This is a genomic window from Novosphingobium sp. 18050 (genome assembly GCF_902706195.1).
Taxonomy (GTDB): Bacteria; Pseudomonadota; Alphaproteobacteria; order Sphingomonadales; family Sphingomonadaceae; genus Novosphingobium.
Genome location: NZ_CACSJO010000001.1, coordinates 112,596 through 163,438 on the forward strand (window position 1 = coordinate 112,596; position 50,843 = coordinate 163,438).

Genomic DNA, 50,843 nt, shown 5'->3' on the forward strand with positions numbered 1-50,843 from the left:
GCGCGGCGCTTTGGGACTCGGCTCAGCTAGAACGAGCGGCTCGGGGGCAGGCTCATCGGACAAGAGCAGCAATTCGAAGCCTGCGGGATCGAAGCCAGGCGTCATGTGCGGGATCAGCGAAACCCGCCAGGACCGCTGCGAGCCCGCCACAATCACCCGCGTACCGTCAAGCAGCCGCCAATGGAGGGGTTGCTGGTGGGTGACATTTTCGGGCGCGAGGAAATCGGTCCAGACCTGTCCGATGCCACCCGCCATGGCTGCGGCGACTTCGCCCAGTTCCCCGGAATCGGTCGTTACCGCAAGCAGACGCTGGCCCGCATCGAGGTAGGCGGATAGTTCGGCGATATGACGGTCGGTCACGGCGCGGCGCTGCTGGGCAATTTCGCCGTCCTCCGGCAGTATCTGCGCGGTCTGCCAGGTGCGCACGCGGATCGTGCAGCCCTGACCGTCCTGCGCAGGTTCGACTTCAACCCATGCGCTGACCGCATCGCTGCCGTCCTGCGCATTGATCGCGCGGGCAAGGCGAAAGCGGGACAGGCGAACCTTGCGCACCAGTTCGAGCAATTCGGGCACTGCGATCGTGCCTGGCAACTCTCCGCCGCAGCGTGCCTGCAGGCCGGACAGCGGCTCATCAGCGCTGAGCAACCGGTCTTCGGCATCGCTTGTAGCCAGGGCCAGGATGGTGCCGTCATCGAACATCAAGAGCGGTATCCCATAGGCGACGAAAGGAGCGTGGCCGCCCGCTCCGCGTCTAGCCGCTCGAAGCCCGCAGGCAAGGTCACTTCGGGGTGAAGCGTGAGGAACTGCTCCTCCACCGCGACCGCTCCGAGCCCCGAAGCCCGCAGTCCGAGCGCGAGGCGCGCCATCTGGGTCTCGTGGGTGGAATGTACGGCGGCGTCACGCTCCTGGCGCGAGCCCAGCGCGAGCGCGGTCAGGAACAACGCCGCGCCGGCATTGTCGACCCTCAGCGCCGCCTGAACACCGTCGCCAAGGCTCGTCACAAGCCTTGCGGCGAGGCCGATGCGCGTGGCATTTTCGTCATAGGACTCGCGGATCTCCGCCTCGACGACGTTCGCGCGCTCGGCCAGCGCCGGTTCGATACCGGCCAGCGTGCGCAAAGTGTAGAGCGCCACGTTCAGCAGGTCGGCGGGCAGTTCGCCCAGCGGCAACTCCATCCGCCGCTGCGCCTGGCACCAGCGGGCCTGCGCTGCGAGGAAGGCCATGGCCAGTTCCTTGGGCGCCCCGTCAGATCCGTAAATCAGGCTCCGCAGCAGCGGCGAGGCCACTGGATCGAGCGCGAGACGCGCCTGCAGCAGTTCGGTAAGCTGCCATTCCTGCGCCAGCGCATGCAGATGGGCAAGCAGCGCCGGATTGTCGAGCAGCGCGCCGCCCAGCACTTCGACCTCGGCAGACGAATGCGCGCGGCGGCCATCGGCTCTGACCAGTGCGTCGAGCAGTTCACCTGCGAGACTGGCGAGCATGGCGCGGATCCGCGCCAGCATCTCTTCGCTGAAGACAGGGACCTCGCGCGCCGCCACGAGGTGCCGCAGGATTGGAGCTGCCGTTCCCGCCATGGCGTCGCCCCGCGCCAATTCGGCGCGCAGCGCGGCCTCGACGCTTTCGCTGGTTGCCGGAGGAGCCGCCTGATCGATCATCTGACCTGTATAACCGGCATTTGGTTAAATCGAAGTTAGCTGTGCCGCCGAGGTGGCAGCAGCAACGCTGCAAGCACCAGGCCTGCAGAAAGCAGCCTCACGACCAGCAGCACTTGTCCGAAGCCCGAGGCCACGGCCAGGATCATCCCCAGCAAGGCCCGGTCGGCAATCCACCCGACAAACGGGCCGCCGGTAATCCGCGGCGACAGTACGAGCAGCATCATCAAGATCGCCGGTATACACAGCCAGGCCAGCACCGGCTCTCCCGGAAAAAGGGGCGTGCCGAGCAGGATCAGCGCGGCAAAAACAGCGTCGACCAACCACACCAGCGCGTCCGCCCGCGGGATCGCCGGGGAAGGCTGGCCCAAGGCATGCCGCTCAGCTGCGCGCAGCAGACGGCTCGCCTCGACCAGCAGCCACGCGATCGCGGCAAAAACGAACCCGCCCCAAACCAGGCCGAACCACCCCAGTCCCGCCGCAATGGCGACGCAGACCAGAACCGCCACCGACACCGCATTGCTGGCATTGCCGGCATGGAGCAGCGACGTGCCGAAACTGAGCACCCCGAAGCGCGCCACCGCGCGGCCCGGCGAACTGGTGCTTCCCTCGCCGAAGCGGGAGCGCAGCCATTCGTCTTCCAGCGCATAGGCTTCTGCCTCGCTGCGAATCATGCGCCAGCCCGAACCGGCGCGCGCCGTAGCCGAAACCTCGCGCATGGCGACCCCGGTTTGCAGCGCAATGCGCGTAAGAGCCGAGATCACGTCGCAGTCGGCCGGCAATTCGTGCAGCCGCTCGAGCATCTGGCCCGGCAACCGCATGAGCCCGGCGCTCGCGCGGTTGATGTCGATCCTCTCGAACCCGGCGACAAGTGCGCCCTCTACCGGCTGCACCAGCACGACCGGCGCACGGCCTTCGAGCAAGGCTACGGCTTGGGCGGAATCGGCGAAAAGTCCTTCGGAAATAACGATGAGTTCGTCGCTCGCCGTCACCAGCCCGGCAAGCTGGCCAGGCCCGATGGCGATGGTGAACTGCAGTCCGGCATGCTCGGCGTCATGCTGAAGCGCGATCAGTTCGGGCGAGACGGCGCGCGCCATGCAGATGACGCGCTGACATTCCAGAGCCAGCGCCATGCCAAGCTGGTGCTGCGCAACACTTGCCCCCGCGACACGCAGGAACGCGCGCGGGTACGGCTGCCCTGCTCCGGCAGGCTCCGTCATGGCCAGCAATGCTATTCGCAAGTAAGAACTCCAGCACCCACGTCCCGATGTAGGCAAGCGGGAGGCGGGTGCCAAGCGGAACCGGACAATCAGCCGAGGGAAAACTCGCCGAGATAGGCCTTGAGCCGCCGGATCACGGTCGGCTCACCGGGCGCAGCGTCGAGGGCGTTGTCGGCCAGCGCCAGAAGCCGAGACGAATGAAAGCTCGCCGCGAGGCCCTTCAAGCGCATCGCCGCAACTACCCAGTTGCCGTCGCAACGCGAACGTTCGAGCAGATCCACCTGCCGCATCACGCTTTCGACGAAGGCTCCGCGAAGCTCCGCCATAAGCACGGGATCGCCGCCTGCCGCAGCGGCGAGAGTTGCTTCAAGGGCACCTGCTTCATAAGCCATTTCCCCAGAATAGTGGGCAAGGTCTTAAGGTGGGGTTAAGTCAAAACGGGAGTTTTCCACCATTTTCGGCGGCTGTTTTCCATCGGTTTGAAGAGTCACGTTCTGTTTCCTCGCTCGAATTTGAGGATAGCCGCCTCGCCCAAGGCACCTTGATCCACCTGCTTTGCGTAATGCATGACCATCTCCACGCTCTGCCCGGTGATCGCCTGCACCTCAGGGATGGTGCATCCGTTGGTGAGCAGAATGTTGACCGCGTTCTTGCGCAGGCCGTGCGGAACGACAGCGACACCCAGCCCGTCGCCGAAAGCCTTGAGTGCGTTGCGCAGTTTGCTCGCAGTGACCGGCTTGCCATTGTCCTCAGAGATGATGGTCATCCCAAGTCGAGGCTTCCTTTCGATCTCGGCAAGCAGATCCCTGTGCATGGGAATCATCATGGGCTTGGAGGTCTTTTCCTGGGTCAAAATTATCTTGCTTCCGCGGACATCAGACCACCGCAATTTCACCACATCGCCGAGCCGCTGACCGGTAAAATAGAGAATGTGTACGGCAAGACGGACCATATCGTCGTCCGAGATCAGCGCTGCCGTAAGGACGTGTTGGGGCCACGGCTCATGCTCGCCGGTCTTGGATTTGCGAATGTCCTTCACCGGATTGCTCTCGGTCATGTCGCGCGATCGGGCGTAGCGAAACAAGACGCCCATGACGGCCACAAACAGGTTGCGCGACGCGGGCCCGGGGATCTCGTCCAGAACGTCGTACACCCGCTTGCGCGTCACATCTTCCAGAGGAAACTCTCCGAACTCTCTGAGAACACGCTTTAAAGTGATCCGGTACACGTTCTTCGTGCCCTCCGATCGCTCCTTGAAATCGTCACTGTTCTGATAGAGGGCGGCGAGGTCCGAAATTGTCGGCAAAACGACCTGGCGCTTGGTGCGCGCGCCGAGGAACGACGAATAGCTGTCGTAGAAACCTACCGTTCCGAATGGCGGTAGCGGCAAGCGAATCGGGTTGCCATTGGCTGTCTTCCGGCCCGTGTCAAAGTAGGCGTAGACCTTACCCTTCGATCGAGTGAATTTGACGTGCTTGAGTTTAGGCAGCCTTGCCACGACGGCGTTCCTCGAATCGGGCGATGTGATCGACTGCGATCTCGCCCGAGAGTATGGCCAGCGCCTTGTCGAGCGCATCGCGGCGCCAGTGCGGACGACCGCCGAACGAAATACCTACGGGGATGCGGCCGGATGCAACCTCGCGTTCGAAGGCGACCTCGCCGATGTCGAGATATTCCATTGCCGTCTTACGGGACATCATCGCCGGCCAGCGGGCTGATACTTCCTTCACTCTCGCTCTCCATGGTCGGGGGTGGGGGTGTAGTGCGATGCGAGGGCCTGCAAGGCTTGCTCCCGAACGGTATCCAGCGCCGCAGCAAGCGACGACGGATGCTCGAGGTCGGCGTGAAAGCCGCTGTTGAACCGATCGTCGCTGCCGGGAATGCCGACGATACCGCAATCCATCGTTTCACTGGTCGGCGCGCAAGAGGCATCGCACGACACTTGGCATTCACCGACCGAGAACCACCACCCGGGGAGGTCTGCCTTGAAGCGGGCAATTGCTTCCTCAAGATCGGTGGCCGGGGTTGTGGACCAATGCGCGGCGGTGCTGGTGTTCTGGCTCATGCCGCCACCTCGCGGATCGGCCGCGCCACTTGCCCCAGCCCACGGGCATGAGCGGTCAGGAGCGCTTGCACGCCGCGATCGCCGGATGCCCATAGTACAGTGCCGTTGCCCGGCTGCTCGCCAAGCGCGCCATCGGGTGCCACGAACTTGATCTTGGGTGACACGAACATCACCATGTCGGCCCGCTGCCAGCATCGCTGAAACCACGGCGCTGACGTGCGATCCGGGGTCAAAGCCACGCCATTCCCGTGATCAAAGAACCGATCCATCCAAAGCAGCTTTGCCCGATCACCGTTCCCGAAAGGCGGGTTCATCCAGACAAAGCCGGACCATTTCGTTTCCAGCCCTGCTTCGTAGAGGAAGCTTGCGGACGGCACGGCGGTGTGGGCATGATCGCGGGGGTGGGCCACATCTAGATCAAAGACGCAGCCTAGCGCGTCGAACACGTACTTAGGCGTGTACCACTCGTCGGATTTACCGCGGCGTTCGTGTGTCATACTTCCTCCCCCGCCGACCGAAAAACATCGCCGCACGTCACCCACTTCGCCGCCTCATCATCCGAAATATCCCGCCCAACCTCGTTCCCCAGGTCCAGCGCCAGCCCGTGAATGGTGAGCTGGTCCGCGCCGAGGTCCGCAAGTTCGGTGCCGGGGGTGATGTCCAGCGCGGTCGGGGTCGGGAGGTGGTGGCGGATTAGGGTTTTGATCATGCTGCTTTACTCCGCCGCTCTGACCGGATCATCACGTTCCAGCTATGCGCCGCTGTTTCGCGGTCGCTGTACGCGTCTTCGACTTCCGGACCCTGCTTCCCGCATCCGCCGAGCGAAGTGCCGCCACCCGGGATGCGCGTTCCGATCTGGCAGACGTACTGAGATTCCACCGCATCCTCTGCGATCTGCACGCAAACGAAGCTTGGCATTTTGCCGCAGGTGCATCGCTCGATCTTCATGCCGCTTCTCCGAACAGATCCACATGGCCAAGCAACGACCCCCACTGCGCAGCCATTGCGCCAGCGATGCCCGGGAAGAACCGGCTGCGCTCTTTCGCGCGATCGGCGCCCGGCGGCATGCGGTGGACGCGCGCGGTCGGCGTGGCGTCATCATCCAACCCCAGACCAGCACGCGCCGCGGCGATCGTCGGATAGGCCGGCACCAGTGCCGGGAGTCCGCGAAGCCACAGACACGTCCGCTTCGTCTCCCAGTCGCCGTATTCCCACGGCTGCACGCTCTGCGCGGCCGGGGCGAACCCTACTATGCGCTCCTTGGCATGCCGGTGCATCACGGGGTTTTCGACGGCGATGCGCGGCACCGGCGCATTCCACATGGCCGAGAACAGCGCGGCACCCTCGTCCAGCTCGGACCACATCTGATCCAGCGTTTTGCCCGGGGGCGCAGCGGTGAGCCAGCGGACGCCCGAGTTGCAAAGCCGAGTGCATGGCGGGTGTGCCACGATCAGCATGTCCCAGCCATCGTTCAACACCTCGCGAACATCGCCGGTGATGTGGCGGTTGCTGCGATCCTCAGCCGGCAGCAGATCGCATGACCATGCATCATAGCCAAGGTCGGTGAAGGCGCGCCGGACGGTGCCCGAGAACTCGCAGGCGATCAGGATGCGGCTCATTCCACCACCCTCCCCTGCGCCCGCTCCCTAGCCCTCAGCACCTCCTTCACCCTCGCGAAGTCGGCGTCGCATTCGAACAGGCCGGCGTCCTGCACCATTTGCACGGCAGCCTGGATGGTCATGGCGTTTTCACGATGGCGGGCGAAGGTTTCGTGCAAATGCTCGACTGTCAGTTCGCCGATCTTGACCCTGATGATGATCGACTTCGCTGCGGCGATATCAGCCTGCGTGACGCTGCACTGGTGCGGGGTGGTGGTCATGCCGACACCTGCGCAGCGATTTGCGGCCGGTCGAAGTATACTATGCCGTCGAGCGTATGACCGCCCTTGTCTGCAGCGCGCCCACCAACCTGCTTGAAGTTGAATGTCCGCTGCAAATCGAACGCCTGTTCGCGTAGCTTCCGAGCCCAATCAAGGTTCATCGGCCGCGCGTTTGCACCGCTTTCGCCGCCGACGATAATCCAGTCTGGTGCATTTTTGTCGAGAATGATGGGGCCTAGAAGCGGCTCAAAGCTGCCGAATGTGAACAGCACGTCGGCAAACGTCTTCACCTCGGCCAGCTTCATGCGGTCGCGATCGTACTCAGCCTGGTTCGCCATGGTGGCGCCGATGGCGACGTTGCGCGGCAGGAGCCGATTACCTCGCGCCGGGTCGGTCATCTTGCGGACATTGCCGATGCGCTTCGTCAGCAGCAGCCAGACGAGATTCGGTGTCGCCTCGATCAGCGCGAACAGGTCGCGCCGCCACAGTTCGTCCACCTCGTTGTCGAACACGTCGGCGAGCGAGGCGCAGAACACAAAGGGGCGGTCGCCAGTGTTGGCCGCGTGTTTGTTCCATTTGCGAGGGTTGCGCCACGTTGATGCGGCGGTTCGCGATCGATCTTCGCCCGCGCCCCACGAGACGCGGCCATAGCGGTGATCCATCAACACCTCGGCATAGCAGTTATCGCAAGCTGTGCTGACGGGAGTACACCCAATCCACGGGTTGAACGTGTGATCGGTCCACTCGATCTTGCTGTTCTCAGCCACGATCCCCCTCCCCCTCAATCTCACCACGCCCGGTCACAGGCACCAGTTCAAGCAAGCTGACGCGAGGCCAGTAGACCCCCTTCGAGCCATACTCCGCGCCAGCACTGTTCAACTTGCGCCCGCGAACGATGTAGGTTTCGTGGTCACGTGACATCCCGCCGCCGCCGGCATTGGGGAATCCGACATCACCGGGCAAACTCCCGGCGGGCACAATCGCCTCGATCACACCGCGCTTGCAGGTGTTCGAACTGGTCCAGCGAACCTTGTCTCCGATCTTCATGCTCATTCGCCGTCCTCCAATTCACCACGCCGCCGCGTAATAGCCTCACTCAAAGCCTGCTCATCACGCGCGCCGATCTCGTCGCAGAGCCCACGGATGGTGTTGTCGATGTCGCTGAGGCCCGCGAGGTCGGTTGCCGCGGCGATCTGGTCGAGCAGGTCGGCGGGGGTGGTGGTGTTGGTTTCGCCGCGCTGGGTGTCGGAGGGGCCATCCTGACCATCTGCCGGGCCGAAATATTCTCGCCGGGTATCGATGGCCGCCTGGCATTCCTTGAACAACTCGGGCCGGTTGGCCTCCAGACCACCCATGTTCTTGGCGCCGCGCATGATCAGCGATTCCAGCGCGCCCAAGGTCGGCACCTTTCTGACGTTGGCCGTGAACGTGGCTACCCAATTGGCTGCGGCATCCTCCTGCTGCTCGGCCTTGAGCGGCAGAATCTTGATCCCCGCCTTCTTGCCCTTCGTCTTCATGACGACGACGACAGTTTCCTTGTCGATGCCACTCATGTGGCTGATGCGGATGCCGCCGGTTTCCAGCCCGCCGAACGTCACCTTGTCGTCGCGGTAGAGGGTCATCGACTTGCCGACGTACTCGTTGGCGTACCGGCCCCAGACACCCATCAGGACGCGGCGGATCGTCTTGCACGGCTTGAACGGCTTGCCGTTGTCGCCCTGGTAGAAGATCGACACCGGCTGATCGCCATCGCTGCCGGCGACACGCGTGATGGTGATGGTGCGCGGCGCGCCGATCAGGTCGTCCGCGTTGAGCTGGTCCGACTTCGCTTCGACGAAGCGGGACATATCGATCATGTCGTTCATGCGCGTGCTCCATTGTCCCGGCGCTCAATCTCGCGCCGTGCATTCCACTTGAGGTCTTCGGCCATGTCGGGCTGGCGCAGCATCCATCCGAGGAACCCGGCCTCGACCTCGCTCCACGGCTTGTCCCGGAACTTGCCGATCGGGCAGCGCGGCAGGAGGCGCGGTTCCTTGGTCCACGCGACCATCTGCTTGCCGGTCACGCCGGTATCGAACAGGGCCTTGAGGATGTGGGCCGTCACGTAGGCATCCGGTCCGGCGCGGTGCGCAGGCTGGGTCAGCGCATGGTCGGGCGCGATCTTGCCGGCATCCTCCAGCCAGTACCGCAGCGCGCCGTTGTTGTGCGCCGGGGCCTCGGGCCAGACCCGCAGCGCCACCTTGTACGTGCAGATCACCGGCACCGGGCTTTCGAAGAATTGGGTTTCGAACTCGGCGTTGTGGGCAGCGATAGCGTCTGCCGCATTGGTCCGGTTGAACATCAGCGCGGGATCGAACGGCGCCCACTCCTGGCATTCGGCGAGGCTGATGTGGTGGACGGCGCGCACCTGCGGCGGCATTTCCTTGACCTTGCAGAGCCACGACGCGGGCGCCTCGATCAGGCCCGTATCAAGGTGCAGATCGCAGGTTGCGGCCTCGCACACCTCGGCTTCGGGCAGATCGACACCACTGGTTTCAAAATCGATGACACGAATGATGGTCACAGGATGATCTCCAGTGCTTCCCGGCGCTCGGTGTCGATGACCTTGGGCATGGCTACGAGGGTCGCGCGGTACTCGCGCTCCTTCTCGGCAAGGCGCGCTTCGAACGCGGTGCAGGCGGCAAGGATCGCGCCCTGGATGAGCGGATCGGCCTCGACCCGCTTGACGAACATCGGCAGCCCGCCCGAGTACGAGATGAAGTCGATCCACTTGCGCTCGCTGACCAGCAGACCGGTTTGCAGTTGGAGCATGTACTCTTCCGGCACCGTGTCCTCGGCGATGGTCTGGACCTGATACTTGCCGGCGCGCGACTTCACCTCGATCAGGCCGTCATCACCGACCAGACCGTCCGGGGAATAGCCGATGGTGAAGCCCCAGCGGTCGTTCGTGATAAAACCCGTTTCGACGACGGGCGCGAAGTTCTCTTCGTAGGCGGCACGCGCGTAGATCTCATCTTCCTGCCCGCGCAGCATCGCGTCGGACACGTACTGCGGCTCGACAAACCCGGAGATACGCTGGAACAGCAGTTCGTAAACGTGGGCGCGGGTCTTTTCGTTGTCGGCGGTCTTGAGCGACTTGACCGTCAGCAGGTGCTTCATTTCGGAAGCGGTGATCAGGCCGCAGCGGGCAGCAAGCCATTCGTCCGAACCCTGGATCAGGTCGTTGTGGGTGATGGGGCCGCCGACGCGGGCCGCTTCAATCTTGGTCTGAGCGTTCAACGGACATCTCCGGTATCCCCGGCGGCAGCTTCGATGCGCGCGGGGGTGTGGGCCTCAGCCTGGGGGGACTGCGAAGCGGCGGGAGAAGAAAACTGAGCCCAAGCAGCGACACCGATGAGCAGCGCGGTGAAGATGATCGCGGCGATTGCGCCGTGGAGGGCGGCGGTCATGGTACGATGACCTCTCCAGCGTGGAGGATCGTCATGTCGCGCTTGCGCAACGCGGCTTTGAATGCCGAGACGAATTCAGGAGCCGCCGCGCCATACGCTTCACGCAGGCATTCCTGCACCGGATCGACGCCATGCGGATGAGCGTCACGGATATGGTCGGCCAGCCCTGTAATCTTGACGCGTCGCGAGCACTGCGGACAGTTCGTCTTGCCCGGGTTCAGCTTGCCACCAGTCGGATTCGGCAGCGCATGGTGAGCGCCACGATCCCGTGCGCACTGGTTGGAGCAATAGCGCGGCATTCCGTCGCCGCCGTCCATGTCGATGAAGGAACCGCAGCACTCGCAAAGGGTGCCGTCGAGCATCATTTCGGCGTACTCGCCCATCAGTTAGCTCCACGAACAAAGAGGAAAAGGACGCCCGCGACGATCCACGGGGTGACTGCCACCGCGACCAGCGCGTTGTACGTCGGCTGCCAAACCGCATCGTCTTCAAGCAGCGGCTTGATCTTGCCGTGCCAGTGGCGGCGCATGGCGGTGGGGGTGTGGTCGATCATGACGGCTTCCCGACGATCAGGCGCCATGTCAGTGCCATGAGGGTGACCGATGTTACTGCGAAGAAAATGCGGATTGCGAGCCAAGGCCAAAACGCGACGCTGGCGTAGCTTTCCATCTGCTCGTCAGCGCGCAGGCCGATAAGCAGCATCAGGACAAGCGCGAGGGCCTGAGAGAACTTCATCACCCCTGCCCTCCATTGCTCGGAGGGGCTTCGGGCTTCTCCATGAAGTGCGTCGGGACCACCTCGATCTGGCGATACTCATTCTGGCACTCGTCAATGCGTGTGCCCGGCTTGTGGAACAGCCCTGCTACGAACCAACGGCCATTCCAGCGGAAACCATCGCCTGTGCATCGATCCCATTCAGGACCCCATGCGAGGCGGCAGAAGAAGTATTTGCCTTTCACCTCAGGCGCGCTCGCAATGTCCTGCCAGCCTGCCGCCTGAGCGGGGGCGGGTCGGGAAAGGTCAGCCAGAAGGAAAGCGATGACATTCTCGGCGTCGTCATGTTTCCAATCGGACGCATCCCGTACGCTCGCTGCGCCAAGCAGAAGTCGCTTCACCCTATCGTCATGAGGCTCAGGATTGGCCTGTAACCATTGGATGAGGAGCTCCACCCCACTGTTCTCCGCCGCGCTCATGCCTGGGTGCCTTTCGCGCGGGCGATGGCGGTCCGGGCAGCATTGATCTTGCCGCTGACGAACTCCCATTCCGGGTTGCCGCTGGCGTTGCTTTCGGCGGTGGCGAGGATTCCGCTCAAGCCTTCGAGGGCGGTCAACATCTCAGGCGCACCAGAGAAAAGGGCCGCGTTTGCCTTGACCTGAGCGCGCGAGATATCGCCAGTGCTGGACGGGAACGGCAAGCTGGCAACAACGCGCCAGTCCCAAGCATCTTTACCAGCCTCGACGATCCACAGCTCGCCATCCAAGGGCTCTTCGACCGCGAACGGGCCGGGGGTGTGGGTAACGCCCATGCTCAAAACCCCTCCATCAGCGCATCACGGCGGGCCTCGGCGCGCCACTCGGCGGCGCAAGCCATCTCGGCCGCGTAATCTTCCAGGCAGTCTTCGAAAAACGTCTCGTCAAAGTCGCCCGCCGCGTACCCAGCAGGCAGCGTGACGGTCGGATCGACGGGAACGATGGACACGATCTCCACCGAAGCAGGTTCGGGCGGGTCGATCATGGTCCCGGCATGGCCGCGATGCGCGGTGTACGTGACGCGAACCTCTGCCTCGACTTCGTTGCCGACGCTGTCATGCCACATGGCTGCGGCCTTGAGGGTGTAGCGCTGGCTCATGACGCACGTCCTTTCGCGAGGTCCATGTCGGCCTCCTCGATCGCCGCGAGCAGCGAGTTGTTGGTGGTGGGCTGTCCCAGATCCGCCAGAACTTCGGCGATCAGGTCGTAGGCGATGCCGATACGGCCATCGATCCAGCCATTGTTGCCCTCGTAGGCCGGGCGCAGGTGTTGGACTGCGATCATGCTGCGAGCCTTTCGACAAAGCAGAGGTTGCGCTGAGCGATCAGCACGGCGCCCTTTGCGATCACCATGTTCAGGTATTCGTCGCGCGCCGGATAATCGGCAGGCAGACGCAGCGCTTCGATGAGGTTTTCGAGGTTGCCAGCGATCTGGGCCTCAATCTGCTCACGGCCGGTCAGGACATTCCTCACGCCGCAGCCCTCCCCGCAAAAGCCGTCCGCACAACCTCGATCCGCTCGAACAGAAGGCCCGGAGTGGTGTTGGTGTGAGCGGCAATCAGCGCGTCGATACGGTTCCGGTGGGTCGGGCTCTCGTTCGTCGGCGCGCCCGTGGTCAGGCTGCGGAAGATCGCCTTGTAGCCGTAGCTTTCGCCGGGCTTGAGCCAGCCCCGGTCGAGAGCGCGCGCTTCGTAAGCCGCGTCCTCACCGACGATGGAGGCAATGGCGATGTCGGACAGGCCGAGGGGGGCAATGCCAGCAACGTCAGCAGCCTTCGCCGCCAGCGCCTGCTCGGTTTCCTGCGCGAGGAAGGAGGGGGCGAACATGTTCATGCTGCGGTCGCCTTGGTGAGGGCGGCGTCGATCTTGGCCCTCAGTGCAATGAGCGCCTTTTGGTCGTCGGACGGCGTGCCATCGCTGTCATCAGACATGACCGCCATGTCGGCGAGCCCCTTGGCCTCGGCCAGCGCTTCGTAAAGCTCAGGCGCGGCGGCAGCCTTAAGCGCTGCCGAAGCGAGGTCGCGGGCCGCGAACTCGCCGACTACTTCATGCAGCGCGAAGATGGGATTACCAGCGCCAGCTGAGATATAGCCGAGGGGCCATTCTTCGCCGGCTACGTTGGTGCGGAAAGCGCCATGCGGCTCAAATAGCCAAGGACCTTCCGGAAATTTCGTGGTGACTGACACTGTGCCGATCTCCTAGGCCGGGGTGGCCTGTTGGAAACCTTAGTGTACCCTCACAAGGTACGTGTCAACAAAATAAATGTACCCTTACAAGGTACGTGTCACCACCTTTTACGAATCACCTAGGGTACGTTGGCAACTCATTGGCGTGTAGGAAACAACTCATGTCGGCGGACGCCGGGCAAGAAAAAGCCCCGCCGAAGCGAGGCTGATGTGGCAATTGTCAGGCCCTAGCCTACTTTTGACGCTGGTCCAAAAGTCGATCTAACTTCGCTTCGATCCTATCAAGCCGCCTATTTGCCTCATCCATTTTAGTTCCCTGCTCGCCTGCCTGGCGGTTGATCAGAGATATGTTCTCGATCAATCGGTCAGTGCGAACATTAGCCGAGCTTGCAAGAGTCAGGTTGAGAACAACGATAGTGACAAGAGCGGTCACGAGCGCGCCAGCTAGCCACAGAAAAGCCGTATGCAGAAAGTCCACGCGTGGCTTAAGGGCATCATCGGTCATGCCGCCTGATGTGCCACCGGGAGGGGGTGGATTCAAGGGGCCGCGACGGCCGTCAGAGTCAGCTTGCATCTTCGACCACGCCGCCCTGCGTGTTTCGTCAACCGTTGTCATTCGTCCACCCATCCGGACAGGCGGTTGAACCGTTCAGCGAAATTAGTCGCGCATTCCCGTATTTTTGCAATTTGAACATCTGTCGGTTTTTCCCCGCCCTGAATCGCAAGAAGGGCGTCCGCGATAGCAAAGAGGGCCACAGCACCATTGATGGCTAGTCCCCCAACGTCGCGCTTCTCCGCAGGCTGTGCGTATACTTCTTCGTTGATCGACATTTGTTCAGCCCCCTACGTCGCTGCGAGCCATAGAAAGCATCAATTATACCGCCGTGCATGCTTAGGCGTAATCGCCCGGATCGGCGTGGCCCAGACCAGTTCGCAGTCTTCCATGTCTGCCGCATTGTACGACCGGAGCGTGAACAGGCCATGCCCACTGCCCTTGAGCAGCTGCTTCAGATAGGTCTCGCCCGTGGTAAGCCGGCAAGCGCAGATCGCCCCGATATCCTGAGGCTCGACGCCATCGTGGTCGCGGCTGATATAGATGATATCGCCTGGGTCGAACTTCGGGAGCATGGATTCCCCATGAACCTCCAGGCCAATCAATTCGCCCGGGGTTTCCGGCGGGCGCGGCACCATCTCATCGAAGCCGAGATCGTCAAAAACAACCGTACCGCCAGCACCAATCCTACCAACAACAGGCACTTGCTCTCCTAGGATGTCCGATGGAGAACAATTGAGGATTTGGGTGAGACGATCAAGCCACCGATCGCTCATCGGGATCTCGCCGCGCTCCAGCTTCGTCACTGTCGAGCGCCCTGAGTTGAGCAACTCGCCTAGCTTCTGCTGAGAATAGCCGGCTTTTTTCCTGATGTGAGCGAGGCGATTTTCCATGCGTGGAAATTGTCCCGGCTCAAGGGACAAGTCGAGAACCGCCGTGGGGTACATTAAGGGTTGCAGAGTGTACCCTGACAAGGTACGTTCCGGTTCATCATGACAGACACCCCGCTTCGCAAGTTCCTCTCCGAACGGCAACTGACCGCAGAGGATTTCGCCTCCGACAAGGGAATGAGTGCTTGGAGTGTGCGTCATTGGGCGCGCGGCGACAAGGTTCCGTCCCTTCAATCTCAGATCGACATCGAGCAGGCAACTGGCGGTGCAGTGAAGCCAGCTGACTGGCTTGGCTGGACACTGGCGTTGAACTCCGCCCGCCAGACCGGCGCCGCAGCATGAGCGCACCCCGCCGCCTCACCGCCCACGCCATTCTCCTGCTCAACATGGCGCTGTGCCTTCGCGCTGGCCTTGTGCTGGCTGGGAGGGGGTAGGTTATGCGTATTGAGCATATCGGGCGTGCAACGCTGTATCTGGGGGATTGCCGGGGGCACGACGCACTTGAGGTGATGTTTAACGCCCAGCCTGTCGCCGTTCTGAGCGATCCGCCATTCGGTATCAACTACAAGAGCGGCTATGCCACAGACGAGTTGTGGGCCGGTGGTCGAGCAATCGCCAGCGACGAGAATTGCGACGTGCGCGATGCGATCGCCAATGTGTTTTGTCACCTGCCCTGCTTGATGTTCGGGTCCCGCAAGGCTTCGCTGCCGCCGCATCATCGCATGACGCTGATCTGGGACAAAGGCCCGGCGCTCGGCATGGGCGACCTGCGCCTGCCGTGGAAGCCGACCACCGAAGAGATTTACGCGATGGGCGATGCTGGCGGCTTTGTCGGCACCCGCGATAAAGGTGCGGTCGTCTATCACCCTCCGGTTCAATCGATGGCGAAGAACGGTCGACAGCACCCGAACGAGAAGCCTGTAGGGCTGTTGCGCATCCTGCTGCAGAGCCTGCCCGCAGGTGTCATCTGCGACCCATTCATGGGTTCCGGGAGCACTGGCGTTGCCTGCATGCAGGAAGGGCGCGCGTTCGTCGGCGCCGAGATCGACCCCGCCTACTTCGACATCGCCTGCCGCCGCATCGAGGATGCCCAGCGCCAAGGCGACATGTTCTTGCAGGGAGCCGCCTAAATGTTCGCCACCCGCGCAGACCTCGCCCGCGTCACCGCTGCACTGGACGCGGACCCTTTCGCCGATCCCGTGCGCGTCCTCGGCATCCCCCTCCCCCGCAAGGAAGCCCGCCGCATCGAGCGCGAGCTGACCGCAAAGTTTCCCTCGGGTCGCACCGAGCAGGCCGGGAGCGTCCAACCACGCCCCGGCCACCCCATCCTTACGCCCGGCGCTCAGCCGGTCGTGCCCGAGCCGCAGCTCTCTCCCCCTGGCGGCGGCTCGGGCCTTTCCTTTGATCGCGGTCCTCATGCCGCTCTTCATACTTCGCAGGTGCAATATGATCATCAGTGACGCAAACGAGATCGTTCGTGCTCGCCAGGCAGCCATTCGCCGGGAGCTGGATCGCCGCGGTATCGCTCTGAAGGCTGTCGGGTTCGACTCTGGCATTCCGTACCCCACGCTGCTGACGTACTTCCCGCAGGAGGGCGCCGCGCGTCCGGTCATGCTGCCGGCTGCGGCAATCTATGCGCTGACCGAAGGCAAGGCGATCCCCGACGATCTGCTTTCCATGCTGCTGCCGGTTGGCTGCGTCATCGTGCGCGTGCCCGAAGGCGTGGACCTCGACGACACCGAGGCGCAGTTCCACGAGTGGCTGGCGATGAAAGGTCGCGCCCATCATCCTGGCAGCGAGGCAGGGCGCGAGATCGGGCCCGGTGAGGAAGCGGCTCTGCGGGCGCGGCTGACTGCTGTGAAGGCGGCTGCGTGATGCTCGAAGCCCACCGCTCCCCCACATCGATGGCCCGCGTCCTTGTCCAGTACATCGACGACCCCGAGCGCGTTCGCCGCGCCGTCCTCGGCGAGTTCAACTGGGCGCCGACCATCCAAACGATCCGCCTCATGCGCGCCGACTACCTGCGGCCCGGTCCTGCGCCGATCTGCTGGAAACTCCAGAGCAATGCCTACGCCGAGAGCATGGAGCGGGCGAACCGCGATTTCATGCGCGCTGTAGCCGCGACCTATCCCAACCTCATTCGAAAGGCAGCCTGATATGGCCGGCTCAGTCAACAAGTGTATCATCGTGGGCAATCTCGGTGCCGATCCCGAGGTCAAGTCGTTCCAGAACGGCGGGCGCATCTGCAACCTGCGCATCGCCACATCGGAAAGCTGGAAAGACAAGGCGACTGGCGAGCGCAAGGAAAAAACCGAATGGCACTCGGTCGTCATCAATAGCGACGGCTTGGTAGGGATCGCCGAGCGGTTCCTCAAGAAGGGCTCCAAGGTCTACATCGAAGGCCAGCTGCGCACCCGCAAGTGGCAGGACCAGAGCGGTAACGACCGCTACAGCACCGAGATAAGCGTCGGCGGTATGAACGGCGTGCTCACTATGCTCGACGGCGCGAAGTCGGAGGGCGGCGCACGGCCCGGTGGCGATAGCAGTTCTTCGGCCCGCTCCGCTTCACCATCGGCTTCAACCGCAACATCAGGCGGATTTGGCGACGACCTCGACGACGAGATCCCGTTTTGACCTCGGGGTTCAACATGGGGATGCAGCAGCATAAAAAGGCGCCGCGAACCAAGGAGGACCGCAAGTCCGCCCTGTTCCAACTGCTTGTTTTGCGCCGTTCTGTCGATGATCTCGACGCTGCCGAGCTATCGCGGATTCACGGTGTTCCTGTGCAAATCGTGGCTCCGATGTTGGAGGCCGAGCAGCAGCGCCGGATGATGCGGTCATGAACGCTTTCGCGCATCTCGAAACGCCGCTCGACGAGGCCCCGCTGTTCCCCGTGGAAGCGCCGGATGGCCGCAAGGATCTCGCTGAGATCGACCGCCAGGTGATGTTCCGCAAGTACCTGTCGAACCTCGCGCCGGCGGTGATGTCGTATGCCAACCCGAATGCGGCGAAGCGCGGGTTCAAGGCCCAGCATCAGGCACGCAAGGAAGGCCTTACTGCTGGCGTGTTCGACATGACCTGTGCGTGGGGCATCGACGCCAGCACGTTGCCCGACTGCGATGTGTCGGTCTGCTGGATCGAGTTCAAGGGCTACGACAGCAACGGTCGCCCCGGCAAACTCTCACAGGCGCAAATCGATTGGGGCAACGCGATGGTCCGCAAGGGCCACAAGGTCGCGTGCTTCTTTTCGGGCAAGTCCGCCTTCGACTGGATGGCCAGTCTGGGCGCACCAATCAGGGGGCATGTCACGGCGTGACTGTCGATCCCACTCGCACGCGCGGCGCATCTTCACCGAGTTTCGATCCGGTCAAGCTGCTCGATCGCGCTGCGGAGCTTGGGATCACATCCGTCACCGACAAGACCGACATGAAAGAGCGCATCATGATCGCATATGAACATGGCCTCCTGGCGCCTTTCGAGACGCGGGTGCTGGTCATGGCCCTGGGGCTAGAGGCCGCATGAGCACGTCGCCCCTCGCCGCGGTAGGCCCGCAGTGGAACCGCCGCCCAGTCATGGTCTTCGCTGGGCAAGCGGATACGCACATCAACACGGGTGAAGACTACGGCACTGTGACGCTGGCCGAGGTCTTCCACATGAAGCCGGCCGACAAGGCCAAGGACAAGTGCCTGGGCTTCCTGCCATCATCCTACCACGACTTCGATGGGCGCTCCCATGCGGTGCAGCGCGCCAAGGGTGAGTTCGTGGCCCTTTGCGGCGATGTGGATAAGGGCGAACATCCGCTCGAGCACATCGAAACGCTGGTGCGCGGCTTTGCGCGGGACGCGGCGTGGCTGATCTATTCGACGGCCAACTCGCGCCCCGGAAACAAGCGGTGGCGCGTCGTTCTGCCGCTCGAGCAGGTTGTCGGATTCGATGACTGGCACGACGCACAGAACGCCTTCTTCAACTTCATGGAGGTCAGCGGCGTGCCGATGGACCGGGCGATGGATCGCGCCGGCCAGCCCGTATTCCTCCCCAACGTCCCGGCAGAACATAACTCGGGCGAACCGCTCCGGGATGGCAGCGGCGATCCCCTTTACTACGAGCGCAAGCACAGCGGCACGAACGCGCCCGGCCTGTCTCTCGATCGCGGCGCGGTCGGCGCTGGCGTAGCGGCGATCAGGCACAAGCGCGCCGAGGACGACAAGGCGCGCGAGATGATGCGCCGCGATGCCGAGGCCCGCAAGGCACAGCGCCCGCGTGCCGACAATGACGGTATTTCGGTGATGGAGGAGTTCAACCGCTCCAATTCCATCGCCAACTTGCTCGAGGTCTACGGCTACAAGCAGAGCCCGCGCCACGGCGAGGACTGGCGCTCTCCGCACCAGGAAGGTGACAGCTACGCAACCCGGATCATGGGTGACGCGTGGGTCAGCCTGTCGATGTCGGATGCTGCCGCTGGTGTCGGTGCGCGCTGCAAGTCCGGTTGCTTCGGCGATGCCTACGACCTGTTCGTGCACTTCGACCACAAGGGCGACCACAAGGCCGCGCACCGCCAGCTGCACGCCGAGCGCAAAGCCGCTGGCCCGCAGCCGGAGCGCTACAGCTACGCGGCCGATCTTGAGCCCGAGTATGACCCTGAGACGGGCGAGCCGGTCTATGACATGCCGGATTATTATTCCGAGGGTTCTGAGCCTGCGGCCGAGGCCGCAGCGCCCCCGGAAGGAGATGCCTCGGACACATTCCAGCTTCTCAACCTGACCGAGCTGGAAGCGCTGCCGCCGCCCAAGTGGCTGGTGCACGAAGTCATCAGCGAAGACGGCCTGACCACCATCTACGGCGACCCCGGCACAGGTAAGAGCTTCATCGCGCTTGATATGGGTCTTCGGATCGCGCTCGGCCACGACTGGCACGGCGCGCCCACAAAGCGAGTCGGCGTCCTCTATATCGCTGGCGAAGGCGCGCGGGGTATCGGCAAGCGTGTAGCTGGCTGGCGCATGAAGCACGGCGCCGATTGGGACGATGCGCCGTTCATGCTGCTGCCTGTTGCAGTGCAGTTCATGGAGCCCAGCGAGCGGGCCAAGCTCATTCGCACCATCGACGAAGCAAAGCGCCGCGCCGGGTTCGACATCGGCCTGGTCGTCATAGACACGATCTCCCGCGCGATCGCCGGGCAGGACGAGAACGGGCAGGACACCATGTCCGCGTTCGTCAAGGCGTGCGACGAGGTGCGGGCGCACTGCGGCGGGGCCGTACTGGGCGTCCACCACAGCGGCAAGGACAAGGATCGGGGCATGCGCGGCTCTACCGTGCTGCTGGGCGCCTGTGACGCCACCATGCGCCTTACCAAGGACGGTGAGCGCATCACCCTGAAGTGCGAGAAGCAGAAGGACGCGGAGGAATTCCAGCCCGTCTATCTGCGCCTCGAGCAATACAAGTGGAACAGTGAAGACGGCGATGAGGTCAGCACTCTGATCCCGCTGCAGGCCGCTGCGCCGGAAGCGGATCACCTTTCGTATGAAGCGATCGACCAGGCTTTTGGTCTGCTTACGGGCGCGTGGTCGGAGGGCAAAGCGCTCTCCAACAAGACCCAGACGCGCAGCGACGGACGCTATGCCCCATCCATCTTCACGAAGCGCCTCGGCGGCTCTGAGAAGGCGTGGAAGGAGCATATCGAGGCGTGGCTCGAGAGCGGGCACCTCACTCTGGAAGAGTACGATCGCCGCAACAAGAAGTTCGGATTGAGGGTCATCAGCACAATCCGGTGGGGGAACTGATCATGGTTTTTGTGTGCAATAGTGCACTTGCGGAGGTTCTGCGGAGGTTCCGTTTTCGGACTTCCGCAACCTCCGCAAATATTCAAAAAACGGCGGAAATCCGCCATCCCGGAAGTCTGCGGAGGTTGCGGAAGTTGACCCCTGTAACCCGCAGAAAACCGTGGGCGGAAGTTGCGGAGGTTAGCCCCCCCCTAAAGGGGGAAAATCCATCAGGGATTTTCTCCCCCTTAGGTTGGCAGCGAGAAAAGGCATGACCGACCTCTTCACCAACACACCCCTCCCCCGCGCCAAAGCCGGCGAAGGCAGCGGCAAGCTCATCGGGCACATGGTCAACGGGATGAGCCGCGCTGAGATGGCGCAGAATTATGCTGCTGGGGCGTATCCTGATGTGCATCCGGCTTATCTCGCTGAGGCGGGGATTGGATCAACGGGAGCCTCCGCATGAACGCGATCACCGTGATTGAGGCGGGGCCGAGCCTGACCCTCCCGCCAGACCTCGCCTGCACCGACTGGCTGGCCATCGGCGCCGACCTGATGCGCAAGGACCGGGAGACGAAGTGGCAGGCTGCTGACTGGTACGCCTATGGCCGCGCCCGCGCCAAGACGGACACCGTGTTCGCCGAGCAGATGGCGCTTGCCCTGCCGGACATGCTGGAGGACCCGCGCAAGCTCGACGCCATCGCACGCGTCGCCGAGGTGTTCCCTGCCGATGAACGCAGCCTCGGGCTATCGTTCGACCATTACGCGGTGCTTGCCAGCCTGCCGCACGGTGAAGCCCGCAAGCTGCTCGCCAAGGCAGCGGAGAAGAAGACCGGCGCCCGCGAGATCAAGTACGAGGCCATGCACGCTCAAATGTCCCTCGCCCCCCGCCAGCCCGCCGACGAGGACAGCCAGTGCACCAGCCTTATCCACCTCTACAACCGCATGCCCCGTACCGTCCGTGTCGAGTTCGCCCAGATGGTGGCAGAGGCCGAGGGCGAGGAGATCGAACCTTGATCATCACTGGCCGGTTCCCCCCGCTGCCCGAGGGATTTCGCAAGCGTTTCATCGAACAGGGGTGGCGTGGGGTAGAGCGCGTTTACGGCGCGCGGCGGGAAGTGATCCAGAGGTGGATCGCGGAGGCTGGCGGCCCGGTGCAGCTGACTGACGCCCGCAAGGCATGGTTGGCGGAGGCGAAGGCCCAACGCGTGGTGCAGGCTCGGAGGAAGGGGCGGTGAGGCCATACCCACCCCACGACCTCGCAACGTTCTACGAGATCGAGATGATGGACCGGTTCGAGCCCGCCCCGGATGTCCTCGCCTGGATCCGCGCCACGTTCCTCGACGAGGCCAGCCCGCTCTACAACCCCGAGCATGCCCACCTGCGGGATGCCGACCTCGGGGTCCTATGGACCAACTGCGACAACAGCCGGCAGATGCGCGCCGTCATCGGCCAGGCCGAACTCATGCCGCCGATGGCAATGGGCAAGTGGCAGCGTGCCCGCGCGGTCCAGCAGATCACCGACTGGTTCGACGGCGTGCCCGACTTCCTGCTGACGTTCAGCGCGCCGGCAGCGGCCGGGATGGATGATCCTTCGTTCTGCGCTCTGGTGGAGCACGAGCTGTACCACTGCGCCCAGAAGCTCGACCAGTACGGCATGCCCGCCTTCAACAAGGACACGGGCAAGCCGATCCTCATCATGCGCGGCCACGACGTGGAAGAGTTCGTCGGCGTGGTCGCCCGGTACGGGGCCGAAGCCGCTGGCGTGTCGGCAATGGTTGATGCTGCGAAGGCGGGGCCGACCATTGGGCGCGCGTCGATCGCCGGTGTCTGCGGCACCTGCTCATTGAAGGTTGCTTGAAATGGGTGCCCGCAACAAGGCAATGACGGACCAGGTGAAAGCCTATGTAATTCAGGCCCTAGCGTCGTTCGATACGCCCTCGCAGGTTGCTACCGCGCTCAAGGATGAATTCGGGATCGAACTGACCCCGCAGGCCATCCAGACATATGACCCGACCAAGCACGCCGGGCGCAATCTGTCCGAGAAGTGGCGTGTGATGTTCGATGCTGCCCGCAAAGCGTTCACCGAGGATTCGTCTCACATTCCGATCGCGCACCGATCCACCCGGCTACGGGCGTTGCATCGCATGGCGCAGGCCGCCGAGCGCAAGGGCAACTTCCCGCTGGCGGCACAGCTGCACAAGCAGGCCGCCGAAGAGATGGGCAACGCCTACACCAACCGGCGCGAACTGACCGGCAAGGACGGGAAGGATTTGCCCGCCGCAGCGCCGGCCGTGGCGATCTTCGCGCTGCCGGATAATGGGAGGGATGGGTGACCCGACGACCCCGCGAAATAGACCTGCAGCACACGTCGTCAGATGATCGTTTTTCAGCAGCCATGCTGAGGTGTCGCAACGCGTCGGGCGACTGTTCGATGGCTGGGGAGTGCATATACGGAGATTGTTTCGCATCGAGCGGCGAAGCGACGGCTGCGCGCATGATCGAACGCCTGCTGCCGAGCGACAGCGCCGAGGGCGAACACGTCGCATACCTGCGAAAGGCTGCTCACCTGCTACGGAACGGCCTCATCCAACTGTGAACGCCCACACCACGATTACCCCTGGCATAGGACACAACGGCGGCCCGGCGATCACCGCCGAGACGATCAAGCCCCAGCCCGGCCCGCAGACCGCGTTTCTGTCATCGCCTGCCGACATTGCCATCTACGGCGGCGGTGCAGGCGGCGGGAAGACGTGGGGCCTGCTCATGGAGCCCCTGCGCCACGTCAGCAACGGCGGCTTCGGCGCGGTGTTCTTCCGTCGCTCCACCGTGCAAATCCGCAACGAGGGTGGCCTGTGGGATGAAAGCGCGGTCCTGTACCCGCAGATCGGCGCCGACCCTAAAGAACACACGCTGTCATGGTCGTTCCCGTCCGGCGCATCGGTCAGCTTCGCCCACCTGGAGCACGATAAGACCCGCTTCAACTGGCAGGGCTCGCAGATCCCGCTCATCTGCTTCGACGAGCTGACGCACTTCACGCCTACCCAGTTCTGGTACATGGTCAGCCGCAACCGCTCGATGTGCGGCGTGCGGCCCTACATCCGCGCGACCTGCAACCCTGATGCGGACAGCTGGGTCGCTGGGCTCATCGCATGGTGGATCAACCAGGACACCGGCCTGCCCATCCCCGAGCGCGCCGGCAAGCTGAGGTGGTTCGTTCGCGTCGGCGAGGACCTGCGCTGGGCTGACACCCCCGCCGAGCTTGAGCAGTACACCATGCTCAACGAGGCGGGCGAAAGCGTGCCGATCCCGGCGAAGTCGCTGACGTTCATCCCGGCCAAGTTGACCGACAACAAGGCGCTGATGGCGGCCGACCCCGGCTACATGGCGTCGCTGCTCGCCCTGCCCCTGGTCGAGCGTGAGCGCCTGTTGGGCGGCAACTGGAAGATCAGGCCGGCCGCTGGCTTGTACTTCCAGCGCGCCTGGTGCCGGGTGGTCGATGCAGTACCGGCGGGCACGGTGTGGGGGCGCGGCTACGATCTTGCGGCCACCCCGCCCACGCCGGACAACCCCGACCCGGACGCAACCGCCTCGACGAAGATCGGACGTTCCCCCGACGGCCGCTACATCGTGGTCGATTGCCGGAAGACGCAGACTACCCCGGCCGGTGTGGAACGGTTCATCCTGAACACCGCCTCCGAGGACGGGCATCACGTCGAGATATCACTACCTCAGGACCCCGGACAGGCGGGCAAGAGCCAAGTCGCCCAGCTGATCAAGATGCTGAGCGGTTACAATGTGCGGTCATCCACTGAGACGGGCGACAAGGTGACGCGCTTCGGCCCGTTCTCGGCTCAGGCAGAGGCCGGAAACGTCGATGTGTTGCGCGGTCCGTGGAATGACGGGTGGTTCACTGCGCTTGAGGGCTTCCCGGTGGCGAAGCATGATGACGAGGCGGATGCCACCTCGCGAGCGTTCGAAATTGTCTCGTTGCGCCAAGCTTCGGCTTTTGACGTGCTGTAAACATACTACTACATTATAGTACTGGCTTTCCGATCGATACTATGCGCTCATATTAATATCCCTCTCGGAGTGGCGATATGAGAAAAGTGTTCATCGCTTGTCTGTTGGCACAGCTTTCCATATTTCAGAATATAGCGTCAGCCCAGCAAAATCCAAATATTCTGTCGGTAGGCAGTCCGGGAATTTTGCCTGGACGACTAGCAATCACGAAATCAGGTGACCCCACCTATTGTACTGATTCTGATGATATCCTTCTCGCCCACCCCGATGGTGGCGTGATGTTGTTGGGTAGGATTTGCACCCTATTACACGAAAACCCCGACCGATCTGTCGCATCCACAAGTGCGAGCCTGATTAAGGATCGTAATCACCATGTTTCTTTCAGTATAGACATAGACCTTTTTAATAGAGTGCAGCCGGCTGCTAAAATCGGAAGCGTGGACTTGGGTGGCGTACAAACGCATTGCCCAGCTACTCCAAGCCCACTTCACTGGATACAAGTTGATGTCCATCACAGTCCTGCGAGCGGACCATTGATCGCGAATGCAGGGCAAACCGCAAATTTCCGCATCTTGTGGAGGAATCCTGACGACAGCCAGTGCTAATTGCGTCCGTAGCATTCGATGCCCCCGAGCCGTCATGTCGGCGCCATGTCCAACGTTCGCGTCCGCAATGTCCGCCCCAAGCCGGGCTTCGTGTTCGATGGCCATTCGGTCATGCCGGTGCCGACGCAAGACGGCCTCGCAAATGTCCTGACGGGGCGCGGCACGTCGGTGGATCGATCCACGCACAACTTCTGGCACGGCATGTCCATGCCCGCCCAGCAGATCGAGGCGGCCTATCGGTCATCATGGCTGGTCCGACAGATCGTGGACATTCCCGCCCAGGACGAAACCCGCGCCGGCAGGGACTGGGATGCCGACGATGAACTGATTGCGAAGATCGAGGCCGAGGAAAAGCGCATCGACCTGTGGGCGAAGGTCCGGCAGGCGCGCATCCTTGGCCGGCTTGGTGGCGGCGCCCTGTTCATCAACCTGGGCGATGATCCATCCCGGCCATTGCCGGCGACCATCAAGCCGGAGCAGATCGAGAACCTCGTCCCGCTCTACCGCTCGCAGCTGACGCTGGGCATAGCCGACGATGACGTGCTGAGCCCCTTCTTCGACGAGCCGGTGGATTTCCGCCTAAACACCGCCGCGCGGCCCCTCATCCACCGCACCCGCCTCATCTTCTTCAAGGGCCTCATGGTCCCTAGCATGCACTTCACGAACTGGGACGATAGGTTCTGGGGCGACAGCGTGGTGCAGGTCGTGAACGAGGCGGTGCAGAACGCCACCAGCGCGACATCCGGCTTCGCCAGCCTCATCGACGAGGCCAAGGTGGACGTGTTCAAGTTCGCCAAGCTGGCTGAGACGCTGGTGCAGCCGGGCGGCGATGCGAAGATTCGCAAGCGCATCGATCTGGCTACGCAGGAGAAGTCCATCCATCGGTCGATCAGCCTCGATGCTGACGACGCGTGGGAAACGCGCACGCTCAATTTCGCCGGCGCCAAGGACATGATCACCACGCTGATGGGCCTTGTGGCTGGTGCCGCCGACATTCCGGCGACGCGGCTGCTCGGGAAGTCGCCAGACGGCATGAACGCCACGGGTGAAGGCGACGAGCGCAACTACTTCCAAGCAGTGGCATCGCGGCAGGAAAGCGAACTGCGCCCTGCCCTCGACCAACTCGACGCCGTGGTCATGCCCAGTGCGGGCGTGCCGGACGATCTGTCGTGGAAGTTCTCGCCTCTCCAGCATCTGTCGGAGAAGGACGAGGCCGACATCGAGAACAAGGAGATGGATTCCGTATCCAAGATCGTTGGGGCGGGGCTGATCCCCGAAAGCGCGCTCTCCAAGGCCGTGCAAGGCCGAATGATCGAGAGCGGACGCTGGCCCGGCCTCAAGGAGGCGATCGAGGAAGCCGAAGCGGCGGGCGAGGAATTGCCTGACGATGACGGCGCTGACCTTGGCATAGTTCCTACCAACGGCGGAAAGGAGGCTGATCCTATATCTCCCACGACGCGGGCTCCGAGCGCGAGCCCCGAGCCCGCCCGTGCGGCTGAGTAATGCCCTACGACCTCGCCACCATGGCCCGCGCGAAAGGCATCCGGCGCGACATCACCGTTCGCCCTGTCGAGCCGGCGCGCGGCCCTGAGCAGGATCTGGCGAGCCTCTACCTCGCCGTCCTGAAAGCGTGGGCCCCTGACGCTATTCTGCGGGGCTACACCGGCGGACTGACAACCGACGCACCCGCCGACCAGACCAGCGCCATCGAGGAGGCTGGCAACGTCGTTACCCGCCTGATCGCCGAGTTCACATCCGGTTTGCGTGGCTGGATCGTCCGTGCTGAGCAGGTCCATCGTTCGCGCTGGGCCGCCGCGGTAAAGTCGTCCACCGACATTGACTTGTCCATGGTGTTGAGCGGCTACGAGGTCCAGGAGACGCTCGACGTGTTCCTCGACCGCAATGTCGCCTTGGTTCGGAACGTGAGCGACCAAGCGCGCGGGCGGATCGCGGACGCGGTGTTCAAGGGCTACCAAGAGCGGCAACCTGCGCATGAAGTGGCGAAGGAAATCCGCGAGGCGACCGGTCTTGCCCGTGATCGATCGGTGCGGATCGCCTCGGATCAGAATTCGAAGCTCTCGGCCGCGCTAGACCGCGAGCGCCAGGCGGAGGCAGGCATCGATCTGTTCCGCTGGCGGCACAGTGGCAAGCTGCACCCACGCCAGCCTCACCTCCACCGCAATGGCAATATCTATGATCGCGCATCGGGCAAGCAGGTCAACGCCGATGGGTCGAAAATGGCCGGCGAGACAGTGGCGCGTGGGGACTTCCCCGGAGAGCAGCCTTATTGCGGCTGTAGGGCCCAGGCTTATTTGCCGCTGATGGGTGAACTTGGGATTTAGCTACCGTCCGTAGAGCTGCCCACGCATCGCACGCACAACGCCGGGATGGTGCAGCTAACTGACACTCTCGCCGCAACCGCAATCGCCCGCATCTGTGCGGATGGAAGCCTCGTCGCCGATGTGCGCGGTGCTCGCGTCGGCATCCAGACCTACAGTCCTTCCGAAGCCGGCGCCCCCGACACGTTCAAGGGCAGTGTCGTGCGGGTGTATCGCCCAGCTGACGAGGTGTTTAGCCGCGACAGCCTAGCGTCGTTCGCAGCCGCACCCGTCACCATCAACCACCCCGCCGAAATGGTCGATGCCTCCAACTGGAAGCGCCATGGTGTGGGCGAGATCAACGGCGATATCGCCCGCGACGGCGAGTTCGTTCGCGTTCCGCTGATCGTGCGTGACGCTGCTGCGGTCGAGAAGGTCCGCACCAGCCACAAGCAACTCTCGATGGGCTACACCTGCACGCTCGACTGGACGCCCGGCACTTCTGCCGATGGCGAAGCCTACGACGCTGTGCAGCGCGATATCCGCATCAACCATATCGCCGCAGTGCCGGCCGCACGGGGCGGGCCGGAACTCAAAATCAGCGACGAACGCACGCCCCCGGAGAAGCCTACGATGAAGATCAAGATCGGCGACGCCGAAGTCGATGCGACCAACGGTGAGGCCGTTCGGATCGCAGTCGATGCGCTCAACACCAAGCTGGCGGATGCGCAGACCCGCGCGACCGCGGCGGAAACGAACCTCGCGACCACGGCCACCGCCGTAGCCACCAAGGATACCGAGATCGCCACCCTCACCCAGAAGCTGGCTGACGCTGCCATGACCCCGGCCAAGCTGCGTGATGCTGCGAAGGCCTACGCGGGCGTTTGCGGGAAGGCCAAGGCGCTGGGTGTCACGTTCGCCGAAGACGCCGACGGCGAGGCCATCATGAAGTCCGTCGTCGACGCCAAAATGGGTGACACTGCAAAGGGTTGGACCGGCGACCAGATCGCAGCCTCGTTCGCCGTGCTGACCAAGGACGCCAAGGTCGAGGCCTTCGATGCCTCAGCCTTCAAAGGCGGGCTGCAGAGCGTTGGTGACGCCGCAATCCAAGCCGAAGACGCCGCTTACACCCGCATGGTCGGTCGCCTGACCGGCAAGGCCGCATAAGGAGGATCGAACCATGCCCCCGCTTCAGACTGTCTTCACCGATCGCCCCGCGCCCTACGCCAAGGGTCGCCGCGTCAACATGGAAGAGTGGAACACCATCACCTGCCTCGCGCAGGTTGCCGGAATCGGCATCGGCGAGCCTGTCCAGGACGGCACCACCGGTGAACAGGCCGCCCCATTCACCACCGGCAAGTTCCGCGGCATCACCGAATGGACCCCGGACTGCACCGAGGCCGGGGTGTTCCCGATCAACGCCAACATGCCCGCCTGCGAAAGCGGTGTGATCGGCGGCGGCGCCTACCAGACCTGCACCAAGCGCACGCCGGTGTACTGGAACGCCGCCAATAAGGGCTACACCAGCACCGCTGGCAGCAACACCCTCATCCCGAACGCCGAGTTCGACGCCACGGTGTCGGCCGGCGGCATTGTCCCCATCCGCGTTCGTCGCATCCCGCCCGCCGCGTAATCGGAGTCCTATAGATGAACATCAATATGCAGGACGCGGCGCAGGTCTTCAGCTTCGCCACCCAGGCAAGCCGGATCGTCAACGCACGCGTCTACGAGATCGAATATCCCGAAATGGATATCGCCTCTCTCGTGACCGTCGACACCAGCCTGCCCGAATGGGTGAGCGGCGTTGATACGCTCATCGGCGACAAGGTGGGCAAAGCCGAATGGCAGTCGGGTTCCGCCAAGGACATCCCCCTCGCCGAAGTAAACCTGAACAAGGTCGGTATCGACTTCGACATGTACGCCATCGGCTACCAGTGGAACGTCGAGGAGCTGGGCAAGGCGCAGTTTCAGGGTTACCCGCTGACCGAGCGCAAGGCGGGCGCCGCTCGCTTCGGTTCTCAGGTGTTCATGTGGGACAACCTGCTGATCGGCTCTGCCGTGAAGGGCTGGACCGGTTTGGTCAACAGCAGCTACGTCACCCCAATTGCGCTGCCTGCCGATGGCACTGACGGCACGTCAGTATGGGTCACCGGTCCGGCAACCGCCCCGGTTGGCAACAAAACCGCTGTTCAGATCGTCCGGGACGTGAATATCCTGCTGCTGGGCGCGCCCGGCCCGGGCCGCGTCATCAAGAATACGCTGCTGCTGCCCGACGCCGCGCTCGATTACATGGTCGCCACTCCCTACGGCGTGACCAGCCCCAACCTGTCGATCATGCAGTACATCATGGCGAACAACGAGTACACGCGCCGCACCGGTCAGCAGCTCGTCATCCGTTCGCTCGATGAACTGAAGAACAAGGCTACGGTGGGTATCGCCGGCGGCGGGCGCGCAGTCGCCTATCGCAACGATCCCGACATGCTCAAGCTGTGGATGCCGATGCCCTATCGCTTCCTCCCGGTCTACCAGGATGGCCCGCTGAACTTCACGGTCCCCGGTATCGCCCGCACGGGTCCGCTCGATATCATGCGCCCGAACGCGATCAGCTACGGCGATGCGGTCACGCCCGTTCCGGCCTGATCGGTCGGAGCCTAAAATATCCGAGGCCCGCCTTTAACCGGGCGGGCCTTTTCGTTGGAGCGGCTGAATGCACGAAATCAAAAACCTGACGAACTCGCCCCAGGATCTGGAATCGTTGGAGGGGGTCAAGCGACTGCCCGCAATGGGGTCGGTGAAGGGCAAGTTTGAACCGGAATACCTGGAAGCCCTTCGCGGCGCCGGGATGTATGAGGTCGCCGAGGTAAAGGGACCCGGCCGTCCGAAGAAGGACTGACTTATGGCCTACACGCCGCCCACCCGCACCGACTTCATCGCGATCTACCCCCTCTTCGCCGACGTCACCGAGCCGGCGTACGCCCACTGGTCGACTGAGGCCGTCCGGCGCATCGGCCACCTTGAGGGATGCCTGGCTGACGGTATGAACACCGCCGTCATGCTCGCGATCGCGCACCTGCTCACCAAGGCGGGCATCGGCACCGGCACCGACGCGCAAATGGCGGCTCAGGGCGCGTCGGGCTTCAAGTCGATGAAGTCAGGTTCGCTCAGCCTAGAGCGCTTCGACAACGCGGCATCCTCGTCAGGTGGCGACTGGGCTACCACCAGCTACGGCATCGAACTGTGGCCCATGCTGGGCTCCTGTGTCGCCGGCCCTATCGTATCATCGACCGGCACCCTGCCCTGCATCGCCGCATTCGGCAGGAACTGGTGACATGGGGCTTCTCGACGGGGGCCTTGCCTCCATCTTCAACGCTGCGTTCTCGGGCATCTACCTGCCCGCCACGCTCCATGCTGGCACTGGTGAGCCGATCTACGGGCCGGGCGGCACCATCACCGGATACGAAGGCGGCGATACGCCGTGCAAGGCCCAGGTAGACGCTGCGACCGATGCGATGCGGCGGGCCGATGGTTTCGCCGAAGGTGATTGCCGGGTTATCGTTCTGGCCGTCGGCGTGGGCGAGATCACCTCGGACCATGAGATCAGCGTCAAGGGCGTGCGGTATCGGCTGATGGCAGCTGAGCTGGATGCGGCCGCCAGTCACTGGGTTTGCAGGGGGCGGAGGGCCTGACACTGAGCATACCTGTAATAATGTTCAGTCCAACTAGAACCCATTTATCGTTGTTTAAATACAGTTGATCCATAGACCGCCCCGGTAAGCGAGCGAATCAACGTAAGCGGGGGCTTCATATGAGATACGTTTTCGGGGCGATTACGCCTGTGATTTTTTGTGCGCTTGGCGGGCAGGCCATGGCAGCGCCGAAATTGCTCATCCAGCCTATCCAAACGGCGGAAGAATCGATCCGCTACAATCACGGCGTGCCGACGGTTGATCAGGTATCCGTCGGGGGGTCCGTACAGGTCCGCCCAGCGCCGATCGATCACGGCAGCTTGGCCTTCAACGTGGCCGTTTTCAACGACGGCAAGCAAAGCGCCAACCTCGATGTCACCAGCTTCACGCTCACGTCGAATGGTGTAACCGTCGCGGCTATGACGGTGGACACATTGGAGAAGAAGGCCAAAAGCCGCGCGATGTGGACGCAGATCGGCCTTGCGGCTGTCGGCGGCTTGGGCGCAGCAGCGGCAGCTTCGCAGCGGGACACCTATCGCAGCACCCTCTACACTCCACGCGGCGCCTACCACCACGTCTACAGCGCGCCATCGGTAGCGGGACAGATACAGGCGACGGCGATCGCGGCCGGCACTGGAATAGGCATCGCTACCATCCAAAGCCGCCTTGACCAGAAGCTTGAGGAGCTAGGCGAGGACGTGATCCAGATGACAACCGTGTCGCCAGGCGAAAGCTACGCTGGCATGATCGTCTTCGAAAAGGTGAAGCTCACCGCCCTGCCCGCCCAGGTCACGATGACGGTGAATTGGAACGGCATCGCCTACCCGTTCACATTCCAGGTCGCCAAGCCGGGGACGCCCGCGCCTCTCTTCAAGCCCATCGAGGCGGCAGCGATCCCGACAGCAGAAATTGGCGCCGCTCAAATCGTGCCAACCGTGGATGTCGCCGCGCCGGCAGCTCCTCCAGTCGTCCCTGCTGCGGCGACGGCGAACGTCCTGGAAAAAAGCAGAACGCCTTCGCTTATGAATTCGTCGCTGCTTCAATAATATCTATGCGTGGGGCGGTTCGCGACAGCCGCCCCGCCGTCCGTATGATCTTCAATTCACTCGATCAATATTTCCGCTTTCGGTGAAACGATAGGCGGCGACCGATGGCTAAGTTCACTGGGAGGGATGCCCACCTAAAACGCCTCCGCAACATGACGCTGGGCATGCGCAAAGAAGCCAGCAAGCTCATCTACACCCTTGCCGACATGCACGCGATCGAGGCGGCCATCAGCATCACAACGGGCGCGGTGTCGGGCAAGAACCACGTTGCATCCAAGCCATTCGAGGCTCCCAACTCAGATACCCATGTCTTGGACAGGTCCGTACACGTCGAGAAGACCGGGCCGCTGACCGCGCAGTCGATCGCCGATGCGCCATATGCCGTTCGCCTGGAGTTCGGTGACGACAAGATCGTTGAGCGTCCCTTCATGCGACCGGCGGCAACCAAGGTCAAAAAGGCCGTCGACAAACTGGCAAAGGCTGGCGTGCGCCGCATCAATCGCGGCGGCAAGCTGTAGCCCGTCCGTAGCGCATTGGCGCCGCAACCTGCCCTATCTCGCCATGACCCGCCGCATCACCTTCACGGCCGACTACAACCATCGTTGGCCCTCGCGCGCTGTGACGCACTTCCGAGCCGGGCAGACCTGCACTGTCAAACCGGAGGTTCGCGACGCAGCTATAGCCAAGGGTAAGGCGACAGAGTCCGCCGAACCTGCTACCCGTGGTGGCGATGGGAAAACGGCTCGACGTAAATCGACTGGGCGAGTGGCTGGACGCGGTCCTGATGCGGGTCGACGAGAGCTTGGGTGGGATGAACGGCGATCTGATGTGGGCGCTGGGGTCGGCGATGACCTTCCCGTCGTACCTGATGCCAGCGAATGACGATCAGCCCGACACTGATCGCCCGGCAAACGATCCTCGACGCGATCCAGGCTGACGTGACTGTCATCGCGCTTATCCCGGCAGCGCAGCTCTACCCTTCGAAGACCCCGAACAACCCAGTGAAGCCATTCGGCCGCTACGGCGCAGAATCGACCGAGCCAGTGCGCGCATCATGCTGGCGCGGCGGCGCAGTATCCGGCGCCTATCATGCCTGGGTAGGCCGAACTGCGACCATTCCAGATCCCAAGACCTATTGCGAACTGGCAATGGCCGCGATCGCTGATGTGCTCGACGCCCTGCCCGACTGCTATGTCGACCGTACGCAGATGCTGGAAAGCACGGACGAGCCCGACCTATGGCACGGCCTGGTGCAGTTCACCTTTACCGCCGTCGAGCAACTCTAGCCGTCCGTAGAGCGGGAACCGCGCGCGCCGCAATGTCGCGCAAAGTTCACCGATCAAGGATTTCGACATGGCATATGCAGCGCGGGTGAAGGGCAACTATGCCGACATCATGTTCGGCGACGGCGCAGCGCCGGAGATTTTCACCCAACTCTGCGGCATCAACACGCGCGGCATCACCATCACCTATGCCAACGCGTTCGAGCTGACCGATTACGACTGCGAAGATCCTGAAGACGCTGGCGAAGTCATCCGCTCCGTCGGCGCTCAGGACTGGTCGATCACCGGCTCGGGCCTGTACAACCGGGCGCAAATGGCTGCTATTCGCGGACTGATGGGGCAAGACCAAAACTGGCGCTTCGCCCTCGATGAGCCCGGCGCGCCTGCTGCCGCCGTCGACGCTGGCCATTGGCAGGGCCCTGGCTTCATCTCGTCGTTCGAGATCACCGGCAACGACGGTGAATGGACGCAGGCCAGCATCACCATCACCGCCGCCGGCCGCCTTGTCTGGGCCGACGCAGACTGATGCAGGACCATGTGACGCTCGACTGGGCTGACGGCAGCTACGATTTCAAGCTGCCGTGGGCTTCCTGCGCTGAGATCGAGCGCAAAGCCGACGCTGGCATTCAAGCGATCTACGAGCGCGTCATGATCGGGCAGGCCCATCTTGCCGACGTGTCCGAGATTATCCGCCAGGGGCTTCTTGGCGGCGCCGGTGGTGAGGTCGACGGCCAGGCGGTTGAATGCAAGCCGGTGATCGTCGAACGGCTCATGAAGCGGTATGTCACCGGCGATTCTGCCCGACCGTTCGTCGAAAGCTGGACGCTGGCCCGCACGGTGCTGCACACCTTCATGCAGGGCTACGAGCCGGCGCAGGTCGATGGCTCAAAAAAAAAGGCCGAACCGGAAGCGGATCTGACCGCATCGACCTAGGCCAGATCCTCGCGAACTGCGCGATGATGGGCGGCATGCAGCCGTCTGAGGCGAAGCGGCTCACCCTCTACGAATATCAGGCGGTGCTCCACAATTGGGAGCAGGCGCATAAGACCGGTGATGAACAGCCGGAGCCGCCGTCGATCGAGGAAACGGAACGGCGGCGCGAGGCGCTTGAGGCCCGCGGGGTTCGGGTGCTGAATTGAGGGTGCGGCTCTACGGGGCCGCCCTACTTTACAGCAATTCCTTTTTGCTGGCACCGATCCCACGATTTATCGAACCATTCTGTTGGGCGGTAAGATTCACCCGCTGGCGTCCCTGAAAGCAAGGAATCAGCGTTCTCGGCCTCGCTTCGTAGCCGTGTTGACGATCCGTTGCCTGCGAATCTCTCCGCGCCGGAATACGCGCCAAAAGAGTTGCGGCCGTTTACCATCCCGCAAACCGTGCCGAATAGCACTTTCACGTCAGTGAATTTGGCACTTTCTGGGTCTTTGAGCTTGCCTGCGATCACCGCCTTCGCGCGATCCGCTTCTCGTTGTTCCGACGACGAGCAACTCCCCAGAATTGCAACCAGCCCCAGCACCCAAATCCGCATCAGTCCTCCAGCGCTGTAGTCCGTCCGTAGCGCATCACTAAGGCGCATGGCCAACCAGGTCCATGCCAACTGCAGATGAAGTGATCGTCGAGTTCGAAGCCCGCGTCGGCAAGTACGAGGCGGACCTTCGGCGTTCGGCGGCGACGTTCGAGCGCGTGACCAAGGCGCAGCAACGCCAGATGGAGGCGCTGGAACGGCAGGTTTCTGCCTCAACTGGTGTGATGGCAAATGCCTTCAAGGGCCTCGCTGCCTTGTTCGGCGCCAGCCAGGTCATGAAGCTGTCCGACGATTACACTCGCCTCCAAAATAGTCTCAAGGTCGCTGGGCTGGAGGGCGAGAACCTTCTCAAAGTCCAAGGTCAGCTTCTCGACCTCGGCGGCGAGTATGGCGTGAGTGTGAACACGCTGGCCGACTTGTACGGCAACCTCTCTCAGGTCGGAAAGGAGCTCGGCGCCAGCCAAGCGCAAATTCTGACGATCAACAAGGAGGTGGCGCAATCACTGATCGTCACGGGCAAGAGTTCAGCGGAAGCGTCGGGCGCGGTCTTGGGTCTTGTACAGGCTTTCGGCAACGGCAAGCTCCAAGCCGAAGAGTGGGCGCAGATCAATGAAGGTGGCCTGCGCCCCTTGCTGGAAGCGGCAGCCGCATCGGAAAAGTACGGCGGATCAGTCCAGAAACTGCGCGCCGCCGTCTACGACGGAAAGGTCACGTCTCAAGAATTCTTCCAAGCCATTCTTGCCGGGGCGCAAGTAATCGAGGGTAAGGCGTCCACTGCCACACTGACGCTTGAGGGCGCCTTCACAGCGCTCAACAACCGCCTTATCGAGTTCGTCGGAGGGGCTGCGTCGACCAGTGGCGCGGCAGGAGCGATTGCATCGGGCCTTCAGGCGCTCGCGAATAACCTCGATACGGTCTCCAAGTCCTTGGCCGTGATCGCAGCTGTGTTGGGCGTGAAGTACCTCAGCGCACTGGTGGGCTCTGCCGTGTCGACGATTGCCCTGTCTGCGGCGAATGTCCGCTTGACCCTGACCACGGAGGCACTGGCCAGCGCAACCTATCAAGCGAACGTGGCGCTACTTGGCGAGGCTTCGGCTGCGCGCATCGCCACCGCATCCGTCACCAATCTCGCCGTCGCGCAGGGCGTGGCTGCTCGCGCCGGGGCCGGTTTGTTGGCGGTGATCGGTGGGCCGCTGGGGGCGGCGGTTTTGGCTCTCGGCGCCGCCATCGTTTACCTCGGGTCGAAGACCGCAGAGGCGGACCAGCGCGTTGCCGATCTCGCAAGGACAACCGAGGAAGCTGCGGCCAAGGCAGACCTCTTTGAGTCCCGCCTTGGCCATGCGACCTCCGCAATTGAGGGAACGGGGCGCGCAGCATTGATCGCGACTGGCAAGGTGAAGACCCTCGCTGACGCCCTAACGATCGCCGCTTCGAACGCGGCGCATGCAACACAGACCTTGATCGCGCTGGAGACTGTCGAACTTAGAAAAGAACGCGGCCGCCTTGATCGCCAAGAAAAGCAGATCGAGGGTGAGCGCCGCACCCGCTCCTACTCGACGGTTGCCTATACGCCAGGGGGCGGCGGTGGCGTTGCCGCTCGGCCATCCACGAGCGGCGACTATACCGCGCAGGACAAAGCCTCTCTAGACCTCATCAACCAGCAGCGCGCCCAGCTCGACCGCCAAGAACGGGCGCTTCAAGAAGCAAGCCGCAAGGGCATCGATATCGTATCGGATCGCCCTGGCCCGTCGGCGCCCACCGAAGATGATCCGAAGAAAAAGGCCAAAACGAGGGCAACCAAACCCCCCGTCGACAACACCGAGCGCGATCTAGCCCGTCTCCGCTTGGAAGAACTACAGGCCCGTCTCGACCTTGCCACCACGGCAGAGGCCCGCGCCGAACTCCAAGATCAGATCCTTGCTGAAGAAAAGGCCCAGCGGATCAAGGAGGCGAAGGGCAATAAGGAGGCGATTGCAGCGATCGAGCGCCTCTACGGCCCCGACGCGCCCGACAGCGGCGACATCACTGTCTCGCGCGGACTACTGCAGCGCAAGGTTGATCTTGATAAGGCGACCGAGCAGGCCCGCGAAGCTGCGGACCTTGCTGACGAGCAGTTCCGCGCGCAGCAGGAAGTGCTTCGTAATCAGTACGACCTCGCGGACAGCAGCGCGGAACGGAAGCGCCTTGCCCTAGCATCGATCGAGCTTGAAGACCGCTATCAGCGCGCCCAGCTGCAGGCGATCATCGATCTGGAAGGCGCCAACTCGGCGGCCGGCAAACGCGCCCAGGTGGCGCTCGACGCTCAGGCCGAGATCACGTCGGGCCGGAAGGCCATTGCCACGCGGTCGAACCAATCACCATTGGAAGCATACCGCGACAGGCTGGACCGGGATGCTGGCGAAACGAAAGACCTCGTAGAATCCTACGTCGTCGATGAGTTGAACAGCGTGCGCGATAGCATTTCGGGCGCCATCCAGAAGCGCCTCGGCGTCAAGGACCCGCTGATCGCTGGCCTGCTCAACATGTTTATCGAAGACGTGATCATGAAGCCGCTTGCGGAAGCATTGAAGGGGGCCGGTAGCGGCGGTGGCGGGTTCCTTGGCAGCCTCGTTAATTTCGGAAAGTCGTTCATCGGGAGTGGATCAACACCAGGCCGCGCTATCGGCGGCCCTGTCACAGCTGGCAGGGCGTATAAGGTCGGCGAGAGCGGCGAGGAAATGTTCGTCCCGCAGCAGAACGGCGTCATTGTTCCAAACCACCGCCTAAAGGGCAACAGCGGCGGCAACACCATTATCAGCGCACCGCAGTTCAACCTCAACGCCCCTGTCGTCACCGCCGAACTCTACGCGGACATGCAGCGCATCTCGGATCAGAGCGCCACCCGTGCGGCAGGTGCATCGTTCGCGCAAGGCCAACGCTCAGTGCCCCCCACCCTCAGCAAATACAACCAGCTGAAGGGCTGAGCATGCGTCTTCGTGAAAGCTTTGCCCTTCGTATCGAGACCGATCCCGTGGCGCGCCTGTGGGGCGGCGTGGGCGATCTTATCGTCCCGCCCGACATCGTAGAGACGGCCCCGGCACTCTACCTTGGCGCTGGTCAGCTGCTCACAGCACCGGACTTTGAGCAGGGCATCAACTTCACCGCGGAACGCATCGACATCCAGCTGTCGGGTGTATCTTCGGACCTCGTCGCACTGGCCCTCGAAGACGCTGCGACCATCCGCAACGCCCGAGTGCATTTCGTCACGATCCGGTTCGATCAGAACTGGCAGCTGGTCGAAGTGGAATATGAGGCCGTGTTTCGCGCCGACAAGCTGACGGTCAGCAGCGAGGACGGCGATAATGGCTCTCGCACCCGCACGATAACGCTGTCGATCGGCACTGAAGACACGAACCGTTCGCGCGCGCCGATGTCTTACTTCACCGACCAGGATCAGCGTCGCCGGTCGCCAACCGATGCGATTTTCAGCAATGTGGCCGGCATCAATCAGGGCACGACCCGGAAGTTCGGGCCGAAATGACGCTGGGTGAATTTCTTCGCGCGCCCTGCCCCCCGTGGGATTTCCGGCAGCATGACTGTTCTCGATGGCTCGACCGCTATCTGGTCGGCTTGGGCCATGCGTCGCCCATGGCGGCCACCGGCATCGCCTACGGCAGTGAGCGCGAGGCGCAGGTAGTCATCGGGCGCGGGGGAGGCCTGCTTGCCCTATGGGCGCGCGGAATGGATGCCGTCGGCCTGCCGAGGGTTGAAGCCCCGCTCCCCGGCGATGTGGCGATCATCTCGGTTCCTACCGATGACGGTACCGACGAGACCACTGGCATCTGGACCGGCCAGCGCTGGGCCTCTGTTCATAAGCTGGGCACTATGTTCGGTGTCGGCGCCCCCCTCATGATCTGGAGGCCCTGATGGCCGGCGTAGCCCGCGCGATCGTTTCGCCCCTCAGCATCATCGATAAAGACCTGGGCCGTCTCGTCCTTCAGGTCGTCGCGGTCGTGGCAGTATTCATTCCCGGCGGCCAGCCTGTCGCCGCTGCAGCCGCGCTTGCCCTCGCCACCTTGTACAAGCCCAAGGGACCGAAGCCAGAGCAGCAGGAGCGCTCGATTAAGACCGCCCTGCCCCCTCGCATCTCTGCCTACGGCACCGTGCGGCTCTACGGGGCATACATGCTCTACGACACCAACGCAGACGGGTTCGCCGTCGACGCCTGGGCATTCCATGACGGCCGGATCGATTCCATCCTGTTCCGCTATCTCGGCGACAAGCGCATCACGCTGAATGGCGCCGGCTTCGTCCTCCCCCAGGATAAGGAGTTCGGGGACGGCGACACTGTGCGCATCGGAACGCGCCTCGGGTTGGCAACAGAAACGGCATTTTCCGAACTGATCACGCGCCTACCTGGCATCTGGACCAACAATCACCGCGGCGACGGCGTGGTGACCGGTTGCATGATCTCCAAGCCGGTGAAGCAGAAGAATTTCAACGACGTGTATCCTCAGGGCGGCCCCGATGCGAACCAGCTCTCCCTTGTCGTGCAGGCGCAGCGTGTCTTCGACTGGCGGGATGTGACCCAAAGCGCCTCCGATCCATCGACTTGGAGGTTCAGCGACAACGCCGCGCTTTGCACCGCGCATTATTACATGACGCGGGCCTATAAAGACTGGGAAACGCACTTCGCTCCCACGCTGGGTTCCTGGACCGCAGCTGCTAACGACTGCGACGTCGCGGTACCGCTCAAAGCTGGCGGCACTGAGAAGCGCTACCGTGTTGCGCTAGCCCACAAGCACACCGACACCCACAAGGCCACTATCGGGAACCTGCTGGCGGCATGGGACGGATTTATCGCCCCGCGCTCCGATGGCGCCTTGGTCGCTTGGTCGGGCCGATATGTTGATCCTGATCCTGCCGACCTGATCGGCCCGGATGAGATCGTCTCATATTCGTGGGACTATGGGATTGTCGACGAAGACCAGTCGAACGAGATCGCGGTTTCCTACCTGTCGGCCGACCACGATTACACGACGGTGGACGCCACCTCATGGCGAGATGAAGACGCGATTTTCGCCGATGGGGAGCTAAAAACAACACCTCTCGAAAACGCCGTCCCAAGTCATGGCCAGGCCCGCCGCCTGGCCAAGCGTCTGATGGCAAAGACCATGGCGCCCAACCGAGGGTCTGTCACAACCACAATCGCCGGGCGCAAGATTCGCGGCAAGCGGTTCATTCCGCTTCATATCGAGGAAGCCGGCGCAGTGTTCTTCTCGGGCACTGCCGAAATTGTTCGCCTTCGCCGCAACCTCACCACCGGCGGGGTGACCTTCGATTGGATCAAGGCAGATCCGAATGTAGACGCCTGGAACCCGGCCACCGAGGAAGGCAACCCCGCCCCGGTAGGCAACCGCGTAGCCCCGGAGCCCCTCGAAACACCGACCATCACTACCGCTACGCCCGAACTGGATTCAGGCGGTACCGGCGCGCGTGTCCGCATCCTGGTCGAGGGTTACGACCGCGACGACATCACTTGGTACGCCCGTTGGCGCGCCACTACCGACGTCAGTTGGATCGAGCAGGAGTACACCGACATCGATCCCGGCCCGGCGGCGCTGCTCATCCTGCCCGGCATCCCGGTGAACATCGGCGTGGATGTGTCAGTCGCCTATTCAACGGGTGATGGGCGGATATCGGAATGGGCGCCCACGACAACGGTTAGCACGAGCACAGCCACACTTGCCCCTTCCCCGTCGACCGAGCTTACCGCCACCGGCGCCGCTGGCTCGGCCACCGTCGCATGGCGGAACCCGACCTCAAGCAACTTTTCCTACACCCGCGTCTATCGGGGCACGACCAACGTATTCGGCGCGGCGACGCTCATCAGCGGCGATATCACCGGCGGCCTCGGGCAGGTGCAGCAGATCACTGATACCGTGGCGGCGGGAACCTATTTCTATTGGACCAGGGCTTATAGCTCGGCAGGCGTAGCCGCCACGCCAACCGGCCCGCAGAGCGCATCGGTGACCTGATGGCAGTGAAGATGAACGTGGTGGGCGGCGCATTGACGCAGGGCGGCAAGCTTCAACCGTTCGTGGCGGACAAGGGCGACCCTGGTGCACCTGGCGCGGCCGGCGCGCCATCGACCGTGGCAGGGCCCGAAGGCAACGATGGTTGGACGCCCATCCTTGCTGGCGAGGCTGACGGCACCCGGACGCTGATCAAGGTTGTCGACTGGACCGGCGGCGAAGGCACCAAGCCGGCCACCGGCATGTACATCGGCGCGACTGGGTATGTTGCGACCAAGGCGCTTGCGTTCAACTTCAATGCCATCAAGCGGGTTTTCCCGATGTCGGCAGTGACCAACGCCAGCGGTATCGCGACCTTCAACCTCACCCCCTACGGCTTCACCGCCATTCCCCAAGTCATCCCCCTGCCCGCCACCACTGCCGTCATATCTGGCGCGACACGATCGGTCGTTACCGGCACGACAACCCTGACGCAGGCTCAGGTGAAGGTCGACCAAGCCGGCTTGCTTACGGGCGCGGTGACGCTGCTGGTCGGCGCGACGTCGAATGTCCTGATCATCGAGCAGTAGGCCGTCCGTAGAGCGAAGCCGTCCGGCGTGGTGGGGTCGAGCCTATGGCTCTTCTCGTCTTCCCTACGTGTTTTTTCGGCATCTTCGCCAAGGACGTCGATATCCTCACGGCATCGATCTCGGGCGGGCGGTCGCTATCGAACATCGAGGACCGCATCGCGACGGACGGCGGCGGGTACTGGTACGCCAACGCGGACGGCATCGCGCTCCACAAGCCCGAAAAAATCATGGCCTGGCGCGCGTTCAACTCGGCGACCGGAGGCGGCATCGATCCCTTCATCTTCCCGATCTGCGATGCCCGGCACCAGCCCATAGGAAAGCGCTTCCGTGTACCCCACTCGGACGGCACCGGCTTCGACGATGACACGCTATACACCCAGGGCGATTGCGAGGTGTTCATCGCGGAGAACGCCCCGCTGCGGGCCACCACGATCAAGTTGGCCATCACCACGCTTGGCAAACCCCTGATCGGCGGTGAGCGTTTCACCATCGTGCACGATACGTGGCGCGAGCGTGCCTACCAAGTCGGCGCGATCATCGACCAGACCGCCACCTCCGCCACGATCCAATTCCACACGCCTCTTCGGGAGGCCGTGAATGCCGGCACCCCCGTCGACTTCAATAACCCGCGCTTCGTGGCGCATGTCGAGGGCCAGATGAGCGCACCATTGAGCAATCCCAAATTCGCCACCGGCTCTGTCCGCTTCGTCGAAGACATGACCGGGAGCTACACCTGATGGGCACGATTGCCGACAAGTTCGCAGAGGCCTTCCGCGACTACCAGACGGCAGGCATCCCCGCGACCGGCCCCTATTGGCCGTCGAAAGCTCTGATCCGCGCAGTCGGCGTCCTGCTCGACACCTCGATCGGTAGCGCGGCGGCCGGCCTGACCATCCTCGCGACCACCGGCGCCCGAGACACGTTCTACGCGACGCCCGACAACCGTTCCAAGCTGGTCTACGTCAACAACAACAATGGCTCGGCCTCGGATGCGGCGAACGGGGTATATGAATACGTTTCGGGCGCCGCCAGGCTGGCGCAGGGCTTCTATGCGGGCGTGGCGTCGGTGGTGCAGCCGCTGGTCGTTCTGGCACAAACAGCCGCGAACAGCGCGGCCTCGTCTGCAGCCCTCGCCCAAGCGTTCGCCAACGTCCTGAGCGACTACATGGTGGCGCAATCGAATGTGATCGCCGCCCAGATCGGCAGGCCAGCGAATCCTATCGACGGCAGCCCAACGTCAACCTCTTCGCCTGCCACTTACGTGATGGCGAACGCCGTTGCGGCGACCGGCTATCTCCAGTCGGTGAAGCTGTTCGTGAAGGCCGCCGGCACGATCACCATTGGACGGTACACGCTGTCCGCGGGCACTCTGACGCGCGTTGCCACATACACCTTCGCCGCTTCAGCTACCGGCCTGCAAACCTTCAGCCTCGGCACCACCGTCCCGGTGCAGGCTGGCGAACTACTGTCTATCCACGGGCCAGGGCTTTGGACCTTCACGGCTGCAGTTGCGGACGGCTCTGGTTGGTACGCCTTGACCGGCGCTTCGCCCGCCTCCGGATCCGCTGGGGCAGTGACGACCAACGTTCGCCTTGAGGTGCAGTTCAACCTGGTCAGCTATTCGCTGGCCGTGACGGCAACGGCGTTCAACGCGCTTTCCGATACCGTGGCCGGATTTTCCCCTGCGGTGGCTGCATTGCTCGGGTCGGCGCAGGTCGGTCGCCCAGTCGACCCGATCGACGGCACCGTGACATCGACCAGTACGCCAGCGACCTATGTGCAGGCGACACCGGCCCCCACCGATGGCTACCTCGCCACGATCAAGATTTTCGTGAAGGCAGCCGGGACCATCACGATCGGGCGCTACACGCTGGTTTCGGGAACGCTCACGAAAACTGCGCAATACACGTTCACCACAGCCGCGACGGGCTTGCAGTCGTTCTCGTTCGGGTCGTCGATCCCAGTCCAGGCAGGCGATCTATTTTCGATCTATGGGCCGGGCCTGTTCACCTATTCGACCGCTACTACTGCGGATGGCGCGGGCTGGTACAGCGTCACGGGCAACACCCCGGCAACCGCAGCCCCTGGCACGGTCATCACCGCCCTGCGCCTTGAGGTCCAGTACAACATTTCAACGGTCGCGGTGACGGCTGCGGCCCTCGCTCGTGCAACCGGCACCTACTATGCGGACCGCATCACCGAGGCGGCAGTTACTCCCACCGGCCTGTCCGTCGCAACGAGGATCAAGTACGGGCGCGACGGCGCGGAAGCGGCCTTCACTGACACCCGCACGATTGCCGCTCCTGCGGGCTCCCTCGTCCGATATGACGTGCTGTGGATCGACGCGGAAACGAAGGCTTTCGGCGTGACGGCCGGGACCGAGCGCGCGACTGATGCCTACGAGTTCATCCCAGCCATCGGCGCAGCAAGCCGGGTGCCTATTGCGAATCTTCGGGTGAGCAGCGCGGCTATTGTCGCCGTGCCGGTGTGGAACCTCTTCGACGGCATCGACCGAACCATTGCAACCCAAGTCGGACAGGATCGAACCCGCGCCCGGAACTGCCTGCGCAAATTCCGCGCGAAGATCGCCAAGGGCGCACCTATCCGCATCGTCAGCGTGGGCGACAGCATCCAGGCTATCGCTTCCGAAGTGTCGCTTGCTGCAATGCAGGCGGCTCCGAATGGCATCTATCGCGACGCTGCGGCAGCGCCGATTTCAGCCTCCCTCCACTACCTGCGCGATGCTATCGGCACACCGCCCGGCGCAGGCAACGATGTGGTCGATGCGCTTCCTCTCTACACCTCCACCCAGCTTGGCCGGGCCAATGACGGTGCGGGTCAGATCCACACAAAGTTCGGGTTCATGTGGGAGCTGGTCAACGCGCTCGACGATACCGGGTATACCCTGGGAGCTGACCTGTTCTACGACAACTTCGCGATCAGCGGGCAGTCGTCGGCCGGGCTGGTCAGCGCCGGCGCCGCGTCACCATGGATGACTGCTGCCGTCGCGCTCGCGCCCGACCTGATCGTCTTCCATATGGGCATGAACGAGTATGCCTCGGCCACCACCGAGGCGAACATGCTCATCGCGATCGACGCAGCGAAGGCGGCGGGCACCGAATGCATCGTGATGGGCGCGGAGTACAAGAACAGCGCGTCTGTCCTCACGGGCTGGGAGTTGACGAATCGGGCTCTGCGCCGTGCCGCAGAATACTCAGGAGTGGCGTTTCAGCCCAGCGTGCCGCTCTACGACACCCGCTTCTCCAGTGCGCTGGGCGTGGCACCGGCAGATCGGTGCGCGGCGAACCGCAACAACCACCCCGGCATCAGGGAGCACGCGGCGATCGGGCGTGAGCTGACCAGGACCGTGATGGCATGACCCTCACCACCGCCGACCACTGGGCCGACGTAATGCGCTGGTGGGCAATGGTCGGCGCGCCATTCGGTGCTGTGCCTTTGGCTCGCAAGCTGTGGGCGATCTTCAAGGTGCGGGTCACTGGCGGCCACGCTGATGTGCCGGTGCCGCAAGTCCCCCTGATGCTTGGCGGCGCGGCGCTGCTGTGCTTCCTCGTGTTCAGCTTCGTCGCCGGGCTGGTCCTACCCCTTACGAGCCGCGTGCCGGGCTTCGGGGTCGATACGGTATCCGTCCGGCAGATCCTCGCTGCGACGTGGACGGTGGCCGGGCTCGGCTCCTGGCTGGCGGCAGTCGCCTTCGCGCGTGGCCGCTGGTGGATCGCCGGCATGGCGATGACATGGTTTCTCGCGGTCTGGTTCGCCACGATCGCAACAGCGGGTGGATGATGCGCGGTGAAGTCTCGGCAAAGTACGCCCCTGCATTGCTCACTGCTCCGCTGGGGGCCGTCGATCCGCTATATGCCGGGATCGCCTTTGGCTTGGTCACCGGGTGGCTGGCGATCATCGGCGTCATGGTCGAGCAGCAGCGCCCCTTCCGCGACATCCGCCGGGCTTTCGTCGTCTCACTGCTCATCGGTGGCGGCGGCGCGCTGTTCGCGGCCTTCGCGGTCCGCAAGCTGCACCTCGATCCGCTTGGCGCCGCGATCATCGCGTTCGGCATCGCGTTCGGCGGTGTGCGCACGATCAAGACGCTGGCCGGATTACTGATGCAGGCCTTCGAATGGGTGGTTGGCAGCCTGATCGACGACGCCGCGAAGATGGGGCGGAAGCGGCAGGACGCGGCCCGGCTGCTCGCGGCCGAGAACGCCAAGGCTGACATGGGTCGGTTGCACGGCACCGACAGAGGAGACGAGTGATGGATGTTCGCAAGCTGCAGACCACGCTGGGCGTGAAAGCTGATGGCCTGTTCGGGCCGATCAGCCGGGAAGCCCTGCGCTCCCGCTTCACCAACATCAACGCACCGGCGGTGAACGCCGCGGACATGACCGCGTTCGCCTCGCGTCTCGGCTGCTCACTCAAGCAGATGCGCGCCGTGTCGGCCGTAGAGAGCGGCGGCGCGGCCTACGACAAGAACGGTCGCCCCAAGATCCTGTTCGAGCGGCACCTGTTCCACCGGCAGACCGAGGGCAAGTTCTCACCGGCAGCATTCAGCCAGGCGCAGGCAGGTGGTTACAGCGAGGATAGCTGGGACAAGCTGGGCGCGGCGTGCAGCAAAGACCCTGATGCCGCGTTCGCCAGCTGCTCGTGGGGCAAGTTCCAGGTTCTGGGCCTGCACTGGTCGAAGCTGGGCTATGTCGGGCCGTATGAGCTAGCATTCTCCACCGTTGCGGAAGAAGCGGCTCATTACGAGTTACTAGCCCGCTATATTGAGGCGTTCGGGCTGACCGATGAACTTCGCTCCTTGAGCGGCGATCCCGATGACTGCCGGGCCTTCGCTCGCGCTTACAACGGCACCGGATACGAGCGCTATTCGTACCACACCAAGCTCGCGGCGGCGATGGCATGAAAGCCCCGTCCGATCATGTCAGCGAGATCGGCCTGCTGACCTTCATCGCTGGCGGGGTGTTCATCGCCATGTGCATCGGCATCTGGCGCGCGACGGCAGATCACTCGTTCGATCCGTCCGCCTACCTGGTTGTGCTGACGCTAATCGTCGGCGCCATCAAGGAGCGGTGGACGCAGCGCAGTGTCGATCGCATGGGAGCCAGCCTGGCGAACTCACCCCCGGCTGATCCGGCTGCGAAGGAGCCCGCGCTGTGATCGCCTTCGTCGCCCCGCTCCTCGTGCGCATCGGCATTCCCGAGCGGCTGCACCGGGCCTTGGCCTATGTCGTTCTCGCGGTGGCTGCTGTCCTGCTGGTCTGGTGGGCGGTGAGAACCTATGATGCGCGCGTGATCGAGCGCTACGACGACAAGCGCGAGGCAGCCGCATCCGGCGCGCGGGAGAAGTCTGCCGAAGAACGCGCCGCAGACGCCATGACCGGGCTTATCGTCAGCCAGGAGCGCGAGACGGCCATTGCTAAGGCCGAGGCATCGGAGGCAGCGAAACCGCCGGAAGCCCGCGCCACGGTCGCGCCGCAGAACCGGGCGCTGAACTGCGCGCGGCTCAAGCAGGCCGGGATGACGGAGAGCGCGGCTTATCGGGAGGTGTGCCAGTGACCCAAGACAAGGCATCGAAGTTCGCTATGGTCGCCGCAATGGTGCTGCTGCTCACCGCCTGCAAGACCACCGGAACCTACCCGGCCCGCGAGGATGTTGAGGCCGCTACCGAGGCCAAGCCCGCCCCAACAGCCGCGATCCTCACTGATCCAAATGCCGATGCCCGCTATAACGCCAGCATCGAGGCATGGGGCGACCGGGTGCGCGCCGCTGGGGTCAGGCTATGCCGGTTCTATGAGCGCACTGGCATGCCCGGCATCGCCTGCCCTCAATAAGCCTTCCAGTCCAGCTCGGCATCGTCCAACGCCTCGTGCATATCGGGGTCGGCGCCCTGCTCGCTGATCCGCTTGCGCACGGCCTCCGGGTCGCCGTCTTTCGGGAACGCCCGGTCAGCCTTCGCGGCCTTCGCCAGTTCCCCCAGAAAGCCGCCGCGCTCAGTCTGCTGGAGAACCCAGCGGCCAAACGGGATCGCCTCGGCAGCCGCAGCGGTGTCGTTAAAATCCATTTTCGAGAGACCGGTCATAGGAAAGCCCTTCTGCGAATCATCTGATCACGCCATAGCATGTTCCATATTTGTTCTCATATGGAGATTTGACGATGCGGGTGCCGGAAGAGGAATACCCTTGCGACGTATCCGAGGAGGAGCTGGGATTCCTGATCGCCTTCCTGCTCGGACAGATGCCCCGTAGCCTGGTTCAAGCGTTCGCCGGCAAGGACGGCCTGAAGCGGGATGCGGCAAAGAACCGGATGACGCAGATCATGGTTGAAAGGTTGGCCCGGTTCCAAATCCGCAAAGGCCGGCCGCTGGCTGCGCATGATGGGTCTGCTACTCGCACGTAGGCCAGCTCCGAATAGGGATGCAGCAGCCGGTTTCGCAATCCGCGAGCGAACCAACCGCAGTTATCAGCGTTCATCAACCAGGGCCAGAGTATGCAGAACACTGGCCGGGAGAGCGATATGACCGAAGATACCCCGCATGAGCATCCTGAGGTTGACGCCATAACGGCTGAAGAAATTGCGGCCGGGATGACGGACGAGCAACTGCACGATGAATGGGATGCGGTGACGGACAGTGAAAATCTCACCGACGTTGAAGCAGCGGTGCTTGCGGAAATCGAACGGCGGAACCTCGATATCTAAGTGAGCGCGACCGCCGGGGCTCCATCGGCGCAGGAAGCGGGTGCGGAGTGCGGATTGCCGCGTCATCGCACCCGCCTCACCGCTTCCTTCCATGTCCGTTCGTCGGGCCATGCCAGTTCGAAATCACCTTTCGCCCAGGCCACAAACTCAAGCCTCTCAGGCCGCACCTTCTTGCGCAGTTTCGACCGGCAGACCCGGCACCAAAACCGCTGCCTCGCAGGGCCAAGGCGATCATCCCAGCTGCGGCGCTTGAAGTGCCACCACAGCGTTTTGGTTTCGAACCTGGCGCTATGCTGGCACGCGCAAACCGCCATCACCGAGTAATGCAGGGTCGCCGCCTCGAAGATGTCGGTCGGGACCATGAAGCCGCCTTCCGACCATTTCATCAGGGGCTCCGAATCACTATCACAAGTGAGAACATAAATGGAACACAGTGCCGAGGCGAGTCCGTTTGACAGCGCGATCGTCGGCAGCACATGATGCGGCATGTGCAACCTCTACCGCATGAACGCCAAGGGTGCTGAGGTCGCCAAGCTGTTCGGCAAGGCCTTCACCCCCGGCGCGAACTTCGCGGCCGAGGTGTGGCCCGGCTATCCCGGCCTGGTCATCGAAGGCGGCACCCTGCGAGCAATGTCTTGGGGCTTCCCGCGCCACGCCGTGAGCAAGAAGACGGGCAAGCCGCTCAAACCCTCACCCGTCAACAATGCCCGCGATGACAACCTGCGGCGCTACCCGATCTGGCGGGACAGCTTCCGCGATCGACGCTGCCTGATCCCGGTGACGCAGTGGTGCGAGCCAGAGGGCCAGGACCGGCGCAACACCCGCACCTGGTACTCGCTGCCGGGGGAAGAGGTATTCATCGCCGCGGGGATCTGGCGGCCGACCGACGAGTGGGGCGAGGCCTATTCGATGGTCATGGTCGACGGCTGCGAGCAGATGTCTGACGTGCATGACCGGATGCCGACGATTCTACGGCGCGAGGACTGGGCGCGGTGGACCGAGGGGTCACCAGACGAGGCTTTCGAGCTGCTGCGAACGTGGGATGGGCCGCTGGTGGTGGACCGGACCGATGAGCCTTGGTTCAAACCGCTTACAAAGGTGCCTTCTCACGAAAATAGGCTGTTCTAAAGTGAACCTCCTATTCAGATAGGCGAGCAACTCTGATCGTAAGGGCAACGAGCACCCTATCTGCGTCGAATTCGCTATCTCCAGGTTCTGACAATCCCGATTTTTATTACGTATAATCCAGTATGAAAATCTGTTAACATGCATGGCAAGCAAAGGCCCGCAATCAGGTTGAACATGATGATCGTTAAAGAAATCCGCGAAGTTGTCGCCAAACTGGAAGAGGTCCTTGCTGAACTCGACGCACTCAAGTTGGAGCTGGCCGCTGTCCACGTACAGGCTGGATTGGACGCACTACGCGGAATGATTGATAGGCCATAGCTATGTGTCGCGACGTCAGACCACGTCGAGTCAATCGTGATCGATCATAAAATTATCTCCATTATGACGGTGATCTTCACAATTATTTCACACCGTTAATGCTGCGCATGCTCACTCAGTGAATACACAGATCATCAAATTAATAATGATGATTCGGAGCAGATGGCGATGCAAAGCGTGAAGACATTTTCGGGCGAGCAGCCCGACCCCGCTCTGCAGCAGGAAATTCTAGAACAACTTTCAATTCAAGCCGCCCAGCTCACTCAAGCGCTCGCCATGCTTTCCAAGTATGAAAGCAGGGAAACAGTCGCAGCGACTTACAAAAACCCCGGAAACGACCCTACCCCTTCCGAATTGAAGAGGATGGCTGCCAACATTTATGCAAGTCGGCGAAAGCGCGATCGCCACTTGGATAAAAACCTGATGGGGGAGCCAGCATGGGACATGATGCTCGACCTGTATGTACGACAAGTTGATGGCAAGCAAACCAGCATCACAAGCGCATGTATCGGCGCTTGCGCTCCCCCGACGACGGCTCTCCGATGGATCACAGTACTTGAAAACCGCGGCCTATTGCAGCGCTACGAAGATGCAAAAGATGGAAGACGCGCAAATCTTGAGCTGACGAAAGCTGGCTATGCAGCAGTTTCCAACTGCATGAAGGATTACGTCGAAATGTCGCGAATGCTGCCAGACGCTACTTAACTGCATAGGAATGAATAGCTCGCGGAGTGCATTCGTTCTGGCGAGTAAGGCAATCCCTACTTCCGCCAAGGCCGAGCCAATCCTCGCCTGATCAGGTACTCCCCAGCGTCCTTGCCGTTTACCGACAGCCGCGCCAGCGTCCTTCCGTATCGATCAGTACCGGACCGATGTATCATCGCTGGACCCGCCGCGAGGAATGCCCGCAACTGATCCCGGCTCTCGATCCCGGTCTTAAAATCGCACCAAGATGGATTGTCTGAACCCTCCAGGCGCGCCCGGCTCTTGGCACTGCACCGCGGCGACCCTGCCAGTTCCGGGGCGTCGATGTTGAGTAAGCGCACCCGCTCCCCATCGCAGAGGCGGACGGTATCCCCGTCATGGATGGATGCGATGCAGAGAGCCGCTGCTGCGGCGGCTAGGATAATAGGCATCAGGGCCAGTGGCCCGAAATTGCACGCCCGGCAAGATCAAGACCTTGCAGCCACTCACGGCCGGGCGCGGGTCAGCTTACTT

84 protein-coding genes (2 of these 84 cut by a window edge) are annotated in these 50,843 nt (G+C 63.0%); 48 read left to right on the top strand and 36 right to left on the bottom strand.

What is annotated here, in order from left to right:
* The 31 genes from GVL61_RS00550 to GVL61_RS00700 all read right to left on the bottom strand — a co-directional run.
* Positions 1–699 carry the 5' portion of a sensor histidine kinase KdpD gene (locus tag GVL61_RS00550; RefSeq protein WP_159976598.1) on the bottom strand. Its footprint begins 678 nt before the window's first position, so 699 of the gene's 1,377 nt are visible here — the first part of the coding sequence; its start codon is at positions 697–699; the stop codon falls past the left edge of the window.
* Positions 699–1,655, bottom strand: coding sequence for a hypothetical protein (locus GVL61_RS00555; RefSeq protein WP_159975775.1), 957 nt, complete (start codon positions 1,653–1,655; stop codon positions 699–701). Before GVL61_RS00555 ends, GVL61_RS00550 begins: the two co-directional genes overlap by 1 nt.
* Positions 1,656–1,690: 35 nt before the next feature.
* Positions 1,691–2,872 carry a hypothetical protein gene (locus tag GVL61_RS00560; protein WP_235037474.1) on the bottom strand — a complete coding sequence of 394 codons (1,182 nt, stop codon included), beginning with the start codon at positions 2,870–2,872 and terminating at the stop codon, positions 1,691–1,693.
* 89 nt (positions 2,873–2,961) lie between these two features.
* Positions 2,962–3,264: an Hpt domain-containing protein gene (locus GVL61_RS00565; RefSeq protein ID WP_159975777.1), complete on the bottom strand. Its 303-nt coding sequence runs from the start codon at positions 3,262–3,264 to the stop codon at positions 2,962–2,964.
* Between the two features lie 95 nt (positions 3,265–3,359).
* Complete coding sequence (locus GVL61_RS00570) at positions 3,360–4,370, bottom strand: tyrosine-type recombinase/integrase (RefSeq protein WP_159975779.1); 1,011 nt, start codon at positions 4,368–4,370, stop codon at positions 3,360–3,362.
* Positions 4,354–4,602 carry a hypothetical protein gene (locus tag GVL61_RS00575; RefSeq protein WP_159975781.1) on the bottom strand — a complete coding sequence of 83 codons (249 nt, stop codon included), beginning with the start codon at positions 4,600–4,602 and terminating at the stop codon, positions 4,354–4,356. Before GVL61_RS00575 ends, GVL61_RS00570 begins: the two co-directional genes overlap by 17 nt.
* Complete coding sequence (locus GVL61_RS00580) at positions 4,599–4,937, bottom strand: hypothetical protein (protein ID WP_159975783.1); 339 nt, start codon at positions 4,935–4,937, stop codon at positions 4,599–4,601. Before GVL61_RS00580 ends, GVL61_RS00575 begins: the two co-directional genes overlap by 4 nt.
* Positions 4,934–5,434: a DNA N-6-adenine-methyltransferase gene (locus GVL61_RS00585; protein ID WP_159975785.1), complete on the bottom strand. Its 501-nt coding sequence runs from the start codon at positions 5,432–5,434 to the stop codon at positions 4,934–4,936. The genes GVL61_RS00580 and GVL61_RS00585 overlap by 4 nt, the downstream gene beginning before the upstream one ends.
* Positions 5,431–5,646, bottom strand: a complete 216-nt coding sequence (locus tag GVL61_RS00590) for an acyl carrier protein (RefSeq protein WP_159975787.1) — start codon at positions 5,644–5,646, stop codon at positions 5,431–5,433. Before GVL61_RS00590 ends, GVL61_RS00585 begins: the two co-directional genes overlap by 4 nt.
* Positions 5,643–5,885, bottom strand: a complete 243-nt coding sequence (locus tag GVL61_RS00595; RefSeq protein WP_159975789.1) for a hypothetical protein — start codon at positions 5,883–5,885, stop codon at positions 5,643–5,645. The genes GVL61_RS00590 and GVL61_RS00595 overlap by 4 nt, the downstream gene beginning before the upstream one ends.
* Complete coding sequence (locus GVL61_RS00600) at positions 5,882–6,556, bottom strand: hypothetical protein (protein ID WP_159975791.1); 675 nt, start codon at positions 6,554–6,556, stop codon at positions 5,882–5,884. The genes GVL61_RS00595 and GVL61_RS00600 overlap by 4 nt, the downstream gene beginning before the upstream one ends.
* Positions 6,553–6,816, bottom strand: a complete 264-nt coding sequence (locus GVL61_RS00605) for a hypothetical protein (protein WP_159975793.1) — start codon at positions 6,814–6,816, stop codon at positions 6,553–6,555. The genes GVL61_RS00600 and GVL61_RS00605 overlap by 4 nt, the downstream gene beginning before the upstream one ends.
* Complete coding sequence (locus GVL61_RS00610; RefSeq protein ID WP_159975795.1) at positions 6,813–7,583, bottom strand: DUF5131 family protein; 771 nt, start codon at positions 7,581–7,583, stop codon at positions 6,813–6,815. Before GVL61_RS00610 ends, GVL61_RS00605 begins: the two co-directional genes overlap by 4 nt.
* Positions 7,576–7,869 (bottom strand): hypothetical protein, encoded by a 294-nt coding sequence (locus tag GVL61_RS00615; RefSeq protein ID WP_159975797.1) that lies wholly within the window; start codon positions 7,867–7,869, stop codon positions 7,576–7,578. The genes GVL61_RS00610 and GVL61_RS00615 overlap by 8 nt, the downstream gene beginning before the upstream one ends.
* Positions 7,866–8,681 carry a hypothetical protein gene (locus GVL61_RS00620; protein ID WP_159975799.1) on the bottom strand — a complete coding sequence of 272 codons (816 nt, stop codon included), beginning with the start codon at positions 8,679–8,681 and terminating at the stop codon, positions 7,866–7,868. Before GVL61_RS00620 ends, GVL61_RS00615 begins: the two co-directional genes overlap by 4 nt.
* Entirely contained in the window at positions 8,678–9,379 is a 702-nt protein-coding gene (locus GVL61_RS00625; protein WP_159975800.1) for an exonuclease domain-containing protein, read from the bottom strand. Before GVL61_RS00625 ends, GVL61_RS00620 begins: the two co-directional genes overlap by 4 nt.
* On the bottom strand, positions 9,376–10,095 hold the full coding sequence (locus tag GVL61_RS00630; RefSeq protein WP_235037475.1) for a lambda exonuclease family protein: 720 nt from the start codon (positions 10,093–10,095) through the stop codon (positions 9,376–9,378). The genes GVL61_RS00625 and GVL61_RS00630 overlap by 4 nt, the downstream gene beginning before the upstream one ends.
* Entirely contained in the window at positions 10,092–10,265 is a 174-nt protein-coding gene (locus tag GVL61_RS00635) for a hypothetical protein (RefSeq protein WP_159975802.1), read from the bottom strand. The genes GVL61_RS00630 and GVL61_RS00635 overlap by 4 nt, the downstream gene beginning before the upstream one ends.
* Complete coding sequence (locus tag GVL61_RS00640) at positions 10,262–10,648, bottom strand: hypothetical protein (protein WP_159975804.1); 387 nt, start codon at positions 10,646–10,648, stop codon at positions 10,262–10,264. Before GVL61_RS00640 ends, GVL61_RS00635 begins: the two co-directional genes overlap by 4 nt.
* Positions 10,648–10,818 carry a hypothetical protein gene (locus tag GVL61_RS00645; protein WP_159975806.1) on the bottom strand — a complete coding sequence of 57 codons (171 nt, stop codon included), beginning with the start codon at positions 10,816–10,818 and terminating at the stop codon, positions 10,648–10,650. The genes GVL61_RS00640 and GVL61_RS00645 overlap by 1 nt, the downstream gene beginning before the upstream one ends.
* On the bottom strand, positions 10,815–11,000 hold the full coding sequence (locus tag GVL61_RS00650; protein ID WP_159975808.1) for a hypothetical protein: 186 nt from the start codon (positions 10,998–11,000) through the stop codon (positions 10,815–10,817). Before GVL61_RS00650 ends, GVL61_RS00645 begins: the two co-directional genes overlap by 4 nt.
* Positions 11,000–11,458 carry a hypothetical protein gene (locus tag GVL61_RS00655; protein ID WP_159975810.1) on the bottom strand — a complete coding sequence of 153 codons (459 nt, stop codon included), beginning with the start codon at positions 11,456–11,458 and terminating at the stop codon, positions 11,000–11,002. Before GVL61_RS00655 ends, GVL61_RS00650 begins: the two co-directional genes overlap by 1 nt.
* Positions 11,455–11,796: a hypothetical protein gene (locus tag GVL61_RS00660; RefSeq protein ID WP_235037476.1), complete on the bottom strand. Its 342-nt coding sequence runs from the start codon at positions 11,794–11,796 to the stop codon at positions 11,455–11,457. The genes GVL61_RS00655 and GVL61_RS00660 overlap by 4 nt, the downstream gene beginning before the upstream one ends.
* Positions 11,793–12,113, bottom strand: coding sequence for a hypothetical protein (locus GVL61_RS00665; protein WP_159975814.1), 321 nt, complete (start codon positions 12,111–12,113; stop codon positions 11,793–11,795). The genes GVL61_RS00660 and GVL61_RS00665 overlap by 4 nt, the downstream gene beginning before the upstream one ends.
* On the bottom strand, positions 12,110–12,298 hold the full coding sequence (locus GVL61_RS00670) for a hypothetical protein (protein WP_159975816.1): 189 nt from the start codon (positions 12,296–12,298) through the stop codon (positions 12,110–12,112). Before GVL61_RS00670 ends, GVL61_RS00665 begins: the two co-directional genes overlap by 4 nt.
* Positions 12,295–12,486: a hypothetical protein gene (locus tag GVL61_RS00675; RefSeq protein WP_159975818.1), complete on the bottom strand. Its 192-nt coding sequence runs from the start codon at positions 12,484–12,486 to the stop codon at positions 12,295–12,297. Before GVL61_RS00675 ends, GVL61_RS00670 begins: the two co-directional genes overlap by 4 nt.
* Entirely contained in the window at positions 12,483–12,845 is a 363-nt protein-coding gene (locus GVL61_RS00680) for a hypothetical protein (protein WP_159975820.1), read from the bottom strand. Before GVL61_RS00680 ends, GVL61_RS00675 begins: the two co-directional genes overlap by 4 nt.
* The gene (locus GVL61_RS00685) at positions 12,842–13,198 is read right to left on the bottom strand and encodes a hypothetical protein (protein ID WP_159975822.1); all 357 of its coding nucleotides are present in this window, start codon (positions 13,196–13,198) and stop codon (positions 12,842–12,844) included. The genes GVL61_RS00680 and GVL61_RS00685 overlap by 4 nt, the downstream gene beginning before the upstream one ends.
* Before the next feature lie 232 nt (positions 13,199–13,430).
* The gene (locus GVL61_RS00690) at positions 13,431–13,703 is read right to left on the bottom strand and encodes a hypothetical protein (RefSeq protein ID WP_159975824.1); all 273 of its coding nucleotides are present in this window, start codon (positions 13,701–13,703) and stop codon (positions 13,431–13,433) included.
* A gap of 107 nt (positions 13,704–13,810) precedes the next feature.
* Positions 13,811–14,029 (bottom strand): hypothetical protein, encoded by a 219-nt coding sequence (locus GVL61_RS00695; protein ID WP_159975826.1) that lies wholly within the window; start codon positions 14,027–14,029, stop codon positions 13,811–13,813.
* Positions 14,030–14,068: 39 nt separating this feature from the next.
* The gene (locus GVL61_RS00700) at positions 14,069–14,644 is read right to left on the bottom strand and encodes an XRE family transcriptional regulator (protein WP_159975828.1); all 576 of its coding nucleotides are present in this window, start codon (positions 14,642–14,644) and stop codon (positions 14,069–14,071) included.
* Between the two features lie 99 nt (positions 14,645–14,743).
* On the opposite strand from GVL61_RS00700, the gene GVL61_RS00705 reads away from it, so the two are divergent.
* The 30 genes from GVL61_RS00705 (at position 14,744) to GVL61_RS00850 (ending at position 34,497) form a co-directional block, all read left to right on the top strand.
* Positions 14,744–14,983: a helix-turn-helix transcriptional regulator gene (locus GVL61_RS00705; RefSeq protein WP_159975830.1), complete on the top strand. Its 240-nt coding sequence runs from the start codon at positions 14,744–14,746 to the stop codon at positions 14,981–14,983.
* 95 nt (positions 14,984–15,078) lie between these two features.
* The gene (locus tag GVL61_RS00710) at positions 15,079–15,771 is read left to right on the top strand and encodes a site-specific DNA-methyltransferase (protein ID WP_159975832.1); all 693 of its coding nucleotides are present in this window, start codon (positions 15,079–15,081) and stop codon (positions 15,769–15,771) included.
* Positions 15,772–16,101: a hypothetical protein gene (locus tag GVL61_RS00715; RefSeq protein ID WP_159975834.1), complete on the top strand. Its 330-nt coding sequence runs from the start codon at positions 15,772–15,774 to the stop codon at positions 16,099–16,101.
* Positions 16,088–16,516, top strand: coding sequence for a hypothetical protein (locus tag GVL61_RS00720; RefSeq protein ID WP_235037477.1), 429 nt, complete (start codon positions 16,088–16,090; stop codon positions 16,514–16,516). Before GVL61_RS00715 ends, GVL61_RS00720 begins: the two co-directional genes overlap by 14 nt.
* Positions 16,516–16,797, top strand: a complete 282-nt coding sequence (locus GVL61_RS00725) for a hypothetical protein (RefSeq protein WP_159975836.1) — start codon at positions 16,516–16,518, stop codon at positions 16,795–16,797. Before GVL61_RS00720 ends, GVL61_RS00725 begins: the two co-directional genes overlap by 1 nt.
* Before the next feature lies 1 nt (position 16,798).
* Positions 16,799–17,275: a single-stranded DNA-binding protein gene (ssb, locus tag GVL61_RS00730; protein WP_159975838.1), complete on the top strand. Its 477-nt coding sequence runs from the start codon at positions 16,799–16,801 to the stop codon at positions 17,273–17,275.
* Positions 17,272–17,484 (top strand): hypothetical protein, encoded by a 213-nt coding sequence (locus GVL61_RS00735; RefSeq protein WP_159975840.1) that lies wholly within the window; start codon positions 17,272–17,274, stop codon positions 17,482–17,484. The genes ssb and GVL61_RS00735 overlap by 4 nt, the downstream gene beginning before the upstream one ends.
* A complete protein-coding gene (locus GVL61_RS00740) occupies positions 17,481–17,957 on the top strand; it encodes a hypothetical protein (RefSeq protein WP_159975842.1) in 477 nt (158 codons plus the stop codon). The genes GVL61_RS00735 and GVL61_RS00740 overlap by 4 nt, the downstream gene beginning before the upstream one ends.
* A complete protein-coding gene (locus GVL61_RS00745; protein WP_159975844.1) occupies positions 17,954–18,163 on the top strand; it encodes a hypothetical protein in 210 nt (69 codons plus the stop codon). The genes GVL61_RS00740 and GVL61_RS00745 overlap by 4 nt, the downstream gene beginning before the upstream one ends.
* Positions 18,160–20,418, top strand: coding sequence for a helicase RepA family protein (locus GVL61_RS00750; RefSeq protein ID WP_159975846.1), 2,259 nt, complete (start codon positions 18,160–18,162; stop codon positions 20,416–20,418). Before GVL61_RS00745 ends, GVL61_RS00750 begins: the two co-directional genes overlap by 4 nt.
* Positions 20,419–20,668: 250 nt before the next feature.
* Positions 20,669–20,863, top strand: a complete 195-nt coding sequence (locus GVL61_RS00755; RefSeq protein ID WP_159975848.1) for a hypothetical protein — start codon at positions 20,669–20,671, stop codon at positions 20,861–20,863.
* The gene (locus GVL61_RS00760) at positions 20,860–21,414 is read left to right on the top strand and encodes a hypothetical protein (RefSeq protein ID WP_159975850.1); all 555 of its coding nucleotides are present in this window, start codon (positions 20,860–20,862) and stop codon (positions 21,412–21,414) included. Before GVL61_RS00755 ends, GVL61_RS00760 begins: the two co-directional genes overlap by 4 nt.
* Positions 21,411–21,635 (top strand): hypothetical protein, encoded by a 225-nt coding sequence (locus tag GVL61_RS00765; RefSeq protein WP_159975852.1) that lies wholly within the window; start codon positions 21,411–21,413, stop codon positions 21,633–21,635. The genes GVL61_RS00760 and GVL61_RS00765 overlap by 4 nt, the downstream gene beginning before the upstream one ends.
* A complete protein-coding gene (locus tag GVL61_RS00770; RefSeq protein WP_159975854.1) occupies positions 21,632–22,258 on the top strand; it encodes a putative metallopeptidase in 627 nt (208 codons plus the stop codon). Before GVL61_RS00765 ends, GVL61_RS00770 begins: the two co-directional genes overlap by 4 nt.
* 1 nt (position 22,259) lies before the next feature.
* The gene (locus tag GVL61_RS00775) at positions 22,260–22,733 is read left to right on the top strand and encodes a DUF2280 domain-containing protein (protein WP_159975856.1); all 474 of its coding nucleotides are present in this window, start codon (positions 22,260–22,262) and stop codon (positions 22,731–22,733) included.
* Positions 22,734–22,992: 259 nt separating this feature from the next.
* The gene (terL, locus tag GVL61_RS00780) at positions 22,993–24,420 is read left to right on the top strand and encodes a phage terminase large subunit (RefSeq protein WP_159975858.1); all 1,428 of its coding nucleotides are present in this window, start codon (positions 22,993–22,995) and stop codon (positions 24,418–24,420) included.
* Positions 24,421–25,070: 650 nt separating this feature from the next.
* The gene (locus GVL61_RS00785) at positions 25,071–26,528 is read left to right on the top strand and encodes a DUF1073 domain-containing protein (RefSeq protein ID WP_159975860.1); all 1,458 of its coding nucleotides are present in this window, start codon (positions 25,071–25,073) and stop codon (positions 26,526–26,528) included.
* Positions 26,528–27,367 (top strand): phage minor head protein, encoded by an 840-nt coding sequence (locus GVL61_RS00790; RefSeq protein WP_159975862.1) that lies wholly within the window; start codon positions 26,528–26,530, stop codon positions 27,365–27,367. The genes GVL61_RS00785 and GVL61_RS00790 overlap by 1 nt, the downstream gene beginning before the upstream one ends.
* Positions 27,368–27,412: 45 nt before the next feature.
* On the top strand, positions 27,413–28,510 hold the full coding sequence (locus tag GVL61_RS00795; RefSeq protein WP_159975864.1) for a DUF2213 domain-containing protein: 1,098 nt from the start codon (positions 27,413–27,415) through the stop codon (positions 28,508–28,510).
* A gap of 13 nt (positions 28,511–28,523) precedes the next feature.
* Positions 28,524–28,976 carry a hypothetical protein gene (locus GVL61_RS00800; protein ID WP_159975866.1) on the top strand — a complete coding sequence of 151 codons (453 nt, stop codon included), beginning with the start codon at positions 28,524–28,526 and terminating at the stop codon, positions 28,974–28,976.
* A gap of 14 nt (positions 28,977–28,990) precedes the next feature.
* Positions 28,991–29,983, top strand: a complete 993-nt coding sequence (locus GVL61_RS00805; RefSeq protein ID WP_159975868.1) for a DUF2184 domain-containing protein — start codon at positions 28,991–28,993, stop codon at positions 29,981–29,983.
* Between the two features lie 67 nt (positions 29,984–30,050).
* A complete protein-coding gene (locus GVL61_RS00810; RefSeq protein ID WP_159975870.1) occupies positions 30,051–30,236 on the top strand; it encodes a hypothetical protein in 186 nt (61 codons plus the stop codon).
* 3 nt (positions 30,237–30,239) lie between these two features.
* On the top strand, positions 30,240–30,671 hold the full coding sequence (locus GVL61_RS00815) for a DUF4054 domain-containing protein (protein ID WP_159975872.1): 432 nt from the start codon (positions 30,240–30,242) through the stop codon (positions 30,669–30,671).
* Between the two features lies 1 nt (position 30,672).
* The gene (locus GVL61_RS00820) at positions 30,673–31,029 is read left to right on the top strand and encodes a hypothetical protein (RefSeq protein ID WP_159975874.1); all 357 of its coding nucleotides are present in this window, start codon (positions 30,673–30,675) and stop codon (positions 31,027–31,029) included.
* Between the two features lie 179 nt (positions 31,030–31,208).
* Positions 31,209–32,075, top strand: a complete 867-nt coding sequence (locus tag GVL61_RS00825) for a hypothetical protein (protein WP_235037478.1) — start codon at positions 31,209–31,211, stop codon at positions 32,073–32,075.
* Positions 32,076–32,179: 104 nt separating this feature from the next.
* The gene (locus GVL61_RS00830; protein ID WP_159975878.1) at positions 32,180–32,593 is read left to right on the top strand and encodes a hypothetical protein; all 414 of its coding nucleotides are present in this window, start codon (positions 32,180–32,182) and stop codon (positions 32,591–32,593) included.
* Positions 32,594–32,953: 360 nt separating this feature from the next.
* Entirely contained in the window at positions 32,954–33,361 is a 408-nt protein-coding gene (locus GVL61_RS00835) for a DUF3168 domain-containing protein (protein WP_159975880.1), read from the top strand.
* Positions 33,362–33,428: 67 nt separating this feature from the next.
* Positions 33,429–33,884: a phage tail tube protein gene (locus GVL61_RS00840; RefSeq protein WP_159975882.1), complete on the top strand. Its 456-nt coding sequence runs from the start codon at positions 33,429–33,431 to the stop codon at positions 33,882–33,884.
* Positions 33,885–33,895: 11 nt separating this feature from the next.
* On the top strand, positions 33,896–34,291 hold the full coding sequence (locus tag GVL61_RS00845; RefSeq protein ID WP_159975884.1) for a gene transfer agent family protein: 396 nt from the start codon (positions 33,896–33,898) through the stop codon (positions 34,289–34,291).
* 23 nt (positions 34,292–34,314) lie between these two features.
* A complete protein-coding gene (locus tag GVL61_RS00850) occupies positions 34,315–34,497 on the top strand; it encodes a hypothetical protein (protein ID WP_159975886.1) in 183 nt (60 codons plus the stop codon).
* 23 nt (positions 34,498–34,520) lie between these two features.
* Here GVL61_RS00850 and GVL61_RS00855 read toward each other — a convergent pair whose 3' ends face one another.
* Positions 34,521–34,886 (bottom strand): hypothetical protein, encoded by a 366-nt coding sequence (locus GVL61_RS00855; RefSeq protein ID WP_159975888.1) that lies wholly within the window; start codon positions 34,884–34,886, stop codon positions 34,521–34,523.
* A 62-nt stretch (positions 34,887–34,948) separates the two neighbouring features.
* Here GVL61_RS00855 and GVL61_RS00860 point away from each other — a divergent pair, with 62 nt between their 5' ends.
* From GVL61_RS00860 to GVL61_RS00920, 13 genes are all read left to right on the top strand, one after another.
* The gene (locus GVL61_RS00860; protein WP_159975890.1) at positions 34,949–37,846 is read left to right on the top strand and encodes a tape measure protein; all 2,898 of its coding nucleotides are present in this window, start codon (positions 34,949–34,951) and stop codon (positions 37,844–37,846) included.
* Between the two features lie 2 nt (positions 37,847–37,848).
* Complete coding sequence (locus GVL61_RS00865; RefSeq protein ID WP_159975892.1) at positions 37,849–38,403, top strand: hypothetical protein; 555 nt, start codon at positions 37,849–37,851, stop codon at positions 38,401–38,403.
* A gap of 107 nt (positions 38,404–38,510) precedes the next feature.
* On the top strand, positions 38,511–38,789 hold the full coding sequence (locus GVL61_RS00870) for a hypothetical protein (RefSeq protein WP_159975894.1): 279 nt from the start codon (positions 38,511–38,513) through the stop codon (positions 38,787–38,789).
* Entirely contained in the window at positions 38,789–40,900 is a 2,112-nt protein-coding gene (locus GVL61_RS00875; RefSeq protein WP_159975896.1) for a hypothetical protein, read from the top strand. The genes GVL61_RS00870 and GVL61_RS00875 overlap by 1 nt, the downstream gene beginning before the upstream one ends.
* The gene (locus GVL61_RS00880; RefSeq protein ID WP_159975898.1) at positions 40,900–41,466 is read left to right on the top strand and encodes a hypothetical protein; all 567 of its coding nucleotides are present in this window, start codon (positions 40,900–40,902) and stop codon (positions 41,464–41,466) included. Before GVL61_RS00875 ends, GVL61_RS00880 begins: the two co-directional genes overlap by 1 nt.
* A 44-nt stretch (positions 41,467–41,510) precedes the next feature.
* Positions 41,511–42,203 (top strand): hypothetical protein, encoded by a 693-nt coding sequence (locus tag GVL61_RS00885; RefSeq protein WP_159975900.1) that lies wholly within the window; start codon positions 41,511–41,513, stop codon positions 42,201–42,203.
* Complete coding sequence (locus GVL61_RS00890; protein ID WP_159975902.1) at positions 42,203–44,845, top strand: SGNH/GDSL hydrolase family protein; 2,643 nt, start codon at positions 42,203–42,205, stop codon at positions 44,843–44,845. Before GVL61_RS00885 ends, GVL61_RS00890 begins: the two co-directional genes overlap by 1 nt.
* Entirely contained in the window at positions 44,842–45,267 is a 426-nt protein-coding gene (locus tag GVL61_RS00895; protein WP_159975904.1) for a hypothetical protein, read from the top strand. The genes GVL61_RS00890 and GVL61_RS00895 overlap by 4 nt, the downstream gene beginning before the upstream one ends.
* Positions 45,219–45,737, top strand: a complete 519-nt coding sequence (locus tag GVL61_RS00900; RefSeq protein WP_159975905.1) for a hypothetical protein — start codon at positions 45,219–45,221, stop codon at positions 45,735–45,737. Before GVL61_RS00895 ends, GVL61_RS00900 begins: the two co-directional genes overlap by 49 nt.
* Entirely contained in the window at positions 45,737–46,387 is a 651-nt protein-coding gene (locus GVL61_RS00905; RefSeq protein ID WP_159975907.1) for an N-acetylmuramidase domain-containing protein, read from the top strand. The genes GVL61_RS00900 and GVL61_RS00905 overlap by 1 nt, the downstream gene beginning before the upstream one ends.
* The gene (locus GVL61_RS00910) at positions 46,384–46,641 is read left to right on the top strand and encodes a hypothetical protein (protein WP_159975909.1); all 258 of its coding nucleotides are present in this window, start codon (positions 46,384–46,386) and stop codon (positions 46,639–46,641) included. Before GVL61_RS00905 ends, GVL61_RS00910 begins: the two co-directional genes overlap by 4 nt.
* Complete coding sequence (locus tag GVL61_RS00915; RefSeq protein ID WP_159975911.1) at positions 46,638–47,039, top strand: hypothetical protein; 402 nt, start codon at positions 46,638–46,640, stop codon at positions 47,037–47,039. Before GVL61_RS00910 ends, GVL61_RS00915 begins: the two co-directional genes overlap by 4 nt.
* Positions 47,036–47,314 carry a hypothetical protein gene (locus GVL61_RS00920; RefSeq protein ID WP_159975913.1) on the top strand — a complete coding sequence of 93 codons (279 nt, stop codon included), beginning with the start codon at positions 47,036–47,038 and terminating at the stop codon, positions 47,312–47,314. The genes GVL61_RS00915 and GVL61_RS00920 overlap by 4 nt, the downstream gene beginning before the upstream one ends.
* Here the strand turns inward: GVL61_RS00920 and GVL61_RS00925 are convergent.
* Positions 47,308–47,562: a hypothetical protein gene (locus tag GVL61_RS00925; RefSeq protein WP_159975915.1), complete on the bottom strand. Its 255-nt coding sequence runs from the start codon at positions 47,560–47,562 to the stop codon at positions 47,308–47,310. The genes GVL61_RS00920 and GVL61_RS00925 overlap by 7 nt on opposite strands.
* Positions 47,563–47,636: 74 nt before the next feature.
* Here GVL61_RS00925 and GVL61_RS00930 point away from each other — a divergent pair, with 74 nt between their 5' ends.
* A complete protein-coding gene (locus GVL61_RS00930) occupies positions 47,637–47,879 on the top strand; it encodes a hypothetical protein (RefSeq protein ID WP_159975916.1) in 243 nt (80 codons plus the stop codon).
* Positions 47,880–47,996: 117 nt separating this feature from the next.
* Positions 47,997–48,179, top strand: coding sequence for a hypothetical protein (locus tag GVL61_RS00935; protein WP_159975918.1), 183 nt, complete (start codon positions 47,997–47,999; stop codon positions 48,177–48,179).
* 62 nt (positions 48,180–48,241) lie between these two features.
* Here GVL61_RS00935 and GVL61_RS00940 read toward each other — a convergent pair whose 3' ends face one another.
* Positions 48,242–48,667 (bottom strand): hypothetical protein, encoded by a 426-nt coding sequence (locus tag GVL61_RS00940; RefSeq protein ID WP_159975920.1) that lies wholly within the window; start codon positions 48,665–48,667, stop codon positions 48,242–48,244.
* Between GVL61_RS00940 and GVL61_RS00945 the strand changes: the two genes are divergently transcribed.
* The 3 genes from GVL61_RS00945 (at position 48,666) to GVL61_RS00955 (ending at position 50,330) form a co-directional block, all read left to right on the top strand.
* Positions 48,666–49,307, top strand: a complete 642-nt coding sequence (locus tag GVL61_RS00945; RefSeq protein WP_159975922.1) for an SOS response-associated peptidase — start codon at positions 48,666–48,668, stop codon at positions 49,305–49,307. The two genes, GVL61_RS00940 and GVL61_RS00945, sit on opposite strands and share 2 nt — an antisense overlap.
* Positions 49,308–49,475: 168 nt before the next feature.
* Complete coding sequence (locus GVL61_RS00950) at positions 49,476–49,625, top strand: hypothetical protein (RefSeq protein ID WP_159975924.1); 150 nt, start codon at positions 49,476–49,478, stop codon at positions 49,623–49,625.
* Positions 49,626–49,787: 162 nt separating this feature from the next.
* Positions 49,788–50,330, top strand: a complete 543-nt coding sequence (locus tag GVL61_RS00955) for a hypothetical protein (protein WP_159975926.1) — start codon at positions 49,788–49,790, stop codon at positions 50,328–50,330.
* Between the two features lie 56 nt (positions 50,331–50,386).
* Here GVL61_RS00955 and GVL61_RS00960 read toward each other — a convergent pair whose 3' ends face one another.
* Together GVL61_RS00960 and GVL61_RS00965 are read right to left on the bottom strand one after the other, a co-directional pair.
* A complete protein-coding gene (locus GVL61_RS00960; RefSeq protein WP_159975927.1) occupies positions 50,387–50,761 on the bottom strand; it encodes a thermonuclease family protein in 375 nt (124 codons plus the stop codon).
* Positions 50,762–50,837: 76 nt separating this feature from the next.
* Positions 50,838–50,843, bottom strand: partial view of a YHYH domain-containing protein gene (locus GVL61_RS00965; RefSeq protein WP_159975929.1) — the end only. Its footprint extends 210 nt past the window's final position; 6 of the gene's 216 nt are visible here — the last part of the coding sequence; its start codon lies beyond the right edge, outside the window — the gene reads right to left on this strand; its stop codon occupies positions 50,838–50,840.

Bases quoted from the DNA above. Each gene is read 5' to 3' on its own strand.
- GVL61_RS00945 (WP_159975922.1), top strand. From the start codon at position 48,666: ATGTGCAACCTCTACCGCATGAACGCCAAGGGTGCTGAGGTCGCCAAG.
- GVL61_RS00785 (WP_159975860.1), top strand. From the start codon at position 25,071: ATGTCCAACGTTCGCGTCCGCAATGTCCGCCCCAAGCCGGGCTTCGTG.
- GVL61_RS00725 (WP_159975836.1), top strand. From the start codon at position 16,516: ATGCTCGAAGCCCACCGCTCCCCCACATCGATGGCCCGCGTCCTTGTC.
- GVL61_RS00595 (WP_159975789.1), bottom strand. From the start codon at position 5,885: ATGAAGATCGAGCGATGCACCTGCGGCAAAATGCCAAGCTTCGTTTGC.
- GVL61_RS00925 (WP_159975915.1), bottom strand. From the start codon at position 47,562: ATGACCGGTCTCTCGAAAATGGATTTTAACGACACCGCTGCGGCTGCC.
- GVL61_RS00800 (WP_159975866.1), top strand. From the start codon at position 28,524: ATGCCCCCGCTTCAGACTGTCTTCACCGATCGCCCCGCGCCCTACGCC.
- GVL61_RS00580 (WP_159975783.1), bottom strand. From the start codon at position 4,937: ATGAGCCAGAACACCAGCACCGCCGCGCATTGGTCCACAACCCCGGCC.
- GVL61_RS00620 (WP_159975799.1), bottom strand. From the start codon at position 8,681: ATGAACGACATGATCGATATGTCCCGCTTCGTCGAAGCGAAGTCGGAC.
- GVL61_RS00880 (WP_159975898.1), top strand. From the start codon at position 40,900: ATGGCAGTGAAGATGAACGTGGTGGGCGGCGCATTGACGCAGGGCGGC.
- GVL61_RS00640 (WP_159975804.1), bottom strand. From the start codon at position 10,648: ATGGGCGAGTACGCCGAAATGATGCTCGACGGCACCCTTTGCGAGTGC.
- GVL61_RS00885 (WP_159975900.1), top strand. From the start codon at position 41,511: ATGGCTCTTCTCGTCTTCCCTACGTGTTTTTTCGGCATCTTCGCCAAG.
- GVL61_RS00750 (WP_159975846.1), top strand. From the start codon at position 18,160: ATGAGCACGTCGCCCCTCGCCGCGGTAGGCCCGCAGTGGAACCGCCGC.
- GVL61_RS00905 (WP_159975907.1), top strand. From the start codon at position 45,737: ATGGATGTTCGCAAGCTGCAGACCACGCTGGGCGTGAAAGCTGATGGC.
- GVL61_RS00795 (WP_159975864.1), top strand. From the start codon at position 27,413: ATGGTGCAGCTAACTGACACTCTCGCCGCAACCGCAATCGCCCGCATC.
- GVL61_RS00835 (WP_159975880.1), top strand. From the start codon at position 32,954: ATGACGATCAGCCCGACACTGATCGCCCGGCAAACGATCCTCGACGCG.
- GVL61_RS00740 (WP_159975842.1), top strand. From the start codon at position 17,481: ATGAACGCTTTCGCGCATCTCGAAACGCCGCTCGACGAGGCCCCGCTG.
- GVL61_RS00955 (WP_159975926.1), top strand. From the start codon at position 49,788: ATGGCGATGCAAAGCGTGAAGACATTTTCGGGCGAGCAGCCCGACCCC.
- GVL61_RS00560 (WP_235037474.1), bottom strand. From the start codon at position 2,872: ATGACGGAGCCTGCCGGAGCAGGGCAGCCGTACCCGCGCGCGTTCCTG.
- GVL61_RS00860 (WP_159975890.1), top strand. From the start codon at position 34,949: ATGCCAACTGCAGATGAAGTGATCGTCGAGTTCGAAGCCCGCGTCGGC.
- GVL61_RS00690 (WP_159975824.1), bottom strand. From the start codon at position 13,703: ATGACCGATGATGCCCTTAAGCCACGCGTGGACTTTCTGCATACGGCT.
- GVL61_RS00680 (WP_159975820.1), bottom strand. From the start codon at position 12,845: ATGAACATGTTCGCCCCCTCCTTCCTCGCGCAGGAAACCGAGCAGGCG.
- GVL61_RS00830 (WP_159975878.1), top strand. From the start codon at position 32,180: ATGGCTAAGTTCACTGGGAGGGATGCCCACCTAAAACGCCTCCGCAAC.
- GVL61_RS00865 (WP_159975892.1), top strand. From the start codon at position 37,849: ATGCGTCTTCGTGAAAGCTTTGCCCTTCGTATCGAGACCGATCCCGTG.
- GVL61_RS00585 (WP_159975785.1), bottom strand. From the start codon at position 5,434: ATGACACACGAACGCCGCGGTAAATCCGACGAGTGGTACACGCCTAAG.
- GVL61_RS00720 (WP_235037477.1), top strand. From the start codon at position 16,088: ATGATCATCAGTGACGCAAACGAGATCGTTCGTGCTCGCCAGGCAGCC.
- GVL61_RS00565 (WP_159975777.1), bottom strand. From the start codon at position 3,264: ATGGCTTATGAAGCAGGTGCCCTTGAAGCAACTCTCGCCGCTGCGGCA.
- GVL61_RS00705 (WP_159975830.1), top strand. From the start codon at position 14,744: ATGACAGACACCCCGCTTCGCAAGTTCCTCTCCGAACGGCAACTGACC.
- GVL61_RS00760 (WP_159975850.1), top strand. From the start codon at position 20,860: ATGAACGCGATCACCGTGATTGAGGCGGGGCCGAGCCTGACCCTCCCG.
- GVL61_RS00775 (WP_159975856.1), top strand. From the start codon at position 22,260: ATGGGTGCCCGCAACAAGGCAATGACGGACCAGGTGAAAGCCTATGTA.
- GVL61_RS00815 (WP_159975872.1), top strand. From the start codon at position 30,240: ATGGCCTACACGCCGCCCACCCGCACCGACTTCATCGCGATCTACCCC.
- GVL61_RS00715 (WP_159975834.1), top strand. From the start codon at position 15,772: ATGTTCGCCACCCGCGCAGACCTCGCCCGCGTCACCGCTGCACTGGAC.
- GVL61_RS00555 (WP_159975775.1), bottom strand. From the start codon at position 1,655: ATGATCGATCAGGCGGCTCCTCCGGCAACCAGCGAAAGCGTCGAGGCC.
- GVL61_RS00710 (WP_159975832.1), top strand. From the start codon at position 15,079: ATGCGTATTGAGCATATCGGGCGTGCAACGCTGTATCTGGGGGATTGC.
- GVL61_RS00695 (WP_159975826.1), bottom strand. From the start codon at position 14,029: ATGTCGATCAACGAAGAAGTATACGCACAGCCTGCGGAGAAGCGCGAC.
- GVL61_RS00665 (WP_159975814.1), bottom strand. From the start codon at position 12,113: ATGAGCCAGCGCTACACCCTCAAGGCCGCAGCCATGTGGCATGACAGC.
- GVL61_RS00875 (WP_159975896.1), top strand. From the start codon at position 38,789: ATGGCCGGCGTAGCCCGCGCGATCGTTTCGCCCCTCAGCATCATCGAT.
- GVL61_RS00910 (WP_159975909.1), top strand. From the start codon at position 46,384: ATGAAAGCCCCGTCCGATCATGTCAGCGAGATCGGCCTGCTGACCTTC.
- GVL61_RS00850 (WP_159975886.1), top strand. From the start codon at position 34,315: ATGATGGGCGGCATGCAGCCGTCTGAGGCGAAGCGGCTCACCCTCTAC.
- GVL61_RS00650 (WP_159975808.1), bottom strand. From the start codon at position 11,000: ATGAAGTTCTCTCAGGCCCTCGCGCTTGTCCTGATGCTGCTTATCGGC.
- GVL61_RS00790 (WP_159975862.1), top strand. From the start codon at position 26,528: ATGCCCTACGACCTCGCCACCATGGCCCGCGCGAAAGGCATCCGGCGC.
- GVL61_RS00960 (WP_159975927.1), bottom strand. From the start codon at position 50,761: ATGCCTATTATCCTAGCCGCCGCAGCAGCGGCTCTCTGCATCGCATCC.
- GVL61_RS00895 (WP_159975904.1), top strand. From the start codon at position 44,842: ATGACCCTCACCACCGCCGACCACTGGGCCGACGTAATGCGCTGGTGG.
- GVL61_RS00810 (WP_159975870.1), top strand. From the start codon at position 30,051: ATGCACGAAATCAAAAACCTGACGAACTCGCCCCAGGATCTGGAATCG.
- GVL61_RS00605 (WP_159975793.1), bottom strand. From the start codon at position 6,816: ATGACCACCACCCCGCACCAGTGCAGCGTCACGCAGGCTGATATCGCC.
- GVL61_RS00590 (WP_159975787.1), bottom strand. From the start codon at position 5,646: ATGATCAAAACCCTAATCCGCCACCACCTCCCGACCCCGACCGCGCTG.
- GVL61_RS00855 (WP_159975888.1), bottom strand. From the start codon at position 34,886: ATGCGGATTTGGGTGCTGGGGCTGGTTGCAATTCTGGGGAGTTGCTCG.
- GVL61_RS00755 (WP_159975848.1), top strand. From the start codon at position 20,669: ATGACCGACCTCTTCACCAACACACCCCTCCCCCGCGCCAAAGCCGGC.
- GVL61_RS00940 (WP_159975920.1), bottom strand. From the start codon at position 48,667: ATGCCGCATCATGTGCTGCCGACGATCGCGCTGTCAAACGGACTCGCC.
- GVL61_RS00840 (WP_159975882.1), top strand. From the start codon at position 33,429: ATGGCATATGCAGCGCGGGTGAAGGGCAACTATGCCGACATCATGTTC.
- GVL61_RS00655 (WP_159975810.1), bottom strand. From the start codon at position 11,458: ATGAGCGCGGCGGAGAACAGTGGGGTGGAGCTCCTCATCCAATGGTTA.
- GVL61_RS00615 (WP_159975797.1), bottom strand. From the start codon at position 7,869: ATGAGCATGAAGATCGGAGACAAGGTTCGCTGGACCAGTTCGAACACC.
- GVL61_RS00700 (WP_159975828.1), bottom strand. From the start codon at position 14,644: ATGGAAAATCGCCTCGCTCACATCAGGAAAAAAGCCGGCTATTCTCAG.
- GVL61_RS00900 (WP_159975905.1), top strand. From the start codon at position 45,219: ATGGTTTCTCGCGGTCTGGTTCGCCACGATCGCAACAGCGGGTGGATG.
- GVL61_RS00890 (WP_159975902.1), top strand. From the start codon at position 42,203: ATGGGCACGATTGCCGACAAGTTCGCAGAGGCCTTCCGCGACTACCAG.
- ssb (WP_159975838.1), top strand. From the start codon at position 16,799: ATGGCCGGCTCAGTCAACAAGTGTATCATCGTGGGCAATCTCGGTGCC.
- GVL61_RS00820 (WP_159975874.1), top strand. From the start codon at position 30,673: ATGGGGCTTCTCGACGGGGGCCTTGCCTCCATCTTCAACGCTGCGTTC.
- GVL61_RS00645 (WP_159975806.1), bottom strand. From the start codon at position 10,818: ATGATCGACCACACCCCCACCGCCATGCGCCGCCACTGGCACGGCAAG.
- GVL61_RS00870 (WP_159975894.1), top strand. From the start codon at position 38,511: ATGGCGGCCACCGGCATCGCCTACGGCAGTGAGCGCGAGGCGCAGGTA.
- GVL61_RS00930 (WP_159975916.1), top strand. From the start codon at position 47,637: ATGCGGGTGCCGGAAGAGGAATACCCTTGCGACGTATCCGAGGAGGAG.
- GVL61_RS00600 (WP_159975791.1), bottom strand. From the start codon at position 6,556: ATGAGCCGCATCCTGATCGCCTGCGAGTTCTCGGGCACCGTCCGGCGC.
- GVL61_RS00670 (WP_159975816.1), bottom strand. From the start codon at position 12,298: ATGATCGCAGTCCAACACCTGCGCCCGGCCTACGAGGGCAACAATGGC.
- GVL61_RS00935 (WP_159975918.1), top strand. From the start codon at position 47,997: ATGACCGAAGATACCCCGCATGAGCATCCTGAGGTTGACGCCATAACG.
- GVL61_RS00825 (WP_235037478.1), top strand. From the start codon at position 31,209: ATGGCAGCGCCGAAATTGCTCATCCAGCCTATCCAAACGGCGGAAGAA.
- GVL61_RS00635 (WP_159975802.1), bottom strand. From the start codon at position 10,265: ATGACCGCCGCCCTCCACGGCGCAATCGCCGCGATCATCTTCACCGCG.
- GVL61_RS00805 (WP_159975868.1), top strand. From the start codon at position 28,991: ATGAACATCAATATGCAGGACGCGGCGCAGGTCTTCAGCTTCGCCACC.